Raw genomic sequence first — 57,671 nt, forward strand, 5'->3', positions numbered from 1 at the left:
GAAAGCCGAGGAGGCTCCCCGACCGCCCGCGGAAAGCGAGTGCCTGGAGTGGAAATCAACGTCCAAATTGTACAAGCCATAAAAATAGACAAACTCGATTTTCATCGAGTTTGTCTACAGTCTGAGCGGATGTCCGGTTTAGGACATCCGCTTTCTTATTTAAACTTTCTTCATTTTAAATGGACTGACCATAAATAATGATAATATAATCATGAGGGATAAGAAAAAGACCGGATGGAAATACGGAATGGCTAGATAACTTAAAGTAGCGATGCAGCCCGCAACCGTAATCGGCACTCCTGTAAAATATCCATTGCTTTCACTAATATTGAAGCGGGCGAGACGAAATGCGCCACAGCCAATATAGAAAACCGTGAAGAGTGTGCCAGGTGCTCCGAATTCTATTAATATTCCTTGGTATAATAATAGAGCTGGTGCGACGCCAAAGGATATGATGTCACACATGGAATCAAGTTGCTTACCCAATTCCGATTCAATGTTGAATTTCCGTGCAACCATACCGTCAAAGCGATCTGCAAGGGCAGCCAGGAAGATTAAAAGCAGGCTTAAATTCAATTGGCCGTGCATCACGGCAATTATCGCAAATCCACCGAGGGATAAATTCATTAAAGTAAGTATATTTGCTGTTTGTGCTTTCACTTTTTTAATGGTTTGATCTAGGGCGTGTAATAAAAACATCTTTTCACTCCTTTCAAATGAAACAAATTAAAACAAAATATAGTAAACATAAGTATTTATTATATAATAATATTTTACTTAACACAATTTATGCAAGAGATTTTTAGAATAATTTTACAATTTGGAGTGGTATTATTTGTTTCAGTCTTTGTATCGCATTCTTATTGAACTGACGAATGGTCAGTATTCATCAGGTTTATTAAAGCATTTTAGCCAATCTCGTTGGAGCAGGCCCTTAATTTTACTTTATGTAAAAACATTCAATCTTAATCAACAGGAATTTGGTAAGGAGTTAAAAGCTTATACCAATCTGCACGAGCTATTTACAAGGCAGTTAAAGGCGGACGCCAGACCCATTACGGCAGTTCCTTCTGCGGTAGCTTGTCCTGTGGACGGTGTTCTTGAGGATTCAGGGGAGATACGCGCTGATAAAAAGATCGTCGTTAAGGGTAAGATATATTCAATGGAGGAAATGCTCGGGGATGAGCTTTTCTTGGAAAAGTACTTAGGCGGCAAATATCTCGTGTTATACTTAAGCCCGAGTCATTACCATAGGATCCATGCACCAATCAAGGGTTCCGTAATCAAACGTTGGACCCTTGGAAGGAAATCGTACCCCGTTAATAAATGGGGGATGAAATATGGAAAAGAGCCTTTATCAAAAAATTATCGGACAATAACTGAACTTCAAAATGAAGCGGGAAATCTGGCAATGGTGAAAGTCGGGGCCATGTTCATAAATTCGATCGTCATTACTGATGAATCGGATGAATTGGAAAAAGGACAGGAATTTTCTTATTTCAGCTTTGGGTCCACAGTGGTGCTCCTTTTTGAAAAAGGAAGTTTTGAACTGGAAGGAAACATATCCATTCCCGCAGATGTCCGTGTGGGTGAAACAATCGGATTCATGAGAGCGGTCTAACTTCAAATGAAAATAAGAGGCTGACATTTGATGTCAGCCTATGTATTTCATATTAAAAGATTGATCGGATTTTATGTGTCAGGGATCTTCGATGAATTTCCGTTTCTATGAGGCGGATGAAATCGGTACTCAACTTTAAATTCTGTGCTTTAAAATAGGATTCAAGCAACAGGTCATCAGATAGTTTTTGCATCAGAAAGCCATTTACGGCTGCTCACCTCCAGTAGGGATTGCGGGGAATAATTTGGTGTTTACTTGCATATATTGATAAGTCTTCCTTGATGTACCCCTACTGTATCAGAAATAAACGTGGAGAACAATCGTTCTGTTATCCACAGTTAAAAGTGGATAACCTGTGGTTAAGTTGTTTACAAGGTGAACGAAATGGTGCACATCAGTATGGAAAATGTTAGTAAAGTTATCCACAGGTTGAATAAATGAAATTTTTGTCGAAATCTTTTATGAATAATTAGTTCTTTGGTTCTGGTCTGCCTGCAAATTTCCCATTATTTAATGAAAAATGCCTTTCCATATCAGAAAACATACATTATGATGTTTCTTTACCGTCAGCCCTCCTTTCCTAATTTTTTTTGAAAGTGAGCTGAAAATTCGATATGATGGAGACGGTAAATTTTAATGAAAATATAGAGGTGTCAATATGCTTAAATTATTTTTGCCGAGTGAACATGTTAAAAGCATTTTTAATATAGATCCTCAAGAATTGAAAAAAAGAGGGATTAAGGGAGTCATTACCGATTTGGATAATACTCTCGTTGAATGGGACAGGCCAACTGCCACCCCCGATTTAATCAAATGGTTCGACAATATGCGGGATCATGGGATTTTAGTGACGATTGTTTCCAATAATAATGAAAATCGGGTTCGGGCTTTTTCCGATCCGCTTCACATTCCGTTTATCTTCCAGGCCAGAAAACCGATGGCAAGGGCTTTCCATAAAGCCCGTAAGACAATGGGATTGAAATTAGAAGAAACGGTGGTAATCGGCGATCAGTTATTGACGGATGTATTGGGAGGGAACAGAGGCGGGTTTCATACGATCTTAGTGCTCCCTGTCGCACAAACCGACGAATTCAGAACAAGGATCAATCGTTATTTTGAAAGAAAGATCATGGCGTTTTTTAAACGAAAAGGAATGATAGAATGGGAGGATCACAATTGAACAATCATCAAGAATTAGTGTGCATCGGCTGCGGTGTGAAGGTCCAGACTGAAGATCCGAAGGAATTGGGCTTTGCCCCTAAATCAGCTCTGGAAAAAGAGAGCATCGTTTGTCAGCGCTGCTTTAAATTGAAACATTATAACGAAGTTCAGGATGTTTCCTTAACAGACGATGACTTCTTGAAAATCTTGAATAAAGTAGGCGAAACCGACTCTTTAATCGTCAAAATCGTCGATATTTTTGATTTCAATGGAAGCTGGCTCCCTGGCCTGCATCGATTTGTCGGAAGAAATGATGTTCTTCTGATTGGAAACAAGGTGGATTTATTGCCTAAATCCGTAAAACCGAACAAGTTGATCAATTGGATGAAGCAATCGTCCAAGGAATTGGGTCTTAACCCGGTTGATGTCCTGCTTGTCAGTGCGGAAAAAGGAAAGCACATACTTGAAGCGGCTGAGGCGATTGAACGGTATCGCAGAGGTAAAGATGTCTATGTGGTGGGCTGTACGAATGTAGGGAAATCGACTTTCATCAACCGTCTTATAAAAGAAGTGAGCGGTGAAGCGGATATCATCACGACTTCCCACTTCCCGGGAACTACCTTGGATATGATCGAAATTCCTTTGGATGATGAACAGGCATTGATCGATACTCCAGGAATCATTAATCATCATCAAATGGCTCACTATGTGGACAAACGGGACTTCAAGGTGATTATGCCGAAAAAGGAAATCAAGCCGAGAGTGTACCAACTGAATGAAGGGCAGACGCTATTTTTCGGAGGGTTGGCCCGGTTGGACTATGTATCAGGCGGAAGGCGTTCACTGACTTGCTACCTTTCGAATGAATTGAATATTCACCGTACGAAACTGGAAAATGCCGATGAATTGTATAAAAACCATGCCGGGGAATTACTGACGCCTCCACGGCCTGAACAAATCGAGGAGTTTCCGAAGCTGATTCCACATGAATTCTCCTTGAAAGATGGTAAAATGGATATTGTGTTTTCTGGTCTTGGCTGGGTGACGGTCAATGAGCCAGGAGCGAAAATCGTTGCACATGTTCCAAAGGGCGTCAATGTGATCGTTCGCAAATCATTAATCTAAATATAGGGGTCGTCTAGTCTATGAAAAAGATATATGGGGTAATGGGAGATCCAATTGCACATTCGATGTCACCGGACATTCATAATGATGCATTTGAAAAAGAAAATATAGAAGCGGTTTATCATCATTTTCATGTGACACCTGAGCGTTTGAACGATGCCGTGAAAGGCATGAAAGCCCTTGGTATAGAAGGGTTTAACATCACGATTCCTCATAAGGCTTCCATCATCCCTTTCCTTGATGAAGTGGATGAACTGGCCCTTGCGATCGGGGCAGTTAATACGGTTGTTAACAAAAATGGTCGGTTTATAGGGTATAATACAGACGGAAAAGGATTTTTTAAATCTTTATGCGATGAAATATCAGGTGACATCAAGGCTAAAAAAACGTTAGTGATCGGAGCGGGCGGTGCTGCGCGTGCGATTTATTTTACCCTCGTAAAAGAAGGGGTAAAGCAAGTTGATATTGCAAACCGGACAAAGGAAAGAGCGGCCCAGCTTGTTTCTGATTGCCCATATGATAAAGTATCGAAGGCACTCTCGATTATCGAAGCGGAAGAAAGCTTATCACAATATGATTTAATCATCCAAACGACTTCTTCTGGAATGAGTCCCGAATTGGATCATTCACCGTTAAAGGTCGACCAGCTTAAAACCGGTGCAATTGTCAGTGATATCATCTATAACCCTCTGCAAACCAAGCTGCTGCGTGAAGCAGGGGAAAAAGGGGCGGAAACGCAAAATGGTCTGGGGATGTTCATCAACCAGGCCGCGCTCGCATTTGAGATATGGACAGGCATTATGCCGGATACAGCAAGAATGACAGATATTGTCTTGAACAAACTAGGAGGTAACACATGTTAACAGGAAAACAGAAAAGATTTTTACGATCAAAGGCCCATCACCTCAATCCAATTTTTCAAGTTGGTAAAGGCGGCGTCAATGATAATCTCATCAAGCAAATTGGTGAGGCGCTTGAAGTACGTGAATTAATTAAGGTCAGCATCCTGCAAAACTGTGAAGAGGACCGCAATAATGTGGGACTTTCTTTATCAAAAGGTGCACGTGCGGAATTGGTTCAGATTATCGGCAACACTATTGTGCTGTATAAAGAATCAAAAGAAAACAAACAACTTAATTTACCTTAAGGAACCTATCTATGAAAAAAATTGGAATTCTTGGCGGTACATTCAATCCTCCGCATATCGGGCATTTAATTATAGCGAATGAAGTGCTGGATGCCCTTGAGCTAGATGAAATCAGGTTCATGCCAAATCACGTTCCTCCACATAAGGAAAAATCGGAGGAAGTAACCGATATGGACAGGTTGGCCATGCTGGAAAACGCGATAGCCGGAAACCCATCTTTTTATATTGAGGGTATTGAAATAGAAAGAAAAGGCACATCTTATACGTATGACACAATAAAATTGCTGAAAGAACTTGAGCCAACCAATGAGTTTTATTTCATAATTGGCGCAGATATGATTGAGTACTTACCGAATTGGCACCGTATCGACGAGCTGGTGCATATGGTCAATTTCGTCGGGGTGAAGCGCCCTGGATATAATGAAAAGACCGTATACCCAATCACGATGGTGAAAGTCCCCCAGATGTTCATTTCGTCTTCCATGATACGAAGGAAGTTAAGAACGGGGAAAACCGTGAAATATTTAATAGCAGATCCAGTGGTGAAGTATATTAAAGGGAATGGTTTATATGAATCGTGAGCAAGCATTGGCGCTGGTAAAAGAACAAATCACCGAGCACAGGTACATTCATACCTTGGGTGTGGTCGAGTCAGCGATTGAACTTGCTGAACGGTATGGTGCCGACGTCAAAAAAGCGGAACTGGCAGCCATTTTCCATGATTATGCAAAATTTCGTCCAAAAGAGGAAATGGAGCAAATTATAATCGCTGAAAAAATGGACCCGGCGTTACTTGAATACAATATGGAGCTGTGGCACGCTCCTGTCGGGGCTTATTTGGTGAAAAAGGAAGCTGGCATTCAGGACGCTGAAATCTTGGATGCGATTGCCTATCACACGTCTGGCAGGGTTGGCATGAGCCTTTTGGATAAAGTCATATACCTTGCTGACTATATTGAGCCGGGACGTTCTTTTCCCGGTGTCGACGAAGTCAGGCAGACAGCAAAGCAGAATTTGGATCATGCTGTCATCCAGGCTTTAAGGAATACAGTTGTTTTTTTAATGAAAAGAAATCAGGCAATTTACCCTGACACATTTAAGACATATAATGATTTAATCATGAATTTGAAGGAGAAGATGTAATGACTGAACGTGAACTTCTTGTAATTGCAGCAAAAGCGGCGGATGATAAAAGAGCGGAGGATATCGTGGCATTGAACATGCAAGGTATTTCCCTTGTAGCGGATTACTTTTTGATCTGCCACGGTAACTCTGAAAAACAAGTACAAGCAATAGCTCGTGAAATGAAGAGCAAAGCTGATGAATCAGGAATCAATGTAAAACGTCTTGAAGGATTTGACGAGGCGAAATGGGTGCTTGTGGATCTTGGCGATGTAGTGGCCCATATTTTCCATAAAGATGAAAGAAACTACTATAACCTCGAACGTTTATGGGGAGATGCACCTTTTGAAGATCTAGAGAGTGAACTGACTTCATGACTTACGAACGCTTTGCCTATGTATACGATGAATTGATGAAGGACGCACCTTATGAAAAATGGCTGATGATCCTTACGGCGAAGCTGGAACAGTTTGGAATTGGTGGAAGGAAAGTCCTGGATTTAGCGTGTGGAACCGGGGAAATGACCGTTGAATTGGCGCAACACGGATTCGAAGTCACCGGCGTGGATTTATCTGATGAAATGCTTCTTGTTGCTAATGAAAAAGCGGGTAAGCTTGGATTATCGATTCCGTTTTTCCAGCAGAATATGGCAGAACTCGAGGGACTTGGCCAATTTGATTGTGTCACGATTTTTTGTGATTCGCTGAACTACCTTCGCGATGAGGAGGATATAGTCAAGACGTTCAGCCGGGTTCATGAGCATTTGAAGGATGGCGGATTATTCTTGTTTGATATCCATTCCATTTATAAAATGGAAGAAATCTTTCGTGATAACACGTTTGCTGTCAATGGAGAAGAAGTATCCTATATATGGGACTGCTTCCCGGGTGAAGAACCTTACAGTGTGGAACATGATTTAAGTTTTTTCGTAAGGGACGATGAAAGCGGTCTGTATGACCGATTTGATGAGTTGCATTATCAACGGACCTATCCGGTTGAACAATATAAAAAGTGGTTGGAGCAAGCAGGTTTTACGGTTTCTGAGATTATGGCGGATCTTGAAGAAGCACCGCTTGTAACGGAAACCGAAAGAATCTTGTTTGTAGCGAGTAAATGATAAAGAGGTCAAGAATCTCCATCGTACATCACACGTGCGAGTGGAGGTCTGACCTCTTCTTTTTTTTATTTTAAGAAGGAAATGAGATATGGATTACGAATATTAATAAGGATGGCCGAACTGCTTTTCAACTTCGTGAAGATCCTCTGCAAACTTTTCGTGTGTCGCTTGAAAAAGATGATGGAACATTTCCCCGGTTTCAGCTTCTAAAACCTTGATCCCCTCACCCGTTATTCCACCCTTTACACATACCTTTTCCTGCAAGGTCGGCAATGTATAAACTCCTTTACCAAGCAGTTCCCCTAAGCCAACCAGCATGTTTTCAGTCAAAGTCGTAGCGGTTTCCTTATCTATCTTCGTCGTTTGGCAAGCCGCGTCAATAAAAGCCTGTGCCAAATAGCTGAAGAAGGCAGGACCGCAGCTGACGATATCGGAAGCTACCCGGGTGATATCATTTTCAATGATGACCGGTGCCGAAATGGCGGAGGCCAAATCAAATAAAGCGGACACTTTCTCCTTACTGCAGCTCTTGCTGAAACTCAGTAACGATACCCCTGAACCCACACGGTTCGTTATGCTCGGGATAAAACGGGCACAGGGGGCATTTACTGCCGATTCAAGCTGGGAGACTGAAACCGGGCTTGTTATGGAAATAACCAGCTGATCCCTTTTTATATGATGTTTGATGCCTTGTAATAGGCTGTTAATTTGCAATGGTTTTACACAGAGAAAGATAAAGTCCGCTTGTTGGACGATTTCGGCTGCGCTTTCCGCAACCTTGATACCGGGGTGTTTCTCTTTCAGCACCCATGCTTTGGAAAGCGTGCGATTTGTAATGATTAGATCTGCCGGATTCAATATTTTTGCCTCCAGCCATGCCTCGATTAAAATGGTGCCCATATTTCCGGTTCCGATAACACCGATTTTCTTCATTTCCAATTAACTCCTCTCACTTAAAGCGATTGATTCTCCTAGAAACACTATGTATTTTTAATCTGTCCTATGACAATGTATCGTGCGAAATCCAACAAGGAGGTAAAAAAATGGAGGGAATTTCAAAAAAGAAAATGACGATGATTAGCGTTGCCGTGGCAGTTGTGGCAGCGGGCATTTACTTCTTTTTACAACAAGGGGGAGATCCGGCTGATACGGAAGATATATTTTCCATTACGCCAAAAGAAGCTGAAATCGAACAAAGTGAAAATGAAACGCCAGCCGAACCTGAGATCATTAAAGTAGACGTTAAAGGGGCGGTCAAGTCCCCAGGCATATTTACTGCACAGACAGGTGACCGGGTGATCGATTTGATTTCGGCTGCAGGCAGTTTTACGGATAAGGCTGATAAGGATAAAGTGAATTTTGCCCAAATCGCTGAAGACCAAATGGTCATTTATGTTCCGGAAATAGGTGAAGAAGACAAAGGGAACTTGGAGAATATACAAGTCGGGCCGTCTGGTGATGCCGTTTCTGGGGGGACGTCAGGAGGACTGGTGAACTTGAATACAGCTACACAGGAAGATTTGGAAACCTTGACGGGAATTGGACCATCCAAAGCGAATGCGATCCTGGAATACAGGGAAACGGCAGGAAAATTCAAGGAGGTCGATGACTTGAAGAAGGTAACGGGAATCGGCGATAAAGTGTTTGAAAGGTTACGGGATTCCATTTCGGTGAAATGAATGATTGAATATGCTACACAAATGGACAGGAAGAGGGTAAAATTGAAGAAAATCATTCTAGTGGTAAGGGGATACAACATGAACAGAATTAGTTGGGATCAATATTTCATGGCGCAAAGCCATTTATTAGCTTTAAGAAGCACATGTACACGCCTCACTGTAGGGGCGACCATCGTCCGGGATAACCGAATCATTGCGGGGGGATATAATGGGTCCATTGCGGGAGGGACGCATTGTATTGATGACGGCTGTTATGTAATGGATAATCATTGTGTTAGAACGATACACGCAGAAATGAATGCACTTTTACAATGCGCGAAATTTGGGGTGCCGACTGATGGGGCAGAAATATATGTGACGCATTTTCCGTGTCTTCCGTGCTGTAAATCACTCATCCAAGCTGGCATCAAGGCTGTTTATTATGCCGAGGATTACAAAAATCATCCATATGCCCTCGAATTATTTAAACAGGCTGGTGTCAAGACCGAGAAGGTTGAAGCAAAAGGGGCCATCGATGTTAATGGAAAACAAAAAAAGGACTTTGTATTCTCATTGCTAGCTCAACTTGAACGAACAGGCCTGGAAAAAGAAGATTTATTGGCGCTGGAAAAGCAGGCCAATCAGATATTTGAAAATTAAATAGGACGGGGGCAGGCATGGCTAGACATCTTATCTTACTAGCCGTTTCGGCCACATTTGGTGTTACGGCCCATTCTTTTTTTAATGCAAGGCTGCTGATCATTATCCTTATTTTTCTCTGTTTCCTTTATTTTTCGGTGGGGTTAAGTGTAAAGGCCCTTAGTTTTCATTTGGTGATCATGGGGATATTTTTAGGGGCCGCCTCCTTCTCCGATCACCGAAACAAAACTGCCTATCATGGAACGGAAAGCCAATTTATCATCACATTTACCGACCAACCGAATATAGATGGAAATTCATTAAAAGGATTCGTGGGCAGTGAGAAAGGCGAACGGCTAGTGCTTCGTTATAAAATCACCACCGAATTGGAACAGGAAAAGCTGAGTCGGTTTCTGCGAATCGGTTTATCATGTCCGGCTGAAGGGACATTGCAAATTTCCGACAAAAACAGGAATGAAAACAGTTTCGATTACCAGCGTTATCTTTTCCGCCAAGGCACCCATTGGATATTCAAAGCGGATTCCATTTCATTTCAAGAATGCAAAGTGGTTGGAAACTCGATTCTAGTTTCGATTCGTAATTTGCGCATGAAGGGAATTACGTATATTAGAGAACACTTTCCGGAAGAATCGAGCGGTTTTGTCACAGCTCTCATATTCGGCGACCAGACATATATAGATGAAGGCGACCTTACTAATTATCAGCGGTTGGGTCTGGTTCATTTACTGGCGATTTCCGGTCTTCATGTCAGTTTTTTAACGGGGATGTTATTTTACTTCGGCATCAGGGTTGGAATTACACGGGAAAGAATGATGGTGGCCATCTTATTCTTCCTTCCGGTTTACATGTTACTTTCAGGTGCCAGTCCATCTGTGGTGAGATCCTGTTTAATGGCTATGCTCTTCTTTCTACTCCTGCTATTCAAGAAGCGGATCTCGGCGGGTGCCGCAATCGGATCGACTTATTTGGCATTATTGTTTTTTCGGCCTAATATGCTCTATGATATAGGTTTTCAGCTTTCATTCGCAGTCACTTTCTCCATTGTCATGTCTTCAAGCATTTTCTTACAATATCCTAAGAAAACAACGCAGCTATTCATCATCAGTTCCATCTGCCAATTGGCAGCCCTTCCGATTTTGCTTTTTCACTTTTTTGAAGTATCCTTTCTTGGCGTGTTTCTGAACGTATTGTATGTTCCGCTTTATTCCATCATATTGCTGCCATTTTCACTGATTTCCCTCCTTATTCATTTATTACTGCCTTCCTTGGGGCAACCCCTCATTTCATTATTGAATTTCACATTCGTACTCTGCAATAAAGCCGCGGATGCCGCATCGGGTTTGCCGCTGGCCTCCATTCCGTTTGGAAAACCATCTTTCAGCATAATGGCATTACTTGTTATTTCCCTTTTGGGGTTATACCTGACTTGGGATGTAGCTTTTGAAAAAAGTAAAACCTGGTGCGGAATAATTATTGTCCTTTTACTGTTTCAATATAATTTACAAAGGTTCTCGCCTTTTGGTGAAGTGCAGATCATCGACGTTGGACAAGGTGACTCCATTTTAATTATCCTGCCGTTCAATCGCGGTAATTATTTGATTGATACGGGTGGGCAAATTACATTTCCAATCGAAACGTGGGCAAAAAAGCGAAAGAAGTTCAACACCGCGGATGATATCATTATTCCATTATTGAAAAGTAAGGGAATCCACCAATTGGACAAACTCATTTTAACCCATCCGGATACAGATCATATGGGAAGTGCAAAAGAATTAATTGAAAATTTTAAAGTTGGGGAGATCATCATTGGAGGCTGGAGTGAAGAGCATTACAGGGATATGGATTTTGTGTCCATGGCAAGAGATAAAAAAATGAAAATGACTGTCCTGAAAAGGGGGAACCATTGGGTGGCGGGAGGAGCGCCGTTTGCTGTGCTAAGTCCATATGAGAAAGAAGATAATAAGAATGATTCATCCATAGTTCTATTCATGGAGCTTGGTGGATTGTCATGGTTATTAACTGGCGATATGGGAGAAGAAGGGGAAAGGGAACTATTGAACACATTTCCGCAGTTGCAGGTTGATATCTTGAAGGTTGGACACCATGGCAGTAAAACTTCTTCTTCCGCGCCCTTCCTTGAACAGCTACAGCCAAAAGCCGCGCTTATTTCCGTTGGAAAAAATAATGGCTACGGTCACCCTCACGGAGAAGTAATTGGGAATCTGGAGAGAAATGGCATAAAGGTGTTCAGGACGGACGAGGATGGTTCTATTATTTACAAGTATTACAAAAGCAGTGGAACCTTTCGGAAGACTCTCCCATAGTATGTAGAAAATCAAAAAGAAAGAGACTGCAGCGGCAGCCTCCATCAGGAAAAAAAATAAGTGCATGCAGTTAATGAAATCAGGATCCGACAGCTTTAATGACGACAGCTATGGTGAACATGGCAGCGAAAAATACAAAAGAACCGATGAATCCTATAGCGGAATCAGCGACGTCATCTGTCTTTGATTGAACATTCTTTTCGAATTCGTTCATTATTTACCCCTCCTATTTCTGCTAATAGTATAAAACATTACCAAAAAAAAATCTACAGGCTTCATTCCTTCATTTCCTTTACTGACAAGAGTTGTCACAAATAGTTTGGGATTTTGAGGTCAAAATAAAAGTACAAACAAAGCAAGTGAAAAAGAAAAGCTCATTTTTTGTTCTACATGAATACTCTACCCGCTTTCAAGGAAGATTACCCGGGCCTTTCTTGAAAGTGTTCATATAGATCCGGAATTAGCCCTTTTAAGGGCTAGTTCCCTTTATAGCTTGTCAAATGGTCCATCCACCTATACCATTAGAGAAGAATACATAGTAAAGAGGCGGATTCTATTGGTATTAGACGTTTGGAAAAGTATAAAAAAAGGGCAATTCGCGCCAGTGTACTTGTTATATGGGACGGAAGCCTATCTAATTAATGAAACGAAGCAGCTATTGATCGAGAATGTCCTTCACGAGGATGAGATGGATTTTAACTTTTCTCAATTTGATTTAGAAGAGACGCCTGTAGAAACTGCGCTTGAAGATGTCGAAACCCTCCCGTTTATCGGGGAAAGGCGCCTTGTTTTCATGCAAAACCCATTTTTTTTGACAGCTGAAAAAACGAAGTCAAGGGTTGAACATAATGTGAAAAGACTGGAAGCGTATTTGGCTGACCCGGTTCCTTATTCTATTGTCGTATTGACCGCACCTTATGAGAAACTGGATGAACGGAAAAAAATCACCAAGGAACTGAAGCGTAAGGCGGTTCTCGTTGAAGCGAAGAAGCTTGGTGATCATGAGTTAAAGGGGTGGGTGAAGGAGAGGGCCCAAGTTTCTTCAGTCCAAATAGATGAGCAGGCTATAGAGCATTTACTTGAACTTGCAGGAACGAATCTGATGATGCTGACGAATGAACTGGATAAAATGGTGCTTTATGCAGAAGCTGATAAACACATTACGGTCGAAGTAGTGGAAAAGCTGGTCGCTAAATCCCTTGAACAGAATATCTTCACGCTTGTTGATCATGTGTTACAGCGAAAGATGGAGAGTGCCATGACGATACTGCACGATCTTCTCAGGCAGAATGAAGAGCCAATCAAGATCTTGAGTGTCATGGCAGGTCAGGTCAGGCTCATGTATCAAGTGAAGGAGCTTTCCCGTCAGGGCTATAGCCAGCAAAAAATTGCGGGTCAACTGAAGGTGCACCCTTACAGGGTAAAGCTGGCCCTTGAAAAAACGGGGAAATTCCAGGAACGCGAGCTGTTGAGCATCATGAATGACTTAGCGGAAGCGGATTATAAAATGAAGACCGGCCAAGCCGATAAGGCAATCACGCTTGAGCTGCTGCTTTTAAAAATTAGATGATAAAAAAGGTGGCAGATATCCTGTCACCTTTTTTATGCAAAAAACGGCACAAAAAAAACGATCCGATTGGATCGTTTAATTTTTTGTCATTATGCGTTAAGAGCGTTAAGTCTTTTCGCTAAACGAGATTTTTTACGGGCTGCCGCATTTTTATGGATTAATCCTTTAGATGCAGCTTTGTCTAATTTCACAGCAGCTGTTAAAAGAGCTTCTTTAGCAGCTTCAACGTTTTCACCAGCTAATGCAACTTCAGCGTTTTTCACTGTAGTACGCATAGTTGATCTAACAGTAATGTTATGAACGCGTTTTTTGTCGTTGATTTTTACACGTTTAATAGCAGATTTAATGTTTGGCATTCCGTTCACCTCCTACAAAGAAATCGAGATTATATGAACTCGACTTTTCAAATCCATATCAAATAGCACAAGTGATATTCTATCAGAATGCTCATAAATATGCAATACTTCAGATTGAGAATCGAAAAGGAATTATAAAAGGAATTATAATTTCAGTAATAAATTCATCTCGTCATAATTCATTGTACCAAAAAAATGAATAATAAAAAAGTAAAAACGACAGAATGTTTAAGAGAGACTATGGAAATTACTAGATTAGATACAATTCATACATTAGGAGGCCGTTATGGAAAATAATTTGGACCTTAGTGAATACGGAATTCGGACAGATTTGGCGATTGAAGCAAAGGAAATTGCCCTTGAACATAAAGGTGTTGTAGAGGAAGTGGATGTGTCCCATATTGAAGGGGTCATAATTAAGGAAAAAGATGTGGATGATTTGAAGGTATCCTTAGTCGAGGTCACGGCTGAGGGGGAAAAAGAAATCGGAAAAAAACAGGGCAGCTATTTGACCATCGAGGTCCAGGGAATCCGCCAGCAGGATACGGAAACGCAGCAACGGGTGGAAAAGGTGTTTGCCAACGAACTGGCTTACTTCTTGAAACGGAATAAAATCACCAAGGAAAGCAGTTGTTTAGTTGTCGGACTTGGTAATTGGAATGTCACTCCCGATGCTCTGGGGCCTGCAGTCGTTGAGAACCTTGTAGTCACAAGACATTTGTTCGAATTGCAGCCTGAATCCGTCAAGGAAGGCTATCGGCCGGTCAGTGCGATTTCCCCCGGTGTTATGGGGATTACGGGAATCGAGACGAGTGACATCATAAAAGGAGTCATCGAAAAAAGTAACCCTGATTTCCTGATCGTCGTTGATGCATTGGCTGCCCGTTCGATCGATCGTGTGAATGCAACGATTCAAATTACGGATACAGGTATCCATCCAGGGTCTGGTGTAGGAAATAAACGTAAAGAATTAAGTCAGGCTACACTGGGAGTTCCAGTTATAGCAATTGGAATACCTACCGTCGTGGATGCCGTATCGATTGCAAGCGATACGATTGATTATATTTTGAAGCATTTTGGCAAGGAAATGAATGAAGGGGACAGACCATCACGTTCATTGGCACCTGCTGGATTCAGTTTTGGAAAGCGGACAAAGCTGACCGAAGAGGATATGCCGGGTGAAAAGGAACGCCAAACCTTCTTGGGAATGATAGGTGTCCTCCCTGATGAAGAGAAGCGGAAATTGATTTATGAGGTGCTTTCGCCACTTGGTCATAATTTAATGGTTACACCAAAAGAAGTAGATGTTTTCATTGAGGATATGGCCAATTTGATAGCTAATGGATTAAATGCAGCCCTGCATCATTCAATAAATCAAGATAATACCGGGTACTACACTCGTTAAATCATTTTCAGTGCCCAAAAATGGTGTTCTACCCTTTCTAGCAAAGTCATAGGTATTAATAGACAAGCTATAGAGAGGGTGGAAGGATGAAAAGAAGAAATTCCCCAGGAATCATAACAGCTATTCACGGATCAACAATAATAAAAACTTTTCTAGGTATTCTCGCCTTGCTTCTTTTTGTTTTTTCAGTTAGTGGGGTCATGACTTCCCTTAGACCCGAGTATCGGCTATCTTCGAATTCCGTACATACTGTAGCGAACCAATTTTCAGGGAAAATGCTGTTCTCGATGCTGGCCAATGAAAACCATTATCTTTTTAATGCCCTGCCGGAAGGGAAGCAGGAATCGGTGATCACGAATCAATTGATAAAAATCTCGACCAACATTTCATTGGAGGACCCGCGAAGTTTACTTGGCAGGGAGCTTCCTGGCTTTTCGATTTTTGATAATGAGATCCTCGTGGCTGGGGAAGGAACGAATTATACGAATATGCCGTATGAATCCTCGCCTCCAGTAGACGTCCTGAATGAAGAAAGGGATGCATCCCTGCAAAACCTGGATGAGATTGAAGAACCGGAAAAAGGAGTGGCCAATCAGCCGAATCAAACGACCAATGGACGGAAAGTGGTCGAGATTTATCATAGCCATAACCGGGAATCATATCTTCCTTATTTAAAGGGCGTGACCGAACCGGACCTAGCCTACCATTCTAAAATCAATATTACGAAACTCGGGGAACGGATGGTTGAAGATCTGGCTGATAAGGGGATTGGTTCATCGCTCGATAAAACGGATATCATGGGAAATCTCAATAATAAAGGATTGAATTTTGCCAAATCCTATCAAGAGTCTCGTAAATCCGTTCAGACTGCGTTGGCTACCAACAAAGATTTAGAATATCTGATTGATATCCATCGCGATTCAAAACGGAAAAAACATACGACCATTACAATCAATGGTAAAGAGTATGCCAAGATTGCCTTCGTGGTCGGGGGCAATAACCCGAACTATGAAAAAAATGCCGCGCTTGCCAATAAGCTTCATAAAGCTTTGGAGAAAAAATACCCAGGCATTTCACGAGGGGTTATGAAACAGGGCGGATCTAGCCATAATGGTATATATAATCAAGATTTATCAGGCAATGCCATGCTCCTTGAAGTTGGCGGTGTTGATAATACTTTCGAGGAAATGTACTTAACCGTTGATGCCTTTACCGAGGTTTTCAGTGAATTTTACTGGGATGCCAAAGCGGTTGATAAAACGACTGGGGAATCGGAAGCGAAGTAATTTGAAAGGAGTTCTCTATCATGGTTCGATTTTGGTTGAAATGTACTGGGATTGTGCTCGTATTATTTTTAGGTGTTCTGATTGGGATGCAGCAAGCAAACGACGGGATGAAAAAAATGAAGGGGTATGAAGATCCCTCTTTGAATAGTGCATTCATCATTAACCAATCGGACCAAGGGGAGATGGAAGCGGATATCCTTGGCGAAAAAGTAACGAGTCATGATTTGGAGACGAAAAAAGAAAAGCTTGAAGAAATGAAAGCCTTCAATTTTTTCTCATCGATCGGCAAAACGCTTGGAGAGACCATATCCGGTGCCTTTCAAGCACTTATTGATATGATTTAGGTATGAAATAAGTTGAGTGTGCCCTGCCAAAAGGCTGCATCCGAATCCGGAGTGCAGCCTTTTTTTATCCTTTGCCATGCAATGATGCTTCTTTTGTAACTATTCTGTTGAATCTTGCATTTTCTATTGATATAATAAAAAATAGTGTATTGTGTCGACTAGTGGGAGTGAACGTCATGAATAGAGAAGAAAAATTAAAAAGACAATCAAAAATTCGTAACTTTTCCATCATCGCTCATATTGATCATGGTAAATCTACATTGGCGGATCGTATCATTGAAAAAACGAACGCCATGACTCAGCGTGAAATGAAGAGTCAGCTGTTGGATTCCATGGATTTAGAGCGTGAGCGTGGAATTACGATCAAATTGAATGCGATTCAATTGAAATATAACGCTAAAGATGGCGAAGAATATATTTTCCATCTTATTGATACACCGGGACATGTCGATTTTACGTATGAAGTGTCACGTAGCCTTGCAGCGTGTGAAGGCGCTGTCCTTGTTGTCGATGCGGCACAGGGTATTGAGGCCCAAACGCTTGCAAACGTGTATTTAGCTTTGGATAACAACCTGGAAATCATTCCGGTCATCAATAAAATTGATTTGCCGAGTGCAGATCCGGAACGGGTGCGTGGAGAAATCGAGGATGTGATCGGATTGGATGCTTCCGATGCAGTTTTGGCTTCGGCTAAAGCCGGAATCGGAATCGAGGAGATTTTGGAACAGGTCGTTGAATTGGTTCCAGCTCCACAAGGGGATCCGGATGCTCCTTTCAAGGCGCTTATTTTCGATTCACTGTTTGATGCGTACCGCGGAGTAGTTGCCTATATCCGTGTTGTTGAGGGTTCCGTTAAAGTGGGCGACAAAATCAAAATGATGTCCACTGGCAAGGAATTCGATGTTACCGAATTGGGTGTCTTCAACCCTAAAACCCAGCTGTTGGATGAACTGAACGTCGGTGATGTAGGTTTCCTTACGGCATCCATCAAAAACGTTGGTGATACGACTGTTGGTGATACGATTACAAGTGCCGTGAATAGTGCGACAGAACCATTGCCGGGTTACAGGAGGATGAATCCGATGGTATATTGCGGTTTATACCCAATTGACGCATCGAAATTCAATGATTTACGGGATGCATTGGAGAAATTGGAATTGAACGATTCAGCGCTGCAATTCGAAGCGGAATCATCGCAAGCATTGGGCTTCGGTTTCCGTTGCGGATTCCTTGGACTCCTTCATATGGAAATTATCCAGGAACGGATTGAACGTGAATTCAAAATCGATCTGATCACCACTGCACCGAGTGTTATTTATGATGTGGTCCAAACAGACGGAACGGTCCTGAAAGTGGATAACCCGTCTAATATGCCTGATGCTCAAAAGATCGAACGGGTCGAGGAGCCGTATGTCAAAGCAACGATGATGGCACCGACGGAGTTTGTCGGGACGATCATGGAAATCTGTCAAAATAAACGCGGTAACTTCATCGATATGGAATATATCGATGAGACTCGTGTGAGCATTCATTATGAAATTCCATTATCGGAAATCGTGTATGATTTCTTCGATCAATTGAAATCCAATACAAGAGGCTATGCTTCATTCGATTATGAGTTGATCGGCTACAAACCGTCCAAGCTTGTGAAGATGGATATCTTACTGAATGCTGAAACTGTCGATGCTTTAAGTTTCATCGTTCATAAGGACTTTGCTTATGAACGCGGGAAAGTCATTGTTGAAAAATTGAAGAAACTGATTCCAAGGCAACAATTTGAAGTGCCGATCCAAGCGGCAATCGGGCAAAAAATCATAGCCCGTTCTTCGATTAGTGCAATGCGCAAAAACGTATTGGCTAAATGTTACGGCGGCGATATTTCCCGTAAACGTAAGTTGCTCGAAAAACAGAAAGAAGGTAAAAAGCGGATGAAACAAGTAGGCTCCGTTGAAGTTCCGCAAGAAGCTTTCATGGCTGTTTTGAAAATGGATGATACGACACCCAAAAAATAAATAAAATAAACGATAGTTAGAAAAAAGAGGGTAGAGGAGATCTAGCCTCTTTTTCTATCGACTCATTCGATTAAAAGGTTGTGAACACAATGATCAAAAGCGCCTACCTCCATATACCATTTTGTGAACATATTTGTCACTATTGTGATTTCAATAAAGTATTTTTGCAGGGACAGCCGGTCGACGAATATTTACAGATGATGAAAAGGGAAATGGTGATGCAGCTTTCCAAATACCCGACTGCAGGTTTGGATACGGTTTTCGTCGGTGGAGGGACACCGACCTCTCTAGATGAAAAGCAGCTTGCATTCTTATGTGAAGCAATCAATGAAACCCTGCCCTTTGATCCTAAAAAGGCTGAATATACATTCGAGGCCAATCCAGGGGATCTTTCGAGGGAAAAACTCGAGATACTTTATGATTCGGGGGTCAATAGACTTAGCTTCGGAGTGCAAAGCTTCAATGATGAGTTATTAAAACGAATTGGCCGGACTCACCGGGCTTCTGAAGTTTATGAAACGATTCATTTGGCTCAAGAGGTTGGCTTTACGAATATAAGCATCGACTTGATTTATGGATTGCCGGGCCAAACGATGGAAGATTTCAAGGATACGCTGGATAAAGCGATTGCCCTTCAGTTGCCGCATTATTCCAGCTACTCATTGATCGTTGAGCCGAAGACGGTTTTTTATAATCAGATGCGAAGGGGTAAATTAAACCTCCCGCCGCAGGAGCTCGAGGCTTCGATGTATGAGAGGCTGATGGAAGAGATGGAGAAGCATGGTCTGCATCAATATGAAATCAGTAATTTTGCCCGAGCTGGGTTTGAAAGCAGGCACAACCTGACATATTGGGATAATGTGGAGTATTATGGGATTGGTGCCGGTGCACATGGCTATACTGGAGGTAAAAGGGTAGCCAATCATGGACCTGTGAAGAAATATATCACGCCATTGCTGGCGAACGAGCTGCCTGTGTTGGAAGAACACCCAGTACCGCTTCATGAACGGATGGAAGAGGAGATGTTTTTGGGTCTCCGGAAAACGGAAGGAGTTTCATTGGAAATCTTCAAGAATAAATTTTTTGTTGAAATGACGGAGATTTTCAGGAAACCGCTCGAAGAAGGATCGGCAAAGGGCCTGCTAAAGGTGGAGGGCGGGTTCGTGCGCTTGACTGAGCGGGGCAAACTGCTTGGAAATGAAGTGTTCCAATCGTTTTTAGGCGTAATTGATTCCGACTGAAGGAAATCTATGTTATTTTAACGATGAATTAGCGGTTTTCATTGTTGACATCATAAGCTTCATTTGATAATTTATTAGTATATTAGCACTCGATGAGACAGAGTGCTAACAGAGGTGATCATACATGCTAACTGATCGTCAATTATTGATTCTACAAGTGATAATCGAGGATTTCATCCATTCTGCCCAGCCAGTCGGGTCACGAAGCTTGTCGAAGAAAGATGAAATTACGTTCAGCTCTGCCACAATTCGCAACGAAATGTCTGATCTTGAAGAAATGGGGTTTTTAGAAAAAACCCATACTTCTTCCGGTAGGATCCCTTCTGAAAAAGGATATAGATATTATGTGGATCATTTACTTTCTCCTCAAGCTCCGAAAAAGAATGAAATGAAGATATTAAAATCCGTTTTTGTAGAACGAATTTATGAATTGGAAAAGATCGTTCAGAAGTCAGCGAAAATACTTTCGGAACTGACGAATTATACGGCGATTGTACTCGGGCCAAAAGTGAATGAGCATAAGCTGAAAAAAATCCAGATCATTCCTTTAAGTCCTGAAACGGCAATAGCCATCATTATTACGGATACAGGTCATGTGGAAAATCGAATGATTTCCTTACCGCCTTCTTTTGATATAAACGAAATTGAAAAGATGGTGAACATATTGAATTCCCGTTTGGTCGATGTTCCGCTAGTTGATCTAAAGGATAAGATCTATAAGGAAGTGGCAGTTCTATTGAGCCGCCACATTCATAACTATGGATCGATGGTCTCGATCCTTGCGGAGACCCTGACGGACACAAAGCCCGAAAAAATATTTTTCGGCGGGAAAACGAATATGCTGAGGCAGCCGGAGTTCCATGATATTGCTAAAGTAAGCACGCTTTTATCGATGATTGATCAGGAACAGGGATTTTATGAACTGATTACTCAAAATCCATCGGGCATCCACGTCAAGATCGGCCGTGAAAATCAAAACACAGTGCTCGATGACTGCAGTTTGATTACGGCAACCTACTCAATCGGGCAGGAGCAAGTTGGCACATTGGCCATTTTGGGTCCAACGAGAATGGAATATTCGAGAGTGATCAGTTTGCTTTCGTTTTTCTCGAAAGATTTAACGGCCCTGATGACTAAACTGTATCAAAAATAGTAGCAAAGGTAATATTGTTAAGGTGGCGGAGGAGTATATTCCGCGGCCTGGCCTATTACTTTAGCATAAATTGTATAACCCTTTTAGGGAGGTGAGATTGTGACAGAAAATAAAAAAGAAGAACAAACATTGGAAAATGAAACAATCGAGGAAAGCGCTGCAGAAGCAGTTTTCGCTGCAGAAGCAGTTTTCGCTGCAGAAGCAGTTTTCGCTGAAGAAGAAATTCCAGCGGAAGAAAACCACGAGGAAACTCCGGTTGAAAAAGATGAACTTCAATTGGCTCATGAAAAGATTGCCGAACTTGAGGCGAAAATCGAAGAAATGGATAACCGTTATCTTCGTCTGCAGGCCGATTTTGATAATTCAAGACGCCGTGCCAAGCTTGATATGGAGGCGGCTCAAAAATATAGAGTTCAAAGTATTGCTAGTGATTTAGTGGAGGCTCTTGATAATTTTGAAAGAGCTACAAAAATCGAAGCGGAAAATGAACAGACGAAATCCTTGCTTCAAGGCATGGAAATGGTCTATAAAGCGATTACTGATGCATTGACTAAAGAAGGCATCGAACCGATCAGTTCGGTTGGCGAAGAGTTCGATCCGCGTTTGCATCAAGCGGTCATGCAAGTTCAAGATGAAAACTTCGGTTCGAACATCGTCGTCGAGGAATTCCAAAAAGGATACCTTCTTAAAGACCGTGTGATTCGACCTGCAATGGTAAAAGTGAACGAATAGGATTTTTACATATAAATAATTGGGAGGTAGTGAAACTATGAGCAAGATTATTGGTATTGACTTAGGTACAACAAACTCTTGTGTATCTGTACTTGAAGGCGGGGAACCAAAAGTAATCCCGAATCCAGAAGGAAACCGTACAACTCCATCCGTAGTGGCATTCAAAAATGGAGAAAGGCAAGTAGGGGAAGTGGCAAAACGCCAAGCGATTACAAACCCTAACACGATCATTTCCATTAAACGCCATATGGGTACCAACCATAAAGAAGTAATTGAAGGAAAAGAGTACTCACCTCAAGAAGTTTCTGCAATCATCCTTCAATACTTGAAATCATACGCTGAAGAGTATCTTGGCGAAAAAGTCACTAAAGCGGTTATCACTGTACCTGCTTACTTCAATGATGCAGAACGTCAAGCAACTAAGGATGCTGGTCAAATTGCCGGCCTTGAAGTGGAACGTATCATCAATGAACCGACAGCTGCAGCACTTGCATACGGTTTGGATAAAACGGAAGAAGATCAAACGATCCTTGTATTCGACCTTGGCGGCGGTACATTTGACGTGTCGATCATGGAACTTGGGGACGGCGTTTTCGAAGTTAAGTCCACAGCTGGTGACAACCGTCTAGGTGGGGATGATTTCGACCAAGTCATCATCGATTACCTAGTTGAAGCATTCAAGAAAGAAAACGGAATCGATCTTTCAAAAGATAAAATGGCGGTTCAACGTTTGAAAGATGCGGCTGAAAAAGCGAAAAAGGATCTTTCCGGCGTAACGTCAACTCAAATTTCTTTACCATTCATCACAGCTGGAGAAGCTGGCCCGCTTCACTTGGATGTAACGATGACTAGAGCTAAATTCGATGAGCTTTCTACAGGTCTTGTGGAACGTACTATGGGACCAACTCGTCAAGCATTGAAAGATGCTGGTCTTTCAGCATCTGAAATCGACAAAGTAATCCTTGTTGGTGGATCTACACGTATTCCTGCGGTTGTTGAAGCAATCAAAAAGGAAATCGGTCAAGAACCAAGCAAAGGTGTAAACCCTGATGAAGTGGTGGCTATGGGTGCTGCAATTCAAGGTGGCGTATTAACAGGGGATGTTAAAGACGTTGTCCTTCTTGATGTAACTCCACTTTCACTTGGAATTGAAACGATGGGCGGAGTATTCACGAAACTGATTGACCGTAATACTACGATTCCGACAAGTAAATCACAAGTATTCTCGACAGCGGCTGATAATCAAACGGCAGTTGATATCCATGTCCTTCAAGGTGAGCGTCCAATGTCAGCGGATAACAAAACTCTTGGTCGTTTCCAATTGAGTGACATTCCGCCGGCACCGCGTGGAGTTCCGCAAGTTGAAGTGACATTCGACATCGATAAAAATGGTATCGTGAATGTACGTGCGAAAGATCTTGGCACGAACAAAGAACAAGTGATCACCATCAAATCATCTTCAGGACTTTCTGATGAAGAGATCGAACGCATGGTACGTGAAGCGGAAGAAAATGCCGATAGCGATAAACAACGTAAAGAAGAAGTTGAACTTCGTAACGAAGCTGATCAATTAGTTTTCCAAACGGAAAAAACGCTTAAAGATCTAGAAGGCAAAGTGGACGAAGCGGAAGTAACAAAAGCGAATGAGGCGAAGGACGAACTGAAAGCTGCAATCGAGAAAAATGAGCTTGAAGAAATCCGCGTGAAAAAAGATGCGCTTAACGAAATCGTTCAAGCTTTGACTATGAAGCTTTATGAAGAAGCGGCAAAAGCTCAGCAAGCTGGCGAAGCCGGTGCTGGCGAGTCTGCTCAAGACGATAATGTGGTTGATGCTGAATACACGGAAGTTAACGAAGAAGAGAAAAAATAAAAAGTGACCCAATCGGGACGCTGATATATTGGGCAGTATTTCTGCCTGCCATTGTAAAAAAGTCAAAGTCAGGTTATCTTGACTTTGGCTTTTTTTACAGTGAATGGAATCATTGTCGGGAATTGTTGCAAATCACTGGTGGGGAATCGTGGGATTTTAGAGAAAAATGTGTGCAAATTGGGGCTGGCAATACCATTTACAAAAATGTGTTAAAGCCGTTTGTACTTTTCTAGTTGATTATTATCTTCGTTCAGTGATAATATTACCTTTATGTGAATCGAATCGGGAGTGGATTTTAGATATGAGTAAACGCGATTATTATGAGGTGTTAGGCCTTTCGAAGAGTGCTTCGAAGGATGAAATCAAAAAAGCGTATCGAAAGCTCTCCAAACAATATCACCCTGATATTAATAAAGCGGACGATGCTGCGGATAAATTCAAGGAAATCAAGGAAGCTTACGAAGTATTGAGTGATGAACAGAAAAAAGCCCATTATGACCAATTCGGACATACAGATCCCAATCAGGGCTTTGGCGGTCAGGACTTTGGCGGTTTCGGCGGTTTTGAAGATATTTTCAGTAGCTTCTTTGGCGGCGGCGGACGCAGGAGAGATCCTAATGCACCGCGTCAAGGGGCGGATTTACAGTATACGATGACGCTTTCTTTTGAAGAGGCTGCATTCGGAAAAGATACTGAGATCGAAATTCCGCGTGAAGAGAATTGTGATACATGTAAAGGATCCGGTGCCAAACCAGGTACAAAAGTGGAAAACTGTTCACATTGTCAAGGAACCGGTCAATTGAATGTTGAACAAAACACAGCGTTCGGAAGGATTGTGAACCGGAGAGCATGTCACCATTGTCAAGGAACAGGAAAAATCATTCCTAATAAATGTTCAACATGCGGCGGCGACGGAAAAGTCCAAAAACGCAAAAAGATCCAAGTCAAGGTGCCAGCAGGTATTGATGATGGCCAGCAGTTGCGTGTAACCGGCCAAGGAGAGCCAGGAATCAATGGCGGTCCGGCAGGAGACCTGTATGTAGTCTTCCATGTGCGCAGCCATGAATTCTTTGAGCGGGATGGCGATGATATTTATTGTGAAATGCCGGTTACTTTTGCCCAGGCAGCATTAGGCGATGAAATAGAAGTTCCGACGCTGCATGGTAAAGTGAAGCTGAAGATTCCAGCAGGTACACAAACAAGCACCCGTTTCCGTTTAAAAGGCAAAGGTGTTCCGAATGTCAGAGGATATGGCCAAGGAGATCAGCATGTGGTCGTATTAGTGGTCACCCCTAAGAAATTAACGGAAAAACAAAAGGACCTGCTTCGTGAGTTCAGTGATATCAGCGGACAAGGTGTTGATGAACAAGAAGATGGCTTTTTCTCAAAAGTAAAGCGTGCTTTTAAAGATAGGTGAATAGAAGTAAAAGAACAAATTGGGAGTTGGTAGATTATGAAGTGGTCTGAATTTGCAATCCAAACAACGAATGAAGCGGTTGAACCTGTTTCGAATATTCTTCATGAGGCAGGTGCGAGTGGTGTTGTCATTGAGGATCCTCTAGAATTAGTCAAGGAACGTGAAAATGTTTTTGGCGAAATCTACCACTTGAACCCAGATGATTATCCGGATGAAGGTGTAGTCATTAAGGCTTATCTGCCCGTTAACAGCTTCCTTGGCGATACCATTGATGCTATTAAGGAATCAATCAATAATCTCCTTCTTTTTGATATAGACCTTGGGAAAAATGTTGTTTCAATTAGTGAAGTGAATGAAGAAGAGTGGGCGACGGCTTGGAAAAAATATTATAACCCCGTCAAGATATCCGAACGTTTTACAATCGTGCCAACATGGGAAGACTACACTCCGGTAAGCAGTGACGAATTGATCATTGAACTTGATCCAGGCATGGCCTTCGGAACGGGTACACACCCGACGACGGTCATGTGCATCCAAGCGCTGGAGCGTACAGTATCGCCTGGGGATTTAGTCGTTGATGTAGGAACGGGTTCTGGTGTTCTAAGCATTGCAGCTGCATTATTGGACGCAAAACGAATCCAGTCCCTTGATTTGGATGAAGTGGCAGTACAGTCAGCCATACAAAATGTGGAATTAAATAACGTACAGGATAAAGTATCCGTTTCACAAGGCAATTTGCTGGATGGTGTGAATGAACAAGCGGATATCGTCGTGGCTAATATTCTTGCCGAAGTGATCATGCGTTTTACGGATGATGTAGCGAAAGTGGTTAAACCTGGCGGATATTTCATCGCCTCAGGAATCATTCAAACTAAGAAACAAGATGTGAAGGATGCGATTATAGCATCTGGTTTCACCATTGAGGAAACGATCTTGATGGAAGATTGGGTGGCAATAATCGCAAAAAGAAATGATTAATTGAAAAAGTTACTCTGATTATCGGGTTTTTTGATAGTCAGAGTACCTTTTTTTAGCTTGAATCTTTGCACGGCTTGCATTCTGGATTCCTGACTGTTAGCCTGTGAGTTTTTTAGACTAGACGAAGTAGGTGGCAGTGTGCAACGGTATTTTCTTAACGAAGTAGACATCAATGGAAACACGGTGACGATATCAGGCGATGATTTTCACCATATCGCCAGGGTGATGAGAATGGGACCAGGGGAGCGGATCATCACGGTGAAAGGTAATGGTATGACAGCTATCGCGGAAATTTCGGAAATTACTGATGATGCTGTTATAGGGACCGTTACCGAATGGAAGAATGAAGAAAAGGAACTTCCTGTAAGGGTTGTGATAGCGAGCGGTCTGCCTAAAGGGGATAAGTTGGAATATATCGTTCAAAAGGGTACTGAACTGGGTGCCGTTGAATTTATCCCTTTTATTGCTGCTCGTTCGGTGGTAAAATGGGACCACAAAAAGGTAGGTAAGAAATTGGAGAGGCTCCAGAAGATTTCAAAAGAGGCGGCTGAGCAATCTCACCGCACGGTTATCCCTGCCATCAAGGATCCGATGACGGCAGATCAGCTAGCTGGGTATGCTTCCGGTTTCGATCATAAATTAATCGCTTTTGAAGAAGAGGCAAAACGGGGTGAAACTTCCGTACTCGCTTCTGTCTTGAAAGATATTACCGCTGGGCAATCCATCCTATTCGTTTTTGGGCCTGAAGGTGGTTTAGCAGATAAGGAAATTGAAAAACTGACTGATGCCGGTTTTATGGCTTGCGGTCTTGGACCAAGAATATTAAGAACTGAAACAGCACCTTTATATGCACTTTCCGCTGTTTCTTATCATGTAGAACTTTTGAGGTGATGAAAATGGCAACGGTCGCTTTCCATACATTAGGCTGTAAAGTGAATCATTATGAAACAGAGGCGATATGGCAATTATTCAAAACTGGGGGATATGATCGTGTTGAGTTTGAAAATACATCAGATGTATATGTCATCAACACATGCACGGTGACAAACACTGGCGATAAGAAAAGCCGTCAGGTCATCCGTCGTGCCATTCGTAAGAATCCGAATGCCGTCATAGCGGTGACGGGATGTTACGCACAGACATCGCCGGCAGAAATCATGGCCATACCAGGTGTGGATATTGTTGTAGGAACACAAGACAGGGTTAAACTCCTTGATTACATCGAGCAATTCAATGTTGAACGTGAACCAATAAATGCCGTAGGAAATATCATGAAAAACCGTGTCTACGAAGAGTTGGATGTACCTGCTTTTACAGACCGTACACGCGCTTCACTGAAGATTCAGGAAGGTTGCAATAATTTCTGCACTTTCTGCATCATCCCCTGGGCTCGTGGCTTGATGCGTTCCCGCGATCCAAAAGAAGTCGTTCACCAGGCTGAACAGCTTGTCGAGGCAGGCTATAAAGAGCTAGTCCTTACCGGAATTCATACTGGCGGCTACGGAGACGATTTGAAAGACTATAATTTGGCGATGCTGCTGCGGGACTTGGAAAAAATCGATGGGCTGAAGCGTATCCGTATTTCATCCATTGAAGCCAGCCAAATTACAGATGAGATCATTGAAGTGCTGACGAATTCGAAAAAAGTGGTACGTCATTTGCATATACCCATCCAATCGGGCTCCGATACCGTTCTAAAACGGATGAGACGTAAATATACGATGGATTTCTTCGGTGATCGAATCGAAAAGCTGAAAATTGCACTTCCGGGTCTTGCTGTTACCTCTGATGTCATCGTAGGTTTCCCAGGTGAAACCGAAGAAGAATTCATGGAGACATATAACTTTATAGAAAAATATAAATTCTCCGAACTTCATGTTTTCCCTTATTCAAAACGGACAGGGACTCCGGCTGCCCGTATGGGAGATCAAGTGGATGAAGATGTCAAAAATGAACGCGTCCATCGCCTTATCACGTTGTCGGATCAGCTGGCAAAAGAGTATGCCTCCCGATTCGAGGGGGAAGTTCTTGAAGTCATTCCTGAAACGAAGTTGGAAAATGGCCTTTATGAGGGCTACTCCGATAATTACATGAAAGTCGTCTTCCCGGCTTCGGAAGAAATGGTCGGTGAAATCGTCAAAGTGAAAATTACAAAGTCTGGCTATCCATTTAGTGAAGGTCAGTTCGTGACGGTCGTGAAGGATTTTCCGTTGCAACAAGCATCCAATATCTAAGACAGCGGTTAATCGCTGTCTTTTTTTTATCCTCTTTTTAAATGTGTTTTCTTGGCACATTCGGGTAAAGACTATATATATCGTCAAAGTGGATAAACTATGGTATCATGAGAGGTACGTACAACTAGTTATAGATTGTTTTTGAGGAGGATTTATACATGTCACAAAATGTAGCAGGTTTAATTGACCACACGTTATTAAAAGCAGATGCAACCAAAGAGCAAATAAAGGTATTATGCGAAGAAGCAAGAGAGTATAACTTTGCTTCCGTATGCGTAAACCCAACTTGGGTGAAATATGCAAGTGAACTTTTGGAAGGTTCAGAAGTGAAAGTTTGTACGGTTATCGGCTTCCCTCTAGGTGCAACCACACCGGAAACCAAAGCTTTTGAAACGAAAGACGCCATCGCCAATGGCGCTCACGAAGTGGATATGGTGATCAATATCGGCGCATTGAAGGACAAGGATGATGAGTTGGTAGAGCGGGATATTCGTGCTGTGGTAGCGGCATCCACTGGTAAGGCTCTTTCAAAAGTGATCATTGAAACTTCTTTATTGACTGATGAAGAAAAAGTCCGTGCATGTGAATTGGCCGTAAAAGCCGGAACGGATTATGTGAAAACATCAACTGGTTTTTCGACCGGCGGAGCGACAGTTGAAGATATCACACTTATGAGGAAAACGGTTGGCCCGGATATCGGTGTCAAAGCTTCAGGCGGAGTCCGCAACACGAGCGATGCCCAGAATGTGATTGAAGCTGGTGCAACAAGAATTGGAGCAAGTGCAGGTGTCTCCATCGTAAAGGGCTTAACGGCTGATTCCGATTATTGATTTTGTAGGGGAACGTATAATAAGTCCCAGAATAAAACAGGCGGAGAAAAATAAATTATTTTTCTCCGCCTGTTTTTTATTACTCCCATAAATAAATCGGATTGTCATTCAACTGGTGATATCCCATGCCTTTGGACCTGTATCATTTTTGGAACCCATAAATTCAAAAAAGCTAATTGTGGATAATGGATATTAGGGGGTATCAAACAGGTTTAAACGTGCTTATATTAAATGCATAAACAGAGGAGGAAAATGAAAATACGGGTTTTTAATTTTCTTTTATCATCAACACTGCTTACGATGAGTGGTGAAATTCCGGGTATGTAATACCTCAATAACCGTTTTATTTATAAGGACAGTACCTGTTTTTTATCTAACATCTTTCTCTAATAAAGGTTTGATGATTTTGATAGTAGCTGCTGTTATATTGAGTGCTTTAACTTAGTAAATCATAAAACCAATTATAAAAAGATTAACTAAAACCAGTAATCATTTATCCTTTTATATCTGTTGCAGCTACATATTATGTCTAATCTTCCCCCGAAGCTGCCCCCAAAAGAAAAACTCTAATGACTTTTGGACAGCTCATTATTTTTTTAAGTGTGGCCGATGCACCAAAAGGATGAGGTTGGAGAATTGCCGTGCGAAAGGCAAGACGGCCAAAGAGGTCAAGATATTGAAAATGACACTGGCATGGGCGAGCTGTGTCCCCTTGTTTTCGGTGAAAAAGGCAGCGGTGCTTTCCAGTATGTCCACAAAAGGCAGGAATGCGGCAACTCCGATGACGTTTAGCCATATATGTGCATATGCTGTGAAGGCAGCTTGTCTACCAGAACCGATGCTGGCCATGTATCCGGTGATGCAAGTGCCTATATTCGATCCGAGCATGATGATGATTGCGGAGGAGACGGATAACTCCCCATTCATCAAAAAGCTCATGGCTATCCCGATGGTTGCCGAACTGGAGTGAATGAGTGCGGTCAATAATATTCCTGCTAATAGGGCATAACTCATATGGCTCTCTATGTAATGGATGAGCGTTTGAATGGATGGATTCGCTGCAATCGGTGTCGAAAGCGTTTTAAAACCGCTCATCGCCGCGAAGATGGCCGAGATTCCGATCAGGGACATCCCTAAGCTTCTCGGTAATGCTTTTGGCATGAAGCAAAGGAAAGCGCCGCTTACGACACCGGGAATGATCCAACGATCCAAAGAGAAGGTCATGAACTCTGCTGTAAAGGTGGAGCCGATATTCGTTCCAAGAATAATCCCGATTGTTTGCGGGAACGTTAAGCTTCCTGCGGAAACGAGGCCGACCGTCATGACCATGACCGCTGAGCTGCTCTGCAGGATCCCCGTGAAGATGGTTCCGGCCATGAAGCCTTTCCAGGGCTTATCCGTAACCTTTGAAAGAAAAGTTTTTAATGCTGCACCGGACAAATTGAACAGTCCGATTCGTAAAACTGACATACCTGCCAAAAATATCGCAATGAATAAAAGGAATAAAAATAGCTCATGCATGACCGTCACCCCTTAGTAAGCTTATGGCCCATTAACGGGAGACATGCTATAAATTGGATTTTCATGCAAGTTGAATGATCGTTTAGTGAAAAATTATGATAATAACATGATGATATTCAAAATAAGTTTGATTTTATTGGTTGACCTGCTAAAGATGATATATTATAATTGTTTAGTACATGTATAACATGTTGACAACTTGAGTTAGTGTGTTGTTTTCGGAGGGAGGGAAAGAGATGTCTAAAACCGTCGTTCGTAAAAACGAATCGCTTGAAGATGCTCTTCGTCGTTTCAAACGTACTGTATCTAAAGCAGGATCGCTTCAGGAAGCTAGGAAGCGTGAATTTTATGAAAAACCAAGCGTAAAACGTAAGAAAAAGTCTGAAGCTGCAAGAAAACGTAAATTCTAAGAGAGGGTGGAAAGATGAGTCTTCTCGAGCGTTTAAATAATGATATGAAACAAGCGATGAAGAACAAGGAAAAGGACAAACTATCTGTTATTCGGATGCTGAAAGCTTCTATTCAAAACGAAGCCTTGAAGCAGAGACAAGATTTAACAGATGATGAAGAATTGACAGTGCTCTCTCGCGAATTAAAACAACGCAAAGACTCCCTCCAGGAGTTTGAAAACGCAGGTCGTTCAGATCTCGTGGATAAAGTCCGCACCGAACTAGTATACGTAGAGGCATATATGCCTGAGCAACTTTCAGAAGAAGACATTTCTAAAATCGTTGAACAAACGATTGAGGAAGTCAATGCAACATCCAAAGCAGATATGGGCCGAGTTATGGGAGCTTTAATGCCTAAAGTTAAAGGTAAAGCGGATGGTTCTCTAGTAAACAAATTAGTACAACAACATCTATCTTAAACTCTAAACTTAAAACTCGAAACCTAACCGCAGGCAAATTGCCTGTGGTTTTTGTGTATTTCATGAATTTTATGCGTATATTATTGCAACGAAGCCTAAGATTATAGGGGCACTTTTAATTTTATTTGCTTTTTTTGAAACCTTTTTCATATACATACGTAATAACTAAAGAACAGAGTAAAGGGTTGCTTCATTTGCTCCTTATTCGAATGTTAGTTGCGAGCTGAATTTACTGGTAGGTTTTCCTTCTGAATATAGAGGCACTTACCGCGTTTAATACGGGAAAGGGGGCGTTCCGTTGAAAATTTGGCGTTATTTATCTGTACTCTTATTTGGATTGCTGTTCACCATGTCTTCTTTTGGGGGATCGACGGTTTCTGCAAACGAGAAGATCGTTTACCATGTTCCAATTGAAGAAACGGTGGAAAAGGGACTCTCGGCCTTTTTGGAACGCGCGCTGACCACTGCTGAAGCAGCTGATGCAGATCTTGTCGTTTTCGAGGTGAATACCCCTGGAGGTGCTGTGGATGCAGCAGGGAAAATTGCAAAGTTACTAACGGATTCACCAATCAAGACAGTTGCCTACGTCAATAATAGGGCTTTATCTGCAGGGGCATACATTTCTCTAAGTGCAGATGAGATCTATATGGTCCCGAGTGCCACCATGGGATCTGCGGCTGTGATTGATTCAACAGGGAACGCTGCAGGTAAGAAAGCACAATCTTATTGGTTAGCTGCCATGAAGACTGCTGCAGAACAAAATGGACGTGATCCCATATACGCCCAGGCAATGGCGGATGTTGACATCGATCTACCCGAATATGGAGCGGAAAAAGGGAAGTTGCTGACATTTACAGCTGAACAGGCAAAAAAAGCTGGATATAGTGAAGGCACCGTCTCTGGGAAAGCGGAGCTGTATAGTATACTTGGAGTTGAGGATGCTGATATTCGGTCAATCGAAGAAAGCTTTCCTGAGAAACTTGCCCGCTTCTTGACCAACCCGATCGTCGTTCCCATTTTATTAACGATAGCGGGAATCGGGATTGTGATGGAATTGTTTTCACCCGGTTTTGGAATTCCGGGGGTCATTGGAATCACCAGTCTTGTCTTATTCTTCTATGGTCATCTTGTCGCCGGTATCACCGGATACGAATCGTTAGCGATGTTCATCATTGGGGTCATTCTCGTACTAATTGAATTTTTTATCCCGGGGGGGATTATCGGGCTGCTTGGATTTACAGCGATAGTGGGGAGTCTTTTCCTCGCAACAGGTGATCCGGTCCATATGTCGATATCCTTGCTAATTGCGGTCACCGTATCCATTTTGGTATTCATCCTACTTGTAAAGGTGTTTGGAAAACAGATGAAATTTTTCAGGAAAATGATATTAACCGATGCAACAAAAACGGAACAAGGATATGTCAGCAATCCGAATCGTTTGGATTTATTAGGTGTAGAAGGGAAGGCCCTTACAGATTTGAGGCCTTCAGGAACAGCTTTGGTCAAAGAAGAAAGAGTGGATGTCGTGACCGAAGGAAGCTTTATTTCCAAAGGTTCGTCAATCATTATCGTTAAAGTTGAAGGATCAAGGGTAGTCGTCCGGGAAATTCCGGATTCAAATTAAAATTATAAGATACGGGAAGGATGAATCATTAAGTGATAACTTCAGGAACGATATTTATTGTACTGGCAGTGATTGCTGCTATCATCGTATTGGCAGTGTTTTTCACATTCGTACCAGTAATGTTATGGATTTCCGCTTTAGCGGCAGGAGTCAAAATCAGTATATTTACATTAGTTGGGATGAGGCTTCGCCGTGTTATACCAAGCAGGGTCGTCAATCCCCTTATCAAGGCCCATAAGGCTGGGATAAATGTTTCAACGAATCAATTGGAGAGCCATTACCTTGCAGGCGGTAATGTCGATCGAGTGGTGAATGCATTAATTGCTGCAGAACGTGCCAATATCACGTTACCTTTCGAACGGGGTGCAGCTATTGACCTTGCCGGTCGTGATGTCTTGCAGGCTGTTCAAATGAGCGTTAATCCGAAAGTGATCGAAACTCCGTTCATCTCAGGTGTAGCGATGAATGGTATTGAAGTGAAAGCGAAGGCAAGGATCACGGTCCGCGCCAACATTGAACGCCTGGTCGGTGGTGCCGGTGAAGAGACGATCATTGCCCGTGTAGGGGAAGGGATCGTATCGACGATCGGTGCTTCTAAAATGCACACGGATGTACTGGAACATCCCGATTTGATTTCAAGAACGGTTTTATCGAAAGGGTTGGATTCAGGAACGGCATTCGAAATTCTTTCCATTGATATCGCTGAAGTGGATATCGGTAAAAATATCGGGGCCATATTACAGACGGACCAAGCCGAAGCCGATAAGAAAATAGCCCAGGCAAAGGCCGAAGAACGCCGTGCGATGGCTGTTGCGCTTGAACAGGAAATGGTTGCCCGTGTTCAGGAAATGAGAGCGAAGGTTGTTCAATCCGAAGCGGAAGTTCCGCTGGCCATGGCTGATGCACTGAAAAGCGGAAACCTTGGAGTGATGGATTATATGAATATCCAAAATATCACGGCCGATACGGATATGCGCGGTTCCATCAGTAAAATATCCGAAAATCCAAAAGATAACAACAATAACCATAATAATAATTAGGTCAGGGAAGGAAGGTCTTTAAATGGGAGATTTTATTGATTTCTTTCTCAAGAACCCATTCCTTATCATTGTCTTGATCGGTATTTTAACGTCCATGTTAGGAAAGAAAAAACAGGCTCAAGATCCTAACACGCCTCCGAAAAAGAAATGGCAGGAGGTCATGCGGGAGCTTCAAGGTGAAATGCAAGGGGATCAGCAGCAAAGGCCTGCTCCTGCTCCCGTAAGGAAAGTCGAACAGCAGGCAGCACAGGCTGTTGAAGTGATCGATGAGACGAAGAGCGAAGCGGATGAAAGGATTGCGGAGCTTAGGCGGATTCAGCAGAAGTACGATCAAGAGCGTTTATATCAAAAAGCGAAGGCAGATCAACTTACATCAACGATTTCTGATAAAAACAGTCCGGTCTACCGGAAAGGACCGTCGTTTGGCAAAAAGCAGCTGATTGATGGCATCATCATGTCAGAAGTGCTGGGACCGCCAAGGGCGAAGAGAAGTCTTCAGAGGTCCAGAAGGTGATTCGGAGCCCCGGGCTTTTTAAGCCCGTCATTAAATGAGCATGAAAAAATAGACTTTCATTCACTTATAATTTTGTGCTAGAACCCTCTTTCATTTCATACATTGAGATGAAAGGGGGTTCTTTTTTATGGCACGCAATTGGGGAAAAAAAGTGAAACAGCTTATGACCAAAACAATGGACCTTCCGCAAGATGTCATGATGGACCTGCCGCGAATTACAATGATCGGACAATTACATATTTATATTGAAAACCATCGTGGCTTATTGGCTTTTACAGACAGAGAAGTGCGATTGATGCTGAAAAATGGGCAGTTGCTGATAAAGGGAAATGCCTTTGTCATAAAGACGATTTTGCCGGAAGAAATCATGCTCGAAGGCAAAATTGACAAGGTTTATTTTATCAATGAATGATCCCGGGAGGTCTCCATGAAAAACCAATGGACAAACTATTATACAGGCTATGTAAAGGTGAAGGCTTATGGCAAAGGTTCAGAACGGCTGATTAATATGCTGACGAGAAGGGGGCTTCATATCTGGGAAGTGAAGCGTGTCGGAAGTGAAGCCCTGATTTTCCATATGGATATCAGGGATATCCCCAAACTCCGTCAGGTCATGCGTAAGAGCGATTGTAAAGTAAAGTTCATGCAGGGAAAGGGTTTCCCTTTCCTAATGAAGAGAGTCATGAAAAATAGCGGGTTTTTAGCGGGGATGATCGCTTTCCTGCTTTGCATATTTGTACTTTCAAATATGGTATGGGGCATCGAGGTTCAAGATGCCAAACCGGCAACCGAGCACGCCATCCGGAAAGAATTGGACAAGATGGGCGTAAAGATCGGTAAAGTGCAATTCTTTGTTGATGATGTGGATACGATTCAGCGTAAGCTCTCGGACCGTGTTGGTGCATTGACATGGGTAGGGGTAGAGCTAAAGGGAACGACATACCATTTTCGGGTTGTGGAAAAACGGCAGCCTAAAGAAGTCGAGAAAACATCTCCACAGAATTTGGTAGCTTCAAAAAAGGCGATCATCACTGATATGTTCGTTCAAAAAGGACAATCTATTGTTAATGTGAATGATTATGTAGGAAAAGGGCAGCTTCTCGTTTCAGGATTGATTGGAAAAGAGGATAAACAGGAAATTGTATCCGCACAGGGAGTAATAAAAGGGAAAACGTGGTATAAAGCGAAAGTGGAAGTTCCGTTAAAAACCAATTTTTCTGTTTTTAACGGAGATGAAACGAGCAGGCACTTTTTGAAAATGGGGGGCTTTTCCGTTCCGGTATGGGGTTTCAAGGATCCGGGATATGAAAAACAGGAAAAAGAAACGACAGTGAGGCCTTTTCACTTTCTTCAATGGGAACTGCCCATTTCTTATAAACAAGTGACCTTAAGGAGCAAGGAAGATATTGTACGGAGTTATACGGAGAAAGAAGCGGTGGAGGAAGGCAAGAAAATGGCTAAAGCGGAATTGAAAAAGCATTTAGACGAGGAAGATGAAATCGTCGAAGAAAAAATTTTGCACGAAAGCATGGAGAATGGTAAAGTTAAATTATCTATACATTACCAAGTTATTGAAGATATAGCGATTGGACAGCCAATCATTCAAGGAGACTAACGAATGGCAGATGATGTGAAAGTAATTAAGCTCGAAATAGAATCACCCAATGAAGCGATCGCTCTATTGGGCAATGGAGATTCAAATGTAAAAGTGCTCGAAGAGGAGCTTGGCATTTCCGTCATAACCCGAGGTGAAGCGGTGAGTGTTGCCGGGGATATCGAGCGGGTAACGATGGGGGAGGAAATCCTCAAGGCATTATTGACAGTGGTCAGAAAAGGAATTGCAATCAGTTCCAGAGATGTGCTTTATGCAATTGAATTGGCAAGAAAAGGCACATTGGAGTATTTCGGTGAATTATATGATGAGGAAATCGCTAAAACGGCTAAGGGGAAATCCATTAAAGTCAAAACAATCGGGCAGAGATACTATATCCAGGCAATAAAGAAACAGGACCTTGTATTTGGAATTGGGCCTGCCGGGACCGGGAAGACCTATCTTGCTGTAGTGATGGCCATCAATGCATTGAAAAATGGACATGTTAAACGGATCATCCTGACACGGCCTGCCGTCGAAGCAGGGGAAAGCCTTGGTTTTCTGCCTGGTGATCTGAAGGAAAAGGTAGATCCTTATCTAAGGCCGCTGTATGACGCTCTCCATGACCTCCTAGGGTTGGAACAGACGCAAAGGATGATAGAGCGCGGAACGATCGAAATAGCTCCTCTGGCTTATATGAGGGGCCGTACGCTTGAAGATGCCTTTGTCATATTGGATGAAGCCCAGAATACGACGGAAGCCCAAATGAAGATGTTCTTGACCAGGCTTGGTTTCGGATCGAAAATGGTCATTACGGGAGATCGGACCCAGATTGACCTTCCAAAAGGTATAAAGTCAGGTCTTGTCCGGGTAGAAGAAATCTTGAAGAATGTTAAAGGCCTTTCCTTTGTTTATTTTGAACAAAGTGATGTAGTAAGACATCCGCTTGTCGCCAAAATCATTACTGCTTACGAGCAGGCGAAATCATAAGAAAAAATCCGCCATTTCAATCGGCGGATTTTTCGTGATGTGTCTAAATGACAAACTTTATGGTGAAAAAGTGGATATAGAATGAAAGAAGCTTTACATTTATCAATACGAAGGTGAAAATTCACATAAAAACTGTTATGATTTTACATATCTAGAATAATAAACATCATTTTTTTAGGAGGACCTTCCTTGAATCGTATCCAGAAATTTTTCACTCAAATAAAAGGGCTGTTGGTCCATCGCTTTTTTCAAGTGCTTTTGTTCATCATACTTGGTTTGTTTGCGTATGGGTTAATGTTCTCCAATGTTAAGCCGGAACGGGTTCAGGTAGAGCTTTTTAAGCCTGCGGAACAAACAATCCGTTCAACCAAGACTGTGGAAGATACCTATAAGACGGAACAGGAAAAAGAAGAGATTTCAAAACAGGTGGCGGATGTCTATTCTTTAAAAAAAGAATATGCCAAAAATAAAGTCGATCTAATTTCATCCATTTTCGATTCAGCAATTGAGGTGAATAAAGAAACGGACCCCGATGAAGATCATAAAGAAGATGAGGGAAAAGAGGATAAAAAAGAGCCCGTAAAGACGGATGCTCAAAAAGTATCCATTTTAAAAGAAAAATTAACCGATGAAGTGAATAAAAATATCGAGGAATCCGTTTTCCTTGCATTAGTGCAGGCGGATGAAGATGAGTTGAAAATAGCGAAGGATTCAACCATTACAGCTGTGAATAATGTGATGAGCTCCCGAATCGCTGCAAGTGACGTGGAAAATGCCAAGAAAAAGGTTGTAGAGGAATTGGGTTATATGAGCATCAGCGGCGATATGAAAAAAGCCTCCTCTTCCCTTGCGAGTGCGGCAATCATTCAGAATGTATTTTTCGATAAGGACAAAACCGAGGAACAGCGAAGGAAAGCGGTTGAAAGCGTGGAGCCAATCAGGATCCTTCAAGGTCAGATCATCGTTGAAGAAAATCAATTAGTGGACAGGGATGTATATAGGCAGCTTGAACTGGCAGGCTTCTTAAATACGGAGTCCACCGTTTACCCGTATATCGGCCTGCTGTTATTCATATTCCTGACTTTTGCCGCTTTTTATTACTATTTCTACTATTCCGTTTCCAAAAAGGATAACAAGTACAATCAGTTATTGATCTTCAGTCTTGTCTTTATCCTTTCTATGGCTACCATGAAAACGGTCAGCATTCTGGCAGACCTGAAAAACTCGAACTTGGAATACATTTTCCCGGGTGCCATGGCGGCGATGCTCATCAAGATATTATTGAATGATAAGTTAGCGGTAGCGATGATCATGTTGTTAGGTTCGTATGGTACGATTATATTTAATGGTGATACACCTGGAAATCTGGATTTCTCGATAGGGCTTTATATCATTTTCGGGGGATTGACGGCAATCATCATTCTATCTAGGCCAAATTTCAAATCGAAGGTGCTGGTAGCGGGGCTGCTATTGTCTTTAATCAATATGGCATTTGTTTTTTCGCTCATCTTTATTATGGACAGCCATTATACTAGAATGGAGTACTTGTATTATGCTGCTGCTGCCATAGGTTCTGGTGTGGGTTCAGCCGTTTTGACAATGGGCCTATTACCGTTTTTCGAGGCTGGTTTCGGGATCTTATCATCGATTAAACTCATCGAGCTCGCAAATCCGAATCATCCGTTATTGCGGAGGATCTTGATTGAGGCTCCGGGGACATATCATCATAGTGTAATGGTCGCCAATTTGGCGGAATCGGCTTGTGAAGCCATCGGGTCGAATGGATTGCTGGCAAGGGTCGGCAGCTATTATCATGATATCGGTAAAACGAAGCGGCCGCACTTCTTCATCGAAAATCAGATGAATGAAGAGAACCCGCATGATCGGCTGCAGCCGGAAATAAGCAGGGATATCATCATTGCCCATGCCGTAGATGGCGGGGAGATGCTTCGCAGTCACAAATTCCCGAAAGAGATTGTGGATATTGCGGAGCAGCATCATGGGACCACTTTATTGAAGTTTTTCTTCCATAAGGCAAAAAAACAGGATGAGTCCACACTCGAAGCTGCCTACCGATATCCCGGGCCGAGGGCGAAAATGAAGGAAGTAGCCGTCATCGGCATAGCCGATAGTGTGGAAGCTGCAGTGAGATCGATGAAGCACCCTACACCGGAGAAGATTGAAGAGCTGGTAAGTTTCATCATTCAGGACAGGATTTCTGATGGTCAATTTGATGAATGTGACATTACTATGAGAGAATTGAGTATCGTGAAGCATTCCTTATGTGAATCGCTGAATGGTATCTTCCACTCCAGGATTGAATATCCGGAGTCGGATAAATTAGGACAGAAGGTGAAAGAATGATTTTAGCTATCGATTTAATGGATGAAACGAATGAAGTAACGGAGGAAGCTCAGCAGCTTGTTGAAAGCATTCTGCAATTTGCGGCAAGAAAAGAAAACATTGAAAAAGACACCGAGCTGTCTGTTACATTTGTAGACAATGATAGGATTCGGGAGATCAATAAAGAATATCGTCATAAAGATTCAGCTACAGATGTCATTTCTTTTGCACTTGAAGAAATGGGAAAAGATGAAGTGGAAATTGTCGGAGCGGAAATGCCCCGCATGTTAGGGGATATCATCATTTCCATTGAACGCACGAAAGAACAGGCTGAAGAATATGGTCATTCATTTGACCGGGAACTTGGTTTTTTAGCACTGCATGGCTTTCTTCATTTATTGGGATTCGACCACATGAATGAAGAAGATGAAAAAGTGATGTTCACCAAACAAAAGGAGATCTTGGAAGAATATGGACTTTCAAGAGAAGGGTAAAAAAAGGTATCCTTTATTAAAAAGTTTCTCTTTTGCCTGTCAGGGAATTTTGGAGGCTGTTCGGACTGAACGCAATATCAAGATTCATTTCGCGTTAACGGCAATCGTCGTATTCTTTGGTTGGTACTTCTCACTGAATGGGATGGAGTGGCTTTTCATTTTGGCGGCCATAGCCGGTACGATTACGTTGGAGCTCGTTAATTCAGCGATTGAAAGGGTAGTGGACCTGGTAACGGATCAAATCCATCCGCTTGCCAAGCAGGCAAAAGATATTGCAGCCGGAGCTGTATTCATATATGCTATATTTTCTATAATAGTTGGATTGATTATCTTTTTGCCTAAGTTTGGCCTGTAGGTTGCCGAAATGGTACTCAATTTGAAAGGAAGATGTGAATTGAATACAAAAGAATTGATTGAGGAAGCTAAAAAAGCAAGGGATAAAGCTTATGTGCCTTACTCCAAATTTAAGGTGGGGGCAGCCCTTTTAACCGCTGATGGAAAGGTCTATCATGGTTGTAATATAGAAAATGCTGCATACAGCATGTGTAATTGCGCCGAAAGGACAGCTTTATTCAGCGCTTATGCCCATAACGATAAAAAATTCACTAAACTTGCAGTCGTGGCAGATACCGATGGTCCCGTTTCTCCATGCGGGGCATGCAGGCAGGTTATTTCAGAACTGTGCGAAAAGGATATGCCGGTCGTTTTGACCAACTTACATGGGGATATAAAAGAACTAACAGTACAGGAATTGCTTCCAGGAGCTTTTTCACCGGAGGATTTAAATGGATAAACTATTTGATGATACACAAGTAAAAGATTACAAATCAGGTTTCATTTCGATTATTGGACGACCTAATGTTGGAAAGAGTACATTTCTGAATCGGGTCATCGGTCAAAAGATCGCCATTATGAGCGATAAACCGCAAACTACAAGAAATAAGGTCCAGGGTGTACTTACACAAAACGATTCACAAATGATTTTCATCGATACACCCGGCATTCATAAACCAAAGCATAAGCTTGGTGACTTCATGATGAAAGTGGCAACGAATACATTGAAGGAAGTCGATTTGATTCTCTTCATGATCAATGCGACTGAAGGATACGGACGCGGTGACGAGTTTATCATCGAAAAACTTCAATCCGTAAAAACGCCTGTTTTCCTAGTTGTAAACAAAATCGATGCGATGCATCCAGATGATTTACTTCCGATCATTGAAAAATACCAAAAGCTTTACCCTTTTGCGGCAGTCGTTCCGATTTCTGCGCTTGAAGGAAATAACGTAGATACACTGCTCGAACAAATCAAGGAACACCTGCCTGAAGGTCCCCAGTTTTATCCAGCTGACCAAGTGACCGACCATCCGGAACGTTTTATCATTTCCGAATTGGTCCGCGAGAAGGTACTGCACCTGACACGTGAAGAAATTCCGCATTCGGTGGCTGTTGTCATCGATTCAATTAAAAAAATGGACAACAGCGACACCATAAATGTCATGGCGACGATCGTTGTCGAACGTGATTCACAAAAAGGCATTGTCATCGGAAAGCAAGGGAAAATGCTTAAAGAAGTCGGTAGCCGTGCCAGAGTGGATATCGAAAACTTATTGGGCTCGAAAGTTTTCTTGGAACTGTGGGTGAAGGTACAGAAGGATTGGCGTAACAAAGCTAGCCAGCTCCGCGATTATGGTTTCAATGAGAGCGAGTATTAATTAACAAAATTTACGCGTCATGAAAGTTTGGAAAACGGTCAAGCTAATCATATGGTCGGATATTAATATTGCTAGTTAAAAATGAAAGGTGGGCTTTATATGTTGGATTTTACCTGGGAATTATTTAGTGAAACGGGTAATGTGGACACCTATTTGCTGTTTAAGGAGATAGAAGTCGAAAGACAGGAAAGACACTTGGTATTGAATGATGAGCTAGCAGAAATTGATTTTCCTGTTTCATAGGTTAGTCTTGGCGAGCATGGGTGGTGTCTTGGTATGCTCCAAAAATGTGAGGGCATTGTCATAAGGCGAACTGCATATGGAGAAAATAACAAAATCATTACTATATATACCCGTGAGCTAGGAAAAATTGGCGTTATGGCTAGAGGAGCCAGTAAACCTAACAGCAGGCTTTCTGCCGTCACACAGCTTTTTTGCTCCGGGTATTTCCTTGTAACCACATCAACCGGACTCGGAAGTCTTCAGCAAGGCGAAATGGTCGATTCACTCCGTTTCATAAGGGAGGATCTTTTTGCCACTGCTTATGCTTCCTATATTGTTGAATTGCTTGATAAAAGCGTCGAGGATAAGAAACCGAATCCATATTTGTATGAATTGCTTTTGCAAACCTTGCATTACATAAACGAGGAATATGACGCAGAGGTTTTGAAATTCATTTTTGAAATGAAGATGCTACCCGTCAATGGGATTAACCCTGTGCTGAACCAGTGTGCTGTATGTGGTGAAACGGAAGGGGAATTCTCCTTCTCGCTTCGGGAAGCGGGCTTTATCTGTCACCGCTGTCTGGGGAAAGACCCTTATCATTATAAAATTTCACCTGCAGCCGTCAAATTGCTGCGGATCTTTTATTATTTCGATTTATCAAGGCTCGGAAACATTTCCGTCAAGCCTGAAACCAAAAAAGAACTGCAGAAGATCATCGATGCTTATTATGAGGAATATTCTGGTCTGCATTTGAAATCAAAAAAGTTCCTGAAACAGATTGATACGATGAAAGATATGTTTTAGGATCTGACCTATTGACATTCCATGCTAGTTTGTATAAAATTCTAATCATCAAAATAAGAAGATTGCGTTGATGGAAAAGAGTATCTGTCATTCTCCATAAAAAGCGAACCCGGGACGGTGGAAGCCGGGATATGGATTTACAGGGAAAGGCGTTTCCGGAGCATGTTGCTTTGAAAAGAGGCCGTTTTATAAACGGCAATTAGGGTGGAACCGCGGGTATACTCTCGTCCCTATGCATTTCGCATAGGGACGGGAGTTTTTTGTTTGCCAAAATGTAATGGGTTCCGACCTTTATTTTAAAAAGAGCCGCTTTAAATAACCTGGAGGTGTACGATGAATATTCAAAATATGATTTTAACGTTACAAAAGCATTGGTCTGAACAAGGCTGCATATTAATGAATGCTTATGATGTCGAGAAAGGGGCGGGAACGATGAGCCCATACACGTTCCTGAGAGCCATTGGACCGGAGCCTTGGAGCGTTGCTTACGTAGAGCCTTCCCGCCGTCCTGCTGACGGTCGTTATGGTGAGAACCCTAATCGACTGTATCAGCATCATCAATTCCAAGTGATCATGAAGCCGTCGCCTGACAATATCCAAGAGTTATATTTGGATTCATTACGCGCTTTAGGGATAAATCCGCTTGAGCATGATATTCGCTTTGTGGAGGACAACTGGGAAAATCCATCATTAGGGTGTGCTGGTCTCGGTTGGGAAGTGTGGCTTGATGGAATGGAAATCACGCAATTTACATATTTCCAACAAGTGGGCGGCCTTGAGTGTAAGCCGGTTTCCGTGGAAATTACATACGGGATCGAACGTCTCGCCTCTTACATTCAAGATAAGGAAAACGTATTTGACCTAGAATGGACAGATGGATTCACAGTTCGGGATATATTTGGACAGCCGGAATACGAACATTCGAAATATACGTTCGAAACCTCGGACCTTGATATGCTGTTTCAGCTTTTCACGATGTATGAAAAGGAAGCGCATCGCCAAATGGAAGAAGGACTTGTACATCCTGCATATGATTATGTTTTAAAATGTTCACATACATTTAACCTTTTGGATGCCAAAGGTGCCATCTCGGTGACGGAAAGAACGGGTTATATTGCCCGGTGCCGTAACCTAGCGCGTAAGGTTGCCAAAACCTTCTATGAAGAGCGGGAAAAATTAGGCTTCCCGATCCTGAAAGTGAAAGGGGAGAATACAAATGAGCAAGCGTGATTTGTTATTGGAGATTGGATTGGAAGAGCTGCCTGCCCGTTTTGTGACAGCATCAATGAAACAGTTGTCAGATAAAGTGCAGCAATGGCTAACGGAAAAAGCGATTGAATTCGGAACGGTTGAAGCATTTTCCACACCAAGACGTTTGGCCGTATTGGTGAAAGACGTGGAAGAATCCCAAAAGGATATCGAAGAAGAAGCAAAAGGTCCGGCTAAGAAAATCGCTTTGGACAGCGAAGGCAACTGGTCTAAAGCCGCATTGGGATTCGTCAGGGGTCAAGGCATGACTACAGAGGACATTTATTTTAAAGAACTCAAGGGTGTGGAATATGCCCATGTGAATAAATTCATAAAAGGACAGCAGACCGTTCAGCTTTTATCTGAGCTGCAGGAAATCATCAGCGGCATGACTTTCCCGAAAAATATGCGTTGGGCCAATCAGGAGCTCCGCTTCGTCCGTCCGATTAAATGGCTGATTGCCTTATTCGGCAATGACATAGTTCCATTTAGCATTGCTGATGTGGAAACGGGCCGTGAAACGAAAGGACACCGTTTCTTGGGCGATAGCGCAATCATCGAGCAGCCGGAACGGTATGAAGATACGCTAAAAGAACAATTTGTAATGGCGGATCCAGATAAACGCCGACAAGTTATATTGGATCAGATTAAAGAACTTGAGCAGGAGAAAGGCTGGATCATCCCAGTCGATGAAGATCTGCTTGAAGAAGTCAATAATTTGGTAGAGTATCCAACGGTGTTATTTGGACATTTTGAAGAAGAATTCCTTGAGCTTCCTTCTGAGGTCCTTATCACATCAATGAAGGAACACCAACGTTATTTCCCTGTTAAAGATCAGGACGGGAAACTGCTTGCTTACTTTGTAACCGTGCGTAACGGCGATGACCGCCATTTGGATAAGGTTTCTAAAGGTAATGAAAAAGTATTGCGTGCCCGCTTATCGGATGCAGCATTCTTCTATAAAGAAGATCAGAAAAAAGAGATTGAGGATGCTTTGAAAAAGCTTGACAGCATCGTTTATCATGAAGAAATTGGTACATTAGCCGAGAAAACTGCCCGGGTAACAGCAGTGACCGGTGCCCTTGCGGATGCTTTGAATTTAAAGGCGGAAAAAGAAATGGCGCTTCGTACAGCGGCAATTGCCAAGTTCGATTTGGTGAGTCATATGGTTTATGAATTCCCTGAATTGCAAGGGTATATGGGTGAAAAATATGCGCTCTTAAAAGGGGAAGCCAAAGAAGTGGCCGCGGCTATCAATGAACATTATATGCCAAGACATGCGGATGACAATGTGCCGCCTTCAGTCATAGGAGCGGTTGTGAGTTTAGCTGAAAAAATTGATACTCTGTCTTCATTCTTCGCTATTGGCGTCATTCCTACAGGTTCCCAGGATCCTTACGCATTAAGAAGGCAGGCGAGCGGTGTCGTCCAGATTCTAGCAGAGAAGAAATGGAATATTTCTTTAGAGGAGCTTATTATTTTAGGCCTTAAAGGACTGGAATCAAAAGGCATCTTAAAACGTGATCTTGAAGAAGTTAAAGCGGATATGTTCATATTCTTTAAAGCCCGTGTCAAACATCTGCTTCAAGAACAGCAAATCCGTTATGATTTGATTGATGCAGTTCTGTTCAATGAGATCGGTTATATCCACTCTATCGTGGAACGTGCACATGTATTGGATGCGAAAAAAGACGAAGCAGGCTTTAAAGAAAGCCTGGAAGCTTTAAGTCGGATCATGAACATAGCCGTAAAATGTGACAATAAGGTGACAGTCGACCCTAGTGCCTTTGAAAATGATCAAGAAACAGCGCTATATGAAAAATTCCAAAAAGTAGCAATGCGTTATATGGAATCTAAAGATGAGAATGAGCGGTTTGAACAGCTTGTTTCGCTTCAAACGGAAATAGAGTCATATTTCGAGAATACAATGGTCATGGCAGATGATGAAGCAATCCGTAATAACCGTTTATCCTTAATGAAGGAAATCAGTGATTTGGTTGCAGGTTTTGCTGCCATGAATAAAATCATCCTTTCATGATCGAAAGGATGGATGGAAATCGGAAACACTTTAAATAAGGGTTTCCGATTTCTTAAAAAGATAAATGGTCAATAAATAGGACAAAAATGCCCTAATTAAATAATTTAGTATATAATTATTAAATGAATAACTTTTGTTACTTTACTCTGCGAAAGCAGTGGGGTGGTGATTATAATCCAATTGAATAAGCGTCAGGAACAAATTTTACAAATTGTAAAAGAAAACGGACCGATTACTGGAGAACATATTGCGGATAGATTGAACCTTACAAGGGCGACACTTCGTCCGGATCTAGCGATTTTAACGATGGCAGGTTTTCTTGATGCCAGGCCCCGAGTAGGGTATTTCTATACAGGCAGGTCAGGGACACAGCTTTTGACAGATAGCCTTAACCATCTTTATGTACGAGACCACCAATCGATACCTGTCGTTGTTGACGAGGGCATTTCCGTATATGATGCAATCGTCATGATGTTTTTAGAAGATGTCGGAACAATGTTCGTCGTCGATAAGCATGCATTGCTTGTTGGTGTCCTATCAAGGAAAGACTTGTTGCGTGCGAGTATTGGGAAACAAGAGCTTAACTCCATTCCTGTCAATATCATCATGACTAGGATGCCCAATATTACAATGTGCTCAAAAGAAGACCTTTTGATTGATGTTGCCAAAAAATTGATTGATAAACAAATCGACTCATTACCGGTCGTCAAAGACACAGAAAAAGGCTATGAAGTAATTGGAAGGATTACAAAAACCAATATTACGAAAGCATTCGTAGCTTTGGCTGATGAAGGCTATTAGGGGGCTTGCAAAAGGAATGACGGAGAATATGAACGGTTCTATTATATATGTTGTATCGGATTCAGTAGGGGAAACAGCGGAATTGGTTACAAAAGCCGCTGCAAGCCAGTTCTCGGGATCTGCTTTTTCCATAAAGAGAATTCCGTATATTGAAGATGAACAAAACGTGGATGAAGTAATATCATTGGCTAAGTTGGATGGGGCGATCATTGCATATACTCTAGTGAAGCCAGCTATTAGAGCGTATATGAAAGCACAGGTCGAGAAAGAAAACCTGTCTGCTTATGACATTTTAGGGCCGCTCATGGACATCCTTCAGGAAAGGGCGCCAAAAGGGCCGCTTAATGAACCTGGTCTGGTAAGAAAGCTGGATGATGACTATTTCAAGCGTGTGGAAGCCATTGAATTTGCTGTAAAATATGATGATGGACGTGACCCTCGAGGCATTTTACGTGCAGATATCGTCCTTGTGGGTGTTTCACGCACTTCCAAAACGCCATTATCACAGTATTTAGCACACAAACGCTATAAAGTGGCGAACGTACCTTTAGTGCCTGAAGTGGAACCTCCAGAAGAGCTGTTCCTGGTACCTCCTGAAAAATGCATTGGTTTAAAGATCAGCCCGGAAAAGCTGAACCATATTCGTAAAGAACGATTAAAGTCACTTGGGCTCAATGATCATGCCATTTACGCAAATGTGGAGCGCATAAAAGAAGAATTGACATACTTTGATACAATCATATCAAGGTTGAACTGTCCTATCATTGATGTAACCAATAAAGCTGTTGAAGAAACAGCCAATTTGATAATCAATATCCTTCAAAACAAAAACCGTTGATCCTTATAATTAAGGCAAATCAAAATGTGAGCTCGACACTCTATGTGTCGGCTCACATTTTAATGCCAAGGTCAAATAAGGGAATAACAAGAATAAGTTCAAAATAAATACATAAAATTCCTGGTGGTTTCCAAATGTAAATCCATTGATTTGCATGAAAACACATTCGGAATTTAAATGTTGGCATCTTCTAAACAAATAGACTATAATAAAAAATTGTGAGAAAAAAGTAATCTTAAGGTTTAGACTTAATTAATAAGGAATAAACTAAAGGTTAATGAGATGTCAAGGTTTTTATCATAAAAATAATTCGACATGTTCCGTATAATTCAGGAGGGGCTGGTCTTTTTCAAGGCAAAAGAGGTGCTTTCACTTAAATAAGCAGGTATTCTTTGAAGAATAATGTGTGCTCTTTTAGAGGGAACCCTCTGAATCAATGCTGGAAATTCACCATATCTTCATAAAGTTTAGGGGAGAAAAAGGATTATGCAGAAAGATGTAGAATTAGAAGGTATGAATAATAAACCTACGATACACGTCGATGCCGATGCATGCCCGGTGAAAGACGAAATCCTTCATTGTGCAAGTTTGCACGATGTTGAAGTCTGTTTTGTTGCATCATATAAAAATATGATGAATAACCCTGAAGGTAAATGGGTGTATGTCGACGCAGACAAAGAAGCGGCAGATCTTTATATAGTAAACTCAGTAAAAAAGGGTGATATCGTCGTTACTGCAGATATTGGTTTGGCTGGGACCCTGCTTCCTAAAAACGTTTATGTCCTTTCGCCAAGGGGAAAAGAATACACAGACGAGAATATTTTCATGCTCTTGGATATGCGTTATCAGTCGGCGAAACTCCGCAGGCAGGGTAAGCATACGAAAGGGCCGAAAGCATTCACAAAGGAAGATCGTGCATGTTTTACAAATAAACTTATGAAAACATTGTCGAACTTTGCAGGGAATTAGGAAACAGTATCGAATTAGAAACTATCACCAATATTGCAAGGTGGAAAAATGATAAATGGCCGTATAGAAGATGAGAAAATTAATCAAATTCGTGAAGCTGTTGACATTGTTGATTTAATTGGGGAGTATGTCCAGCTGAAGAAGCAGGGGCGCAATTACTTTGGCCTATGTCCTTTTCATGGTGAAAACTCGCCCTCGTTTTCCGTTTCAACGGAAAAACAAATCTTTCATTGTTTTGGTTGCGGGGCAGGCGGAAATATTTTTACCTTCTTAATGGATATAGAAGGCTACAGCTTTGTGGAATCTGCAAAAGTTTTAGCTGAAAAGGGAAATGTTCCTTTGGATGTTGAAATCAATAAGGATTCCAAGCGATCTAACATGCCGGCAGGCTCTCAGCAAATGGTTGAAGCCCATGACCTGCTGAGGAAGTTTTATCATCATCTCCTCGTTAATACGAAAGAGGGGCAGGATGCTCTCGAATATTTACTTAAACGCGGATTTACTGAAAAGACGATAGAAAAGTTCCAAATTGGCTACTCTTTGGATTCATGGGACTTCGTGTCCAAGTTTCTTTTAAAACGCGGGTTTCCAGCGGAATACATGGAGCAGGCAGGGCTTATTATTTACAGGGAAAAAGACGAGTCATATTTTGACCGTTTCAGAAATAGAGTCATGTTCCCAATTATGGATCATCAAGGAAATACGATTGCGTTTTCAGGAAGAGCGATGGGGGACGATGAGCCCAAATATTTGAATAGTCCTGAAACGCCAATCTTTAATAAAAGTAAAACTTTATATAATTTCCATCATGCAAGACCACACATACGAAAGAAAGAACAAGCAGTCATTTTTGAAGGCTTTGCCGATTGCATTTCAGCAGTTGGCGCAGGTGTAGAAAATGCGGTCGCCACGATGGGTACTGCCCTGACGGACCAGCATATCCAGCTTTTAAAAAGGAATACTGACCAGATACTTATTTGCTACGATTCGGACTCTGCGGGATTGAACGCAGCCAATCGTGCAGTTAATATGCTACAGGACCATGAGTTTTCCGTGAAGGTCGCTCTCATGCCTGATAACCTGGACCCCGATGACTACATAAAGGAATTCGGTGAAAAAAGCTTTGTTTCTGAAGTAATAGGGGCCAGTTTAACCTACATGGCATTCAAAATGCATTATTTGCGTCGAGGGAAAAATGTAAATAATGAAGGAGATCGAATTCAATATATCGAAGAAGTCCTTAAAGAAATTTCGCGATTGCCCAATGCAGTGGAGAGGGATCATTATCTCCGGCAGCTATCCTCTGAATTTTCCCTTTCATTGGATGCGCTGGAACAGCAGCAGCGTCAGGTGTTCTTTACGGAACGCAAGAAGGGGACACTGCCGCAGCCGGCAGCCCAAAAGAAAATGGCCCTGCAATATGAGCATAAGTTAAAGCCTGCTCACCATAATGCTGAAACGAAGTTGATTGCCCATATGCTAAAAAGCAGGGATATGACTTTCAAAATTCAGCAGTTGCTTGGGCAAACGGTCTTTCATGTAGATGAACATCAGGCAATCATCACCTATTTATATGCGTTCTATGAAGATGGACACGAACCGGATACAAGCTTTTTCCTTACTTATTTACCGGATCCAAACTTGAGAAGGATCGTTTCGGAAATAGAAATGATGTCAGTGAATGAGGAAGTTACCGATAAAGAACTGACCGATTGTATAAATCAAGTGTTGAAATATGAAAAGTTGTTAAAGATAAAAGAAAAACAAGTTGAAGAAAAAGATGCAGTCAGACGAAGTGATTATGTCACTGCTGCACAAATTGCCATGGAAATCATTAAATTGCGTAAAATGTTGTAGTCGTTTAGGTGTAAGTCCTGGAAGGAGGGGAACTAATGGCTGAAAAACCAGCACGTTCCAAACAAGTTGATAATGAATTTAGCCTTGAACAGGTGAAAGAAAAATTACTGGAGCTAGGTAAAAAACGAGGCTCTTTGACTTTAGAAAAAATCGCTGAAATGATTGGCGGTTTTGAGTTGGATTCCGATCAAATGGATGAGTTCTATGAGGTGTTAGCAGAAAACGGCGTCGAAATACTCACTGATGGTGAGGAAGACGAGGATGAAGATGATCCAGATGAGAAGAAACTTGCAAAAGAAGAAGAGTTTGACTTAAATGATTTAAGTGTTCCTCCTGGCGTTAAAATTAATGACCCAGTACGAATGTATTTAAAGGAAATTGGCCGGGTCGACCTTTTATCGGCAGAAGAGGAAATCTCTCTGGCGACGAGAATTGAAGATGGAGATGAGGAAGCTAAACGCCGTTTGGCAGAAGCTAACCTTCGTCTTGTTGTCAGTATCGCCAAGCGCTATGTCGGACGCGGGATGCTTTTCCTTGATTTGATTCAGGAAGGTAATATGGGACTAATCAAAGCAGTGGAAAAATTTGATTACCGCAAGGGATTCAAATTCAGTACGTATGCAACATGGTGGATTCGCCAAGCGATAACCCGTGCCATTGCCGACCAAGCAAGAACGATCCGGATACCGGTGCATATGGTGGAAACCATCAATAAATTGATCCGTGTCCAAAGACAGCTTCTTCAGGATTTAGGACGTGAACCTTCTCCGGAAGAAATTGCGGAGGATATGGACTTAACTCCTGAAAAAGTTCGTGAAATCTTGAAAATAGCTCAGGAGCCTGTTTCATTGGAAACGCCAATAGGTGAAGAAGACGATTCGCATTTAGGCGATTTCATTGAAGATCAGGATGCGACTTCCCCATCGGAACATGCAGCATATGAACTATTGAAAGAACAGCTTGAAGACGTATTGGATACTCTTACTGACCGTGAAGAGAACGTCTTGAGACTCCGCTTTGGACTTGATGATGGCCGCACCCGTACACTTGAAGAAGTAGGTAAAGTGTTTGGGGTCACCCGCGAGCGTATCCGTCAAATCGAAGCGAAGGCGCTACGTAAACTGAGACATCCAAGCCGCAGCAAACGCTTGAAAGATTTCTTGGAATAGAATATATATACCCTTAACAGAGCCCTCTTTGAATGCCCAGCGTTCGGGAGAGGCTCTTTTTTTCAATTCCGATGAAAAATATCCTTGTAAGAACAATGTTTATCAAGTTTTCTATATAATGTAATTAAAACAGAAACAATTGTAACAACTAAAAAACTAAGCCCTGTTAAAAAGAAATGATCATCATGGGGATGTGGGATTCATGGATAAATTGAGAAAGAAAATCATCATTCAAGCAATAAACTCCTGGAAGGAAAGTCGTATGCTTCCGGAGCAATATTGAAATTACCTGCTTGCATTATACTGTCAAGGCGAACTGCCGCCATCAAAATCGAATAAAACCGGGAGCGAAAAAAACGACATCTTTTCCGGGTTGTTGATTGGGGCCCTTTTTGCATTTATTGTATTTTTGAATTATTTTACTGAAATACCCATAAGAATGCAAATGCTTATGACAACAATTTCAATACTTATCTTTGGGCTGGCGGTCCGCCGCTTAAACGGCAGGAAAATCATTTTTCAGATGGCGTTGATGGGAATGGCGCTATCATTGCTTTTATTAACTGTCAGTATGACGGAATTCATGGCACCCGGCAAAGTGGACATCCTTTATATTTTCTTGTTCATTTATTGCGTCCTCTGGATTTTAATGGGCAATAAACTGAAGCTGCTCCATTTTCCATAGCGGGAGGCCTGGGAGCACTGGTCACTCTTTACTTTATTATTAATATAATTCAAGGACATTCCAGCGGTTTTAAAAAATGATTTTAGGGTATTATGAAACATATGTAAGAAAAAGTAAAATTGTTTGGAAATATACATAAGTTTTTGACAATTTTAAGAAATTATATAATATCTTCTATTTTTGGGCTTTTACTTGAAACTCTTTTCAAGTAAAATAATATATAGCTGTTTGTATATAATATTAAATATGGTAAGTTTAGGTTCTACATAGGGGAGGAAATACTATGAAGCGCAATCCAGTAATGCCTTTTATTATTATCATGGTTTTTGGTATTGGACTTATGTTTTTACTTTCGTTTAAAGGTTTGGGTGATGCCAAAGATCTTGCTAAGGAAAAAGAGGGCGGCGAAAAGACAGAAGAAACAGAAAGTGCCTCAGCATCACCTGAGGACATTTATAAGCAAAACTGTATCTCTTGTCATGGTGACGCCTATCAAGGCGGTGTCGGGCCTGCTCTAAAAGGAGTTGGCGATCGTCTGTCGGTGGACGAGGTTAAAGACGTGATCACTAATGGACGAGGTGGAATGCCACCAGGTTTAGTCGAAGAACAGAACGTTGACGCAATGGCCGAATATATTCATGGACTGAAATAATTCATGAAACTGACTCAAGAAATCGTTGGAAAGCGAACTTTTTGAGTCAGTTTTTCATTTATTCAGAAAAGGAAGATTCCAGATGGAAGGTTTCTTTTTCCCACTGATAGAAAAGTGCCCTATTTCTCCTTTCTGTAATTTTTCGATTGAACTTGGTATAATCGAATGGGAAGCTAATTATAGTAAGACATTATTTGAATTAAGAGAGTTGATAATTATGAATCATGAAAAACTATCGATGAGATTAGAACGTGTTGCCATACATATACCAAAAGGAAGCATCCTTGCAGATATAGGTTCAGACCATGCTTACTTGCCGTGCTATGCGGTGACTAACGGCTTGTGTGACAGCGCTATAGCAGGTGAGGTTGTAGAAGGGCCCTATCAGTCAGCACGCAAGCAAGTGGCAATGACGGGGCTCGGGGACAAGATAGAGGTCCGCAAAGGAAACGGGCTTGAAGTATTGAATCCCGATGAAGCGACATGCATTACGATTGCAGGCATGGGAGGGACTTTAATATCAAGTATATTGGAAAGCGGAAAAGGGAAACTCGGCAAGGCAGAAAGGCTTATCCTTCAGCCTAATGTCGGTGCAGCGAATGTTCGCAGCTGGCTAATCGAAAACGGCTGGGAACTTAGTGGCGAGGAAATCCTTGAGGAAGATGGGAAAATCTACGAAATCTTAATTGCCAAAAAAGGAGACCCGCTCCGCCCTTATGGGGAAAACAAGCAAGCCGGCCTCACTTTCGGTCCATACTTAAGAGAGCAATTCAGTGACATTTTCATAAAAAAATGGCAGCTTGAGAAAAAACATTTGGAAAGAATCATCGAACAATTGGATGAAAGCGGAAGAAGCGGACTGGAAACGAAGCGCAATGAATTAAAATCCCAAATTTCAGTAATTGAAGAGGTGCTTAAAGGTTGAAGACAGTGAATGGTCACCAAATCATTGAAACGTTCGAACAATTCTCCCCAAAGCATTATGCAATGGAGGGAGATCCAATCGGGCTGCATGTCGGGCAGCTCAATAAGCCGGTTACTAAAGTGCTGATTGCCCTTGATGTGCTGGAAGAGGTTGTAGACGAAGCGATAGAACATGGCGTGGAATTGATCATCGCCCACCATCCGCTTATTTACCGACCATTGAAAAGGATCGATACAAACGCAGCTGGAGGCCGCATCATCGAAAAGCTGATCAAACATGATATCGCTGTATATGCTGCACATACCAATTTGGATGTCGCTAAGGGCGGAGTGAATGATTTACTTGCCGAAGCTCTCCAGTTGCAGGACACGGAAGTATTGATTCCAACGTACGAGACTGCACTAAAGAAATTGGTCGTATATGTTCCAAAGACCGATGAACAAAAAGTGAGGGAAGCCCTAGGTAAGGCAGGGGCCGGAGCGATCGGGGACTACAGCCATTGTTCGTTTTCGGGGGAAGGTACCGGACGCTTCTTGCCAGGTGAAGGCAGTGAACCGGTAATTGGCTCTAAAGGAAAGCTAGAAGAAGTAGCTGAAATGCGGGTTGAAACGATATTCCCGGAAAATATCGAGAAGAAAGTGCTAGCTGCGATGATTAAAGCCCATCCATATGAAGAAGTTGCTCACGATATATATAAACTGGAGAATAAAGGGGAGTCTCTTGGCTTAGGAAAGATTGGTGTACTTGCTGAAGAAATGACACTTGAACAGTTTTCCGAACATGTGAAGCGTACACTCGATGTTGATAGGGTGCGTGTCGTTGGTGATTTGCAAAGTCCGATAAAAAAAGTGGCCGTTTTGGGCGGAGACGGCAATAAATACTTTACGACAGCGAAATTCAAGGGAGCTGATGTTTACGTTACAGGTGATATGTATTACCATACAGCCCATGACGCGATGATGATTGGATTGAATATCGTGGATCCAGGCCACAATGTTGAAAAGGTGATGAAAAAAGGTATAGCAAGAATCCTTGAAGAAATGTGCCGCGAAAAGAACTATGATGTGGAATTCATTCCATCCCGGCTGAATACAGACCCTTTCCGCTTCATTTAAATAACACGAAAATAGGCAGCCCTTAGTGGCTGCCTTTGTTTTTGTGCAATCATTTCTTCACTTTAATCTTAGGTAAAATCTTATGCAATGGCGTTTTCTTTTCGGTATTCCAAGTCGATTCATCATTTGCTTCATATTGCTCTATAAATGCGATAACTTCCTTCGTGATCGGAGTTGGTGTAGAAGCCCCCGAAGTGACGGCAACCGTTTCTGCATCTTTTAGCCATTCAAGGTTCAGCTCGGAAATATCAGCGATTCGATAAGCTCTCGTGCCGGCAATCTCTTGGGATACTTGTGCAAGACGGTTTGAATTATTACTCTTGGGGTCTCCGACAACGATTAAAACATCAGCTTCGCCAGCTTGCTCGGCAACCGCTTCTTGGCGAACCTGTGTCGCTAAACAAATTTCCTTATGGACTTCGGCATGTGGGAACTTTTCCTTGACCTTATCCATGATATCCAAAACATCCCATTGGCTCATCGTTGTTTGATTGGTGACAATGATCTTATCACTATTCAAAGTCAAGGCTTCCACATCTTCAGCCTTTTGAACCAGGTGAACGACATCGGGAGCTACTCCGACAGCACCCTCTGGTTCCGGATGGCCTTTTTTGCCAATATAAATGATTTGGTAGCCTTCCGCTTGTTTTTCCCGAATTAAGTCATGTGTTGCGGTAACATCGGGACAAGTTGCATCGAGCGTGACAAGACCTTTTTTCTCAGCGATCTTCCTAATCTCAGGTGAAACGCCGTGAGCAGTAAAGATGACGGTTCCGCTGTCCACCTGTTCGATGATATCGTTGCGGTTGCTGCCGTCCAACGTGATGATGCCTTCTTCTTCAAAAGCATCCGTCACATGTTTGTTATGCACGATCATTCCTAAAATGTAAATGGGACGTGGCAAGGTTTTATCTAAAGCCGCATTTCGGGCGATGACCATGGCATCGACAACGCCATAACAATAGCCGCGCGGGGAAATTTTAATCACTTTCATCTATGTGTCCTCCTTCAAGGCAAGAAACTCTCACTTTTATACCTTTCTATTATATAAGACCATAGATGATATTACAAAACATCATATTTACATAAAATCAGTTATTGGTAAATTTTTTGTAGACTTTAAATATAAAGCTTGGGACCGGATGATCTTTCCCTTTTGGTTTCGGTACGAACTTGGGCGGTGGGGCCAGCTTCTTTAGCTTTATCGTTTTTCTTCGAATCGGTTTTTACCTCACTGTTTGTTTGTGCCTCAACCGTGGGCCCGCTTTCAACGGAAGCTCCCTGGTCCCCGGTCTCACCGGCAGATGAAATGCTCCGGAAAACTTTCCACATGGAAGGCAGGTTTTTAATTACTGGTCCGTATTGTTCCACCATAGGGGTGAATTGTTCCGCTGCTTGCAACACTTTTTGCGTGTTGGAAAGCATATTATTAAGGGAATCGGGGTTTTTTAATGTTTCTAAGATACCGCCGCCGCTGCTTCTTGAAGAACTTTTGTTAGTGGAAGCAGCTGGCGCAAACAAATTGGGAGAAGCTGCTTTTTGTTTCGACTTACCGAGTATTTTTGACAATAACCCTTCTTTCTTTGCTGGCGGCATTTCCTGCCGCTGCGGTTGGGTGAAAGGGCCTCGGAAACCTTGAGGTCCCTGTGGCACCTGCGGTCTGTTTTGAACCATCGGCCGCTGCATCTGCTGATAAGGGTGGGGAATTTGCGGTGACTGTCTGAATGGAGCAGGGTACTGCTGCATCCTTCGACCATTGGGTGGCTGAAAACCGGGTCCGGGTTGACGATTTCTATTTGGGAACATAGGTTTCACCTCCTCAGATTTTATTTGCTGGTTTAATCTTCTATATAAATTATGCAACTCGACAAAAAAGGTTTGGGGAAAGAGTGACTGGGCAGTTGTGAAGTAACCGGAAAGAAGGTAAGATGGTAACGGTAGTCTTTTAGCTCCATGTCTGCGGGGGATACGCTATGACCAGGACAGGGGCTTTTCGTTTGCAAGAGTCCATTTTAAGAGAACTAACCTCAGCGCATGCGCTTTTGTGATTTAAGTAAATGGGTCACAGTGAAAAAAGTAGATGGCCTGCCCATTATGGGACAATCCCTATTTTCTTCACGAGCAACCCAGGCGCTTGCACTTTTTGTGTAATCCAGCTTCAGCGCCTAGCTCGTTGTGAAAAAGAAGATTGCCCTCACAAGGCAAAAAGCGCCTTATGGGACAATCCCTATTTTCTTCACGAGCAACCCAGGCGCTTGCGCTTTTTGTGTAAAATTTATTAT

Annotated in this window: 61 protein-coding genes and 1 other annotated feature; of the genes, 53 read left to right on the forward strand and 8 right to left on the reverse strand. The window is 42.2% G+C overall.

Features of this window, described 5'->3' with window-relative positions; all coding sequences use genetic code 11:
- On the forward strand, positions 1 to 198 hold a 198-nt coding region (locus Q8G36_RS21530), incomplete at its 5' end, for a hypothetical protein (RefSeq protein WP_305161917.1).
- Here Q8G36_RS21530 and pssA read toward each other — a convergent pair.
- Positions 160 to 699, reverse strand: coding sequence for a CDP-diacylglycerol--serine O-phosphatidyltransferase (gene pssA / locus Q8G36_RS21535; protein WP_305161918.1), 540 nt, complete (start codon positions 697 to 699; stop codon positions 160 to 162). The two genes, Q8G36_RS21530 and pssA, sit on opposite strands and share 39 nt — an antisense overlap.
- A 136-nt stretch (positions 700 to 835) precedes the next feature.
- On the opposite strand from pssA, the gene Q8G36_RS21540 reads away from it, so the two are divergent.
- Entirely contained in the window at positions 836 to 1,621 is a 786-nt protein-coding gene (locus Q8G36_RS21540) for a phosphatidylserine decarboxylase (RefSeq protein ID WP_305161919.1), read from the forward strand.
- A gap of 52 nt (positions 1,622 to 1,673) precedes the next feature.
- Here Q8G36_RS21540 and Q8G36_RS21545 read toward each other — a convergent pair whose 3' ends face one another.
- Complete coding sequence (locus Q8G36_RS21545) at positions 1,674 to 1,814, reverse strand: sporulation histidine kinase inhibitor Sda (RefSeq protein WP_034311351.1); 141 nt, start codon at positions 1,812 to 1,814, stop codon at positions 1,674 to 1,676.
- A gap of 465 nt (positions 1,815 to 2,279) precedes the next feature.
- Here Q8G36_RS21545 and Q8G36_RS21550 point away from each other — a divergent pair, with 465 nt between their 5' ends.
- From Q8G36_RS21550 to Q8G36_RS21585, 8 genes are read left to right on the forward strand one after another with little or no spacing between them, the layout of a single operon-like run.
- On the forward strand, positions 2,280 to 2,801 hold the full coding sequence (locus tag Q8G36_RS21550; RefSeq protein WP_192205677.1) for a YqeG family HAD IIIA-type phosphatase: 522 nt from the start codon (positions 2,280 to 2,282) through the stop codon (positions 2,799 to 2,801).
- Positions 2,798 to 3,907, forward strand: a complete 1,110-nt coding sequence (gene yqeH, locus Q8G36_RS21555) for a ribosome biogenesis GTPase YqeH (protein WP_370694100.1) — start codon at positions 2,798 to 2,800, stop codon at positions 3,905 to 3,907. Before Q8G36_RS21550 ends, yqeH begins: the two co-directional genes overlap by 4 nt.
- 20 nt (positions 3,908 to 3,927) lie before the next feature.
- Positions 3,928 to 4,770 (forward strand): shikimate dehydrogenase, encoded by an 843-nt coding sequence (gene aroE, locus Q8G36_RS21560; RefSeq protein WP_305161921.1) that lies wholly within the window; start codon positions 3,928 to 3,930, stop codon positions 4,768 to 4,770.
- Complete coding sequence (yhbY, locus tag Q8G36_RS21565) at positions 4,764 to 5,054, forward strand: ribosome assembly RNA-binding protein YhbY (protein ID WP_305161922.1); 291 nt, start codon at positions 4,764 to 4,766, stop codon at positions 5,052 to 5,054. Before aroE ends, yhbY begins: the two co-directional genes overlap by 7 nt.
- 11 nt (positions 5,055 to 5,065) lie before the next feature.
- A complete protein-coding gene (locus tag Q8G36_RS21570; RefSeq protein ID WP_098369749.1) occupies positions 5,066 to 5,635 on the forward strand; it encodes a nicotinate-nucleotide adenylyltransferase in 570 nt (189 codons plus the stop codon).
- A complete protein-coding gene (gene yqeK / locus Q8G36_RS21575; RefSeq protein ID WP_305161923.1) occupies positions 5,625 to 6,197 on the forward strand; it encodes a bis(5'-nucleosyl)-tetraphosphatase (symmetrical) YqeK in 573 nt (190 codons plus the stop codon). The genes Q8G36_RS21570 and yqeK overlap by 11 nt, the downstream gene beginning before the upstream one ends.
- Positions 6,197 to 6,553, forward strand: a complete 357-nt coding sequence (gene rsfS, locus Q8G36_RS21580) for a ribosome silencing factor (protein ID WP_034308569.1) — start codon at positions 6,197 to 6,199, stop codon at positions 6,551 to 6,553. Before yqeK ends, rsfS begins: the two co-directional genes overlap by 1 nt.
- Positions 6,550 to 7,293, forward strand: a complete 744-nt coding sequence (locus tag Q8G36_RS21585; protein ID WP_305161924.1) for a class I SAM-dependent DNA methyltransferase — start codon at positions 6,550 to 6,552, stop codon at positions 7,291 to 7,293. Before rsfS ends, Q8G36_RS21585 begins: the two co-directional genes overlap by 4 nt.
- A 102-nt stretch (positions 7,294 to 7,395) precedes the next feature.
- Here the strand turns inward: Q8G36_RS21585 and comER are convergent, their stop codons facing one another.
- Entirely contained in the window at positions 7,396 to 8,226 is an 831-nt protein-coding gene (comER, locus tag Q8G36_RS21590) for a late competence protein ComER (RefSeq protein WP_305161925.1), read from the reverse strand.
- Between the two features lie 110 nt (positions 8,227 to 8,336).
- Between comER and Q8G36_RS21595 the strand changes: the two genes are divergently transcribed.
- The 3 genes from Q8G36_RS21595 to Q8G36_RS21605 all read left to right on the forward strand — a co-directional run bounded on the left by Q8G36_RS21595 (position 8,337) and on the right by Q8G36_RS21605 (position 11,935).
- Positions 8,337 to 8,972, forward strand: coding sequence for a helix-hairpin-helix domain-containing protein (locus Q8G36_RS21595; RefSeq protein ID WP_305161926.1), 636 nt, complete (start codon positions 8,337 to 8,339; stop codon positions 8,970 to 8,972).
- A 78-nt stretch (positions 8,973 to 9,050) separates the two neighbouring features.
- Positions 9,051 to 9,611 carry a ComE operon protein 2 gene (locus Q8G36_RS21600; RefSeq protein ID WP_305161927.1) on the forward strand — a complete coding sequence of 187 codons (561 nt, stop codon included), beginning with the start codon at positions 9,051 to 9,053 and terminating at the stop codon, positions 9,609 to 9,611.
- A 17-nt stretch (positions 9,612 to 9,628) separates the two neighbouring features.
- On the forward strand, positions 9,629 to 11,935 hold the full coding sequence (locus Q8G36_RS21605; protein WP_305161928.1) for a DNA internalization-related competence protein ComEC/Rec2: 2,307 nt from the start codon (positions 9,629 to 9,631) through the stop codon (positions 11,933 to 11,935).
- Between the two features lie 79 nt (positions 11,936 to 12,014).
- On the opposite strand, the gene Q8G36_RS21610 is transcribed toward Q8G36_RS21605, so the two are convergent.
- Positions 12,015 to 12,149, reverse strand: a complete 135-nt coding sequence (locus Q8G36_RS21610; RefSeq protein ID WP_034308559.1) for a YqzM family protein — start codon at positions 12,147 to 12,149, stop codon at positions 12,015 to 12,017.
- Between the two features lie 342 nt (positions 12,150 to 12,491).
- Here Q8G36_RS21610 and holA point away from each other — a divergent pair, with 342 nt between their 5' ends.
- Positions 12,492 to 13,505, forward strand: coding sequence for a DNA polymerase III subunit delta (gene holA / locus Q8G36_RS21615; protein WP_305161929.1), 1,014 nt, complete (start codon positions 12,492 to 12,494; stop codon positions 13,503 to 13,505).
- Positions 13,506 to 13,594: 89 nt separating this feature from the next.
- Here holA and rpsT read toward each other — a convergent pair whose 3' ends face one another.
- Positions 13,595 to 13,861: a 30S ribosomal protein S20 gene (gene rpsT / locus Q8G36_RS21620; protein ID WP_034308554.1), complete on the reverse strand. Its 267-nt coding sequence runs from the start codon at positions 13,859 to 13,861 to the stop codon at positions 13,595 to 13,597.
- A 286-nt stretch (positions 13,862 to 14,147) separates the two neighbouring features.
- On the opposite strand from rpsT, the gene gpr reads away from it, so the two are divergent.
- The 13 genes from gpr (at position 14,148) to deoC (ending at position 29,363) form a co-directional block, all read left to right on the forward strand.
- Positions 14,148 to 15,266, forward strand: a complete 1,119-nt coding sequence (gene gpr / locus Q8G36_RS21625; protein ID WP_305161930.1) for a GPR endopeptidase — start codon at positions 14,148 to 14,150, stop codon at positions 15,264 to 15,266.
- Between the two features lie 86 nt (positions 15,267 to 15,352).
- The gene (spoIIP, locus tag Q8G36_RS21630) at positions 15,353 to 16,552 is read left to right on the forward strand and encodes a stage II sporulation protein P (protein WP_305161931.1); all 1,200 of its coding nucleotides are present in this window, start codon (positions 15,353 to 15,355) and stop codon (positions 16,550 to 16,552) included.
- 20 nt (positions 16,553 to 16,572) lie between these two features.
- Entirely contained in the window at positions 16,573 to 16,896 is a 324-nt protein-coding gene (locus Q8G36_RS21635) for a YqxA family protein (protein ID WP_053535740.1), read from the forward strand.
- 176 nt (positions 16,897 to 17,072) lie between these two features.
- Positions 17,073 to 18,908, forward strand: a complete 1,836-nt coding sequence (gene lepA / locus Q8G36_RS21640; RefSeq protein ID WP_305161932.1) for a translation elongation factor 4 — start codon at positions 17,073 to 17,075, stop codon at positions 18,906 to 18,908.
- An 89-nt stretch (positions 18,909 to 18,997) separates the two neighbouring features.
- On the forward strand, positions 18,998 to 20,149 hold the full coding sequence (hemW, locus tag Q8G36_RS21645; RefSeq protein ID WP_305161933.1) for a radical SAM family heme chaperone HemW: 1,152 nt from the start codon (positions 18,998 to 19,000) through the stop codon (positions 20,147 to 20,149).
- Positions 20,150 to 20,273: 124 nt separating this feature from the next.
- On the forward strand, positions 20,274 to 21,302 hold the full coding sequence (hrcA, locus tag Q8G36_RS21650) for a heat-inducible transcriptional repressor HrcA (RefSeq protein WP_305161934.1): 1,029 nt from the start codon (positions 20,274 to 20,276) through the stop codon (positions 21,300 to 21,302).
- Positions 21,303 to 21,401: 99 nt separating this feature from the next.
- Positions 21,402 to 22,034: a nucleotide exchange factor GrpE gene (gene grpE, locus Q8G36_RS21655; protein WP_305161935.1), complete on the forward strand. Its 633-nt coding sequence runs from the start codon at positions 21,402 to 21,404 to the stop codon at positions 22,032 to 22,034.
- A gap of 37 nt (positions 22,035 to 22,071) precedes the next feature.
- Positions 22,072 to 23,904 carry a molecular chaperone DnaK gene (gene dnaK / locus Q8G36_RS21660; protein ID WP_305161936.1) on the forward strand — a complete coding sequence of 611 codons (1,833 nt, stop codon included), beginning with the start codon at positions 22,072 to 22,074 and terminating at the stop codon, positions 23,902 to 23,904.
- A 301-nt stretch (positions 23,905 to 24,205) separates the two neighbouring features.
- The gene (gene dnaJ / locus Q8G36_RS21665; protein WP_305161937.1) at positions 24,206 to 25,321 is read left to right on the forward strand and encodes a molecular chaperone DnaJ; all 1,116 of its coding nucleotides are present in this window, start codon (positions 24,206 to 24,208) and stop codon (positions 25,319 to 25,321) included.
- A gap of 36 nt (positions 25,322 to 25,357) precedes the next feature.
- The gene (gene prmA / locus Q8G36_RS21670; RefSeq protein WP_305161938.1) at positions 25,358 to 26,299 is read left to right on the forward strand and encodes a 50S ribosomal protein L11 methyltransferase; all 942 of its coding nucleotides are present in this window, start codon (positions 25,358 to 25,360) and stop codon (positions 26,297 to 26,299) included.
- Between the two features lie 138 nt (positions 26,300 to 26,437).
- Entirely contained in the window at positions 26,438 to 27,190 is a 753-nt protein-coding gene (locus Q8G36_RS21675; RefSeq protein ID WP_305161939.1) for a 16S rRNA (uracil(1498)-N(3))-methyltransferase, read from the forward strand.
- A 5-nt stretch (positions 27,191 to 27,195) separates the two neighbouring features.
- Positions 27,196 to 28,533: a tRNA (N(6)-L-threonylcarbamoyladenosine(37)-C(2))-methylthiotransferase MtaB gene (gene mtaB, locus Q8G36_RS21680; RefSeq protein ID WP_305161940.1), complete on the forward strand. Its 1,338-nt coding sequence runs from the start codon at positions 27,196 to 27,198 to the stop codon at positions 28,531 to 28,533.
- A gap of 158 nt (positions 28,534 to 28,691) precedes the next feature.
- Entirely contained in the window at positions 28,692 to 29,363 is a 672-nt protein-coding gene (deoC, locus tag Q8G36_RS21685) for a deoxyribose-phosphate aldolase (RefSeq protein ID WP_305161941.1), read from the forward strand.
- A 588-nt stretch (positions 29,364 to 29,951) separates the two neighbouring features.
- On the opposite strand, the gene Q8G36_RS21690 is transcribed toward deoC, so the two are convergent.
- Positions 29,952 to 30,884: a Na/Pi symporter gene (locus tag Q8G36_RS21690; RefSeq protein ID WP_305161942.1), complete on the reverse strand. Its 933-nt coding sequence runs from the start codon at positions 30,882 to 30,884 to the stop codon at positions 29,952 to 29,954.
- Positions 30,885 to 31,120: 236 nt separating this feature from the next.
- On the opposite strand from Q8G36_RS21690, the gene rpsU reads away from it, so the two are divergent.
- From rpsU to Q8G36_RS21820, 26 genes are all read left to right on the forward strand, one after another.
- Entirely contained in the window at positions 31,121 to 31,294 is a 174-nt protein-coding gene (gene rpsU / locus Q8G36_RS21695; protein WP_028391853.1) for a 30S ribosomal protein S21, read from the forward strand.
- 14 nt (positions 31,295 to 31,308) lie between these two features.
- The gene (locus Q8G36_RS21700; protein WP_305161943.1) at positions 31,309 to 31,752 is read left to right on the forward strand and encodes a GatB/YqeY domain-containing protein; all 444 of its coding nucleotides are present in this window, start codon (positions 31,309 to 31,311) and stop codon (positions 31,750 to 31,752) included.
- A gap of 349 nt (positions 31,753 to 32,101) precedes the next feature.
- Positions 32,102 to 33,376: an NfeD family protein gene (locus Q8G36_RS21705; protein WP_370694101.1), complete on the forward strand. Its 1,275-nt coding sequence runs from the start codon at positions 32,102 to 32,104 to the stop codon at positions 33,374 to 33,376.
- A 50-nt stretch (positions 33,377 to 33,426) separates the two neighbouring features.
- Positions 33,427 to 34,416 carry a flotillin-like protein FloA gene (gene floA, locus Q8G36_RS21710; protein ID WP_370694102.1) on the forward strand — a complete coding sequence of 330 codons (990 nt, stop codon included), beginning with the start codon at positions 33,427 to 33,429 and terminating at the stop codon, positions 34,414 to 34,416.
- A 22-nt stretch (positions 34,417 to 34,438) separates the two neighbouring features.
- Complete coding sequence (locus tag Q8G36_RS21715; RefSeq protein ID WP_305161945.1) at positions 34,439 to 34,930, forward strand: hypothetical protein; 492 nt, start codon at positions 34,439 to 34,441, stop codon at positions 34,928 to 34,930.
- Positions 34,931 to 35,057: 127 nt separating this feature from the next.
- Complete coding sequence (gene yqfC, locus Q8G36_RS21720; protein ID WP_305161946.1) at positions 35,058 to 35,342, forward strand: sporulation protein YqfC; 285 nt, start codon at positions 35,058 to 35,060, stop codon at positions 35,340 to 35,342.
- A gap of 15 nt (positions 35,343 to 35,357) precedes the next feature.
- A complete protein-coding gene (yqfD, locus tag Q8G36_RS21725; protein ID WP_305161947.1) occupies positions 35,358 to 36,545 on the forward strand; it encodes a sporulation protein YqfD in 1,188 nt (395 codons plus the stop codon).
- Between the two features lie 3 nt (positions 36,546 to 36,548).
- A complete protein-coding gene (locus tag Q8G36_RS21730; protein WP_305161948.1) occupies positions 36,549 to 37,511 on the forward strand; it encodes a PhoH family protein in 963 nt (320 codons plus the stop codon).
- Positions 37,512 to 37,700: 189 nt separating this feature from the next.
- Entirely contained in the window at positions 37,701 to 39,875 is a 2,175-nt protein-coding gene (locus Q8G36_RS21735; protein WP_305161949.1) for an HD family phosphohydrolase, read from the forward strand.
- Positions 39,872 to 40,348 carry an rRNA maturation RNase YbeY gene (gene ybeY / locus Q8G36_RS21740; RefSeq protein ID WP_305161950.1) on the forward strand — a complete coding sequence of 159 codons (477 nt, stop codon included), beginning with the start codon at positions 39,872 to 39,874 and terminating at the stop codon, positions 40,346 to 40,348. Before Q8G36_RS21735 ends, ybeY begins: the two co-directional genes overlap by 4 nt.
- Complete coding sequence (locus tag Q8G36_RS21745; RefSeq protein ID WP_089361538.1) at positions 40,326 to 40,703, forward strand: diacylglycerol kinase family protein; 378 nt, start codon at positions 40,326 to 40,328, stop codon at positions 40,701 to 40,703. The genes ybeY and Q8G36_RS21745 overlap by 23 nt, the downstream gene beginning before the upstream one ends.
- Positions 40,704 to 40,742: 39 nt before the next feature.
- A complete protein-coding gene (locus tag Q8G36_RS21750) occupies positions 40,743 to 41,141 on the forward strand; it encodes a cytidine deaminase (RefSeq protein ID WP_076365241.1) in 399 nt (132 codons plus the stop codon).
- The gene (gene era / locus Q8G36_RS21755) at positions 41,134 to 42,063 is read left to right on the forward strand and encodes a GTPase Era (protein WP_305161951.1); all 930 of its coding nucleotides are present in this window, start codon (positions 41,134 to 41,136) and stop codon (positions 42,061 to 42,063) included. The genes Q8G36_RS21750 and era overlap by 8 nt, the downstream gene beginning before the upstream one ends.
- A gap of 99 nt (positions 42,064 to 42,162) precedes the next feature.
- Positions 42,163 to 42,306, forward strand: a complete 144-nt coding sequence (locus tag Q8G36_RS21760) for a YqzL family protein (RefSeq protein ID WP_101222596.1) — start codon at positions 42,163 to 42,165, stop codon at positions 42,304 to 42,306.
- A gap of 33 nt (positions 42,307 to 42,339) precedes the next feature.
- Positions 42,340 to 43,092, forward strand: coding sequence for a DNA repair protein RecO (recO, locus tag Q8G36_RS21765; RefSeq protein ID WP_305161952.1), 753 nt, complete (start codon positions 42,340 to 42,342; stop codon positions 43,090 to 43,092).
- A gap of 58 nt (positions 43,093 to 43,150) precedes the next feature.
- Positions 43,151 to 43,327 (forward strand) — a binding site (T-box leader).
- Between the two features lie 98 nt (positions 43,328 to 43,425).
- Positions 43,426 to 44,322 carry a glycine--tRNA ligase subunit alpha gene (glyQ, locus tag Q8G36_RS21770; protein WP_034308488.1) on the forward strand — a complete coding sequence of 299 codons (897 nt, stop codon included), beginning with the start codon at positions 43,426 to 43,428 and terminating at the stop codon, positions 44,320 to 44,322.
- Entirely contained in the window at positions 44,309 to 46,378 is a 2,070-nt protein-coding gene (gene glyS / locus Q8G36_RS21775; protein WP_305161953.1) for a glycine--tRNA ligase subunit beta, read from the forward strand. The genes glyQ and glyS overlap by 14 nt, the downstream gene beginning before the upstream one ends.
- A 162-nt stretch (positions 46,379 to 46,540) precedes the next feature.
- Positions 46,541 to 47,179, forward strand: coding sequence for a helix-turn-helix transcriptional regulator (locus Q8G36_RS21780; protein ID WP_305161954.1), 639 nt, complete (start codon positions 46,541 to 46,543; stop codon positions 47,177 to 47,179).
- 16 nt (positions 47,180 to 47,195) lie between these two features.
- Positions 47,196 to 48,017, forward strand: a complete 822-nt coding sequence (locus Q8G36_RS21785) for a pyruvate, water dikinase regulatory protein (protein ID WP_370662553.1) — start codon at positions 47,196 to 47,198, stop codon at positions 48,015 to 48,017.
- 513 nt (positions 48,018 to 48,530) lie between these two features.
- Entirely contained in the window at positions 48,531 to 48,986 is a 456-nt protein-coding gene (locus Q8G36_RS21790; RefSeq protein ID WP_076366289.1) for a YaiI/YqxD family protein, read from the forward strand.
- Between the two features lie 51 nt (positions 48,987 to 49,037).
- Positions 49,038 to 50,843: a DNA primase gene (gene dnaG, locus Q8G36_RS21795; protein WP_305161968.1), complete on the forward strand. Its 1,806-nt coding sequence runs from the start codon at positions 49,038 to 49,040 to the stop codon at positions 50,841 to 50,843.
- 35 nt (positions 50,844 to 50,878) lie between these two features.
- Positions 50,879 to 52,012, forward strand: coding sequence for an RNA polymerase sigma factor RpoD (gene rpoD, locus Q8G36_RS21800; protein WP_034308477.1), 1,134 nt, complete (start codon positions 50,879 to 50,881; stop codon positions 52,010 to 52,012).
- A gap of 451 nt (positions 52,013 to 52,463) precedes the next feature.
- The gene (locus Q8G36_RS21805; protein ID WP_305161955.1) at positions 52,464 to 52,697 is read left to right on the forward strand and encodes a hypothetical protein; all 234 of its coding nucleotides are present in this window, start codon (positions 52,464 to 52,466) and stop codon (positions 52,695 to 52,697) included.
- 283 nt (positions 52,698 to 52,980) lie between these two features.
- Positions 52,981 to 53,349 carry a cytochrome c550 gene (gene cccA, locus Q8G36_RS21810; RefSeq protein ID WP_305161956.1) on the forward strand — a complete coding sequence of 123 codons (369 nt, stop codon included), beginning with the start codon at positions 52,981 to 52,983 and terminating at the stop codon, positions 53,347 to 53,349.
- Positions 53,350 to 53,566: 217 nt separating this feature from the next.
- Positions 53,567 to 54,274, forward strand: coding sequence for a tRNA (adenine(22)-N(1))-methyltransferase (locus Q8G36_RS21815; protein ID WP_305161957.1), 708 nt, complete (start codon positions 53,567 to 53,569; stop codon positions 54,272 to 54,274).
- Complete coding sequence (locus Q8G36_RS21820; RefSeq protein ID WP_305161958.1) at positions 54,271 to 55,389, forward strand: Nif3-like dinuclear metal center hexameric protein; 1,119 nt, start codon at positions 54,271 to 54,273, stop codon at positions 55,387 to 55,389. The genes Q8G36_RS21815 and Q8G36_RS21820 overlap by 4 nt, the downstream gene beginning before the upstream one ends.
- A gap of 49 nt (positions 55,390 to 55,438) precedes the next feature.
- On the opposite strand, the gene Q8G36_RS21825 is transcribed toward Q8G36_RS21820, so the two are convergent.
- Positions 55,439 to 56,383, reverse strand: coding sequence for a 4-hydroxy-3-methylbut-2-enyl diphosphate reductase (locus Q8G36_RS21825; protein WP_305161959.1), 945 nt, complete (start codon positions 56,381 to 56,383; stop codon positions 55,439 to 55,441).
- Positions 56,384 to 56,508: 125 nt separating this feature from the next.
- On the reverse strand, positions 56,509 to 57,195 hold the full coding sequence (gene vrrA / locus Q8G36_RS21830) for a VrrA/YqfQ family protein (RefSeq protein WP_305161960.1): 687 nt from the start codon (positions 57,193 to 57,195) through the stop codon (positions 56,509 to 56,511).
- Positions 57,196 to 57,671: the final 476 nt, after the last annotated feature.

Origin of the sequence: Peribacillus frigoritolerans (assembly GCF_030676415.1) — a bacterium.
GTDB classification, from domain to species: Bacteria; Bacillota; Bacilli; order Bacillales; family DSM-1321; genus Peribacillus; species Peribacillus frigoritolerans_A.

Bases quoted from the DNA above. Each gene is read 5' to 3' on its own strand.
- pssA (WP_305161918.1), bottom strand. From the start codon at position 699: ATGTTTTTATTACACGCCCTAGATCAAACCATTAAAAAAGTGAAAGCA.
- Q8G36_RS21545 (WP_034311351.1), bottom strand. From the start codon at position 1,814: ATGCAAAAACTATCTGATGACCTGTTGCTTGAATCCTATTTTAAAGCA.
- Q8G36_RS21550 (WP_192205677.1), top strand. From the start codon at position 2,280: ATGCTTAAATTATTTTTGCCGAGTGAACATGTTAAAAGCATTTTTAAT.
- aroE (WP_305161921.1), top strand. From the start codon at position 3,928: ATGAAAAAGATATATGGGGTAATGGGAGATCCAATTGCACATTCGATG.
- yhbY (WP_305161922.1), top strand. From the start codon at position 4,764: ATGTTAACAGGAAAACAGAAAAGATTTTTACGATCAAAGGCCCATCAC.
- Q8G36_RS21570 (WP_098369749.1), top strand. From the start codon at position 5,066: ATGAAAAAAATTGGAATTCTTGGCGGTACATTCAATCCTCCGCATATC.
- yqeK (WP_305161923.1), top strand. From the start codon at position 5,625: ATGAATCGTGAGCAAGCATTGGCGCTGGTAAAAGAACAAATCACCGAG.
- rsfS (WP_034308569.1), top strand. From the start codon at position 6,197: ATGACTGAACGTGAACTTCTTGTAATTGCAGCAAAAGCGGCGGATGAT.
- Q8G36_RS21585 (WP_305161924.1), top strand. From the start codon at position 6,550: ATGACTTACGAACGCTTTGCCTATGTATACGATGAATTGATGAAGGAC.
- comER (WP_305161925.1), bottom strand. From the start codon at position 8,226: ATGAAGAAAATCGGTGTTATCGGAACCGGAAATATGGGCACCATTTTA.
- Q8G36_RS21595 (WP_305161926.1), top strand. From the start codon at position 8,337: ATGGAGGGAATTTCAAAAAAGAAAATGACGATGATTAGCGTTGCCGTG.
- Q8G36_RS21600 (WP_305161927.1), top strand. From the start codon at position 9,051: ATGAACAGAATTAGTTGGGATCAATATTTCATGGCGCAAAGCCATTTA.
- Q8G36_RS21605 (WP_305161928.1), top strand. From the start codon at position 9,629: ATGGCTAGACATCTTATCTTACTAGCCGTTTCGGCCACATTTGGTGTT.
- Q8G36_RS21610 (WP_034308559.1), bottom strand. From the start codon at position 12,149: ATGAACGAATTCGAAAAGAATGTTCAATCAAAGACAGATGACGTCGCT.
- rpsT (WP_034308554.1), bottom strand. From the start codon at position 13,861: ATGCCAAACATTAAATCTGCTATTAAACGTGTAAAAATCAACGACAAA.
- gpr (WP_305161930.1), top strand. From the start codon at position 14,148: ATGGAAAATAATTTGGACCTTAGTGAATACGGAATTCGGACAGATTTG.
- spoIIP (WP_305161931.1), top strand. From the start codon at position 15,353: ATGAAAAGAAGAAATTCCCCAGGAATCATAACAGCTATTCACGGATCA.
- Q8G36_RS21635 (WP_053535740.1), top strand. From the start codon at position 16,573: ATGGTTCGATTTTGGTTGAAATGTACTGGGATTGTGCTCGTATTATTT.
- lepA (WP_305161932.1), top strand. From the start codon at position 17,073: ATGAATAGAGAAGAAAAATTAAAAAGACAATCAAAAATTCGTAACTTT.
- hemW (WP_305161933.1), top strand. From the start codon at position 18,998: ATGATCAAAAGCGCCTACCTCCATATACCATTTTGTGAACATATTTGT.
- hrcA (WP_305161934.1), top strand. From the start codon at position 20,274: ATGCTAACTGATCGTCAATTATTGATTCTACAAGTGATAATCGAGGAT.
- dnaK (WP_305161936.1), top strand. From the start codon at position 22,072: ATGAGCAAGATTATTGGTATTGACTTAGGTACAACAAACTCTTGTGTA.
- dnaJ (WP_305161937.1), top strand. From the start codon at position 24,206: ATGAGTAAACGCGATTATTATGAGGTGTTAGGCCTTTCGAAGAGTGCT.
- prmA (WP_305161938.1), top strand. From the start codon at position 25,358: ATGAAGTGGTCTGAATTTGCAATCCAAACAACGAATGAAGCGGTTGAA.
- mtaB (WP_305161940.1), top strand. From the start codon at position 27,196: ATGGCAACGGTCGCTTTCCATACATTAGGCTGTAAAGTGAATCATTAT.
- deoC (WP_305161941.1), top strand. From the start codon at position 28,692: ATGTCACAAAATGTAGCAGGTTTAATTGACCACACGTTATTAAAAGCA.
- Q8G36_RS21690 (WP_305161942.1), bottom strand. From the start codon at position 30,884: ATGCATGAGCTATTTTTATTCCTTTTATTCATTGCGATATTTTTGGCA.
- rpsU (WP_028391853.1), top strand. From the start codon at position 31,121: ATGTCTAAAACCGTCGTTCGTAAAAACGAATCGCTTGAAGATGCTCTT.
- Q8G36_RS21700 (WP_305161943.1), top strand. From the start codon at position 31,309: ATGAGTCTTCTCGAGCGTTTAAATAATGATATGAAACAAGCGATGAAG.
- Q8G36_RS21705 (WP_370694101.1), top strand. From the start codon at position 32,102: ATGTCTTCTTTTGGGGGATCGACGGTTTCTGCAAACGAGAAGATCGTT.
- Q8G36_RS21715 (WP_305161945.1), top strand. From the start codon at position 34,439: ATGGGAGATTTTATTGATTTCTTTCTCAAGAACCCATTCCTTATCATT.
- yqfC (WP_305161946.1), top strand. From the start codon at position 35,058: ATGGCACGCAATTGGGGAAAAAAAGTGAAACAGCTTATGACCAAAACA.
- yqfD (WP_305161947.1), top strand. From the start codon at position 35,358: ATGAAAAACCAATGGACAAACTATTATACAGGCTATGTAAAGGTGAAG.
- Q8G36_RS21730 (WP_305161948.1), top strand. From the start codon at position 36,549: ATGGCAGATGATGTGAAAGTAATTAAGCTCGAAATAGAATCACCCAAT.
- ybeY (WP_305161950.1), top strand. From the start codon at position 39,872: ATGATTTTAGCTATCGATTTAATGGATGAAACGAATGAAGTAACGGAG.
- Q8G36_RS21745 (WP_089361538.1), top strand. From the start codon at position 40,326: ATGGACTTTCAAGAGAAGGGTAAAAAAAGGTATCCTTTATTAAAAAGT.
- era (WP_305161951.1), top strand. From the start codon at position 41,134: ATGGATAAACTATTTGATGATACACAAGTAAAAGATTACAAATCAGGT.
- Q8G36_RS21760 (WP_101222596.1), top strand. From the start codon at position 42,163: ATGTTGGATTTTACCTGGGAATTATTTAGTGAAACGGGTAATGTGGAC.
- recO (WP_305161952.1), top strand. From the start codon at position 42,340: ATGCTCCAAAAATGTGAGGGCATTGTCATAAGGCGAACTGCATATGGA.
- glyQ (WP_034308488.1), top strand. From the start codon at position 43,426: ATGAATATTCAAAATATGATTTTAACGTTACAAAAGCATTGGTCTGAA.
- glyS (WP_305161953.1), top strand. From the start codon at position 44,309: ATGAGCAAGCGTGATTTGTTATTGGAGATTGGATTGGAAGAGCTGCCT.
- Q8G36_RS21785 (WP_370662553.1), top strand. From the start codon at position 47,196: ATGACGGAGAATATGAACGGTTCTATTATATATGTTGTATCGGATTCA.
- Q8G36_RS21790 (WP_076366289.1), top strand. From the start codon at position 48,531: ATGAATAATAAACCTACGATACACGTCGATGCCGATGCATGCCCGGTG.
- rpoD (WP_034308477.1), top strand. From the start codon at position 50,879: ATGGCTGAAAAACCAGCACGTTCCAAACAAGTTGATAATGAATTTAGC.
- Q8G36_RS21805 (WP_305161955.1), top strand. From the start codon at position 52,464: ATGACAACAATTTCAATACTTATCTTTGGGCTGGCGGTCCGCCGCTTA.
- cccA (WP_305161956.1), top strand. From the start codon at position 52,981: ATGAAGCGCAATCCAGTAATGCCTTTTATTATTATCATGGTTTTTGGT.
- Q8G36_RS21815 (WP_305161957.1), top strand. From the start codon at position 53,567: ATGAATCATGAAAAACTATCGATGAGATTAGAACGTGTTGCCATACAT.
- Q8G36_RS21825 (WP_305161959.1), bottom strand. From the start codon at position 56,383: ATGAAAGTGATTAAAATTTCCCCGCGCGGCTATTGTTATGGCGTTGTC.
- vrrA (WP_305161960.1), bottom strand. From the start codon at position 57,195: ATGTTCCCAAATAGAAATCGTCAACCCGGACCCGGTTTTCAGCCACCC.